Source organism: Bartonella sp. LB28NMGDW (assembly GCF_042194435.1).
In the GTDB taxonomy this organism is placed as follows: domain Bacteria; phylum Pseudomonadota; class Alphaproteobacteria; order Rhizobiales; family Rhizobiaceae; genus Bartonella; species Bartonella grahamii.
The window spans coordinates 1-50,670 of the sequence record NZ_JBHIMX010000011.1 but is presented as its reverse complement, the minus strand read 5'-3'; the positions used below and the strand labels follow the sequence as shown (position 1 = coordinate 50,670).

Below are 50,670 nucleotides of genomic sequence, written 5' to 3'. Positions count from 1 at the left end.
AGATTTTGGCAAAAGCTGCTTAAACCTATGGGGGTGCTCTCTCCTTCTCCTCTTGCTTAAGCACCCCCACCCATTTACTAAGGAAATTAAACGTGTGTAACACCAAACATATTATCATACAGCCTGCTAAAGTTGAGGAATTTTGTTTTTTTACCATTGGCTATGAAGGTAAGTCCCTTGAGAATTATCTTAAGAGTCTCATAGAAAACAATATCAAAACTTTATGTGATGTTCGTAAAAATCCAATAAGTAGAAAACACGGATTTTCGAAAAGACAATTAGAGAAAGCTGTAAGCAATATTGATATTGAATATATGCATATGCCTGAACTTGGAATTGCTTCTGAAAAACGAAGAAATCTGAAAACACAAAAAGATTATGACCGCCTTTTTGAAGATTATCAAAATACAACTCTCAAGAATAATTCTTGTGCAATAAATAAATTATATCAAATTTTTTTAAATAAAAAGCGTGTTGCAATCACCTGTTTTGAAGCCAATGTATGCATGTGCCATAGAGGACAACTCGCATTAGCTCTTACTCAATTGCCTGATTGGAAATATGAAATTGAACACATCTAAAAAATAAACTTGCAGATTTTTAAAAGTTGGAGTGCTTCACATGCCTTCCAGCCCCCCACCCATTTAATTAACATAAAAAAGAGAAAGGTAATGAGATGATATTTGATGATGGAGATAGATATGTAACGACACGTGAGTGTGCACAGCTTTTTAGTGTATCCACAACAACGATTCGCAATTGGGTGCTTCAGGGGTTGTTTCCGGAGCCATATAAGCTAGGGAGAGCAGTGAGATGGAGAAAAAAAGAGATCTTAGCCTTCACTCCAAAGAAAAATAAGGAGCAAATAAGAACAAATTAGGTAAAATTATATAAACTGTAGAAGGTGGTCTAAAAGGTGGTCTGAAAATGGCTATTTAAAGAAAAAATCTATATATTTCAATATGTTGAAGATGTAAAATGGTGCCCCCAGAGAGACTCGAACTCCCGACCCCCTGATTACAAATCAGGTGCTCTACCAACTGAGCTATAAGGGCGTAACCACGTAGGAGTTAGCACAAACTCACAAAAAGGAAAACAGAAAATTATCAAATTTTGTACATATTAAAAGAAAACTATATAACAAATAAAAAAATAACCAACTTATTTCCTATTTTACCACTCTTTACAGCAAGGTTGGAATTATCCTTATGTTGATATCTTATAGAATCTTTTATAGGAATTCACCATTTTGCTATTGAATTATGAATCTGAAGACTTTGATTGATGAGAAAGGTATTTTTCTAGCCAGTGAATATTATAATTACCATCAGCAACATCTTGATTATTAATAAGATCGCGAAAAAGAGGTAGTGTAGTTTTTATTCCATCCACGACAAATTCATCTAAAGCACGCCGTAAACGCATCATACATTCTAAACGGGTACGCCCATGAACAATCAGCTTTCCAATCATGCTATCATAATAAGGAGGGATACGGTAACCTGAATAAGCACCTGAATCAACACGAATCCCTAAACCTCCAGGTGTATGAAAATGTGTAATGGTTCCAGGTGATGGCGTAAAGTTAATAGGATCTTCTGCATTAATACGGCATTCAATGGCATGACCAGAAAAACAGACATCATCTTGTGTCACTGAAAGCTTGCAGCCTGATGCAATATGGATTTGTTCATGGACTAAATCTATACCTGTAATTGCTTCAGTTACAGGATGTTCGACTTGTAAACGCGTATTCATTTCGATAAAATAAAATTCGCCATTTTCATAAAGAAATTCAATAGTACCAGCTCCACGATATCCAAGTTGGGCACAGGCATTTGCAACAATACTACCAATTTTTTTTCGTTCAGTTTCACTAAGTGCAGGTGATGTAGCTTCTTCCCATACTTTTTGATGCCGTCGTTGCAGTGAACAATCGCGTTCTCCTAAATGAATAGCATTTCCCGCACCATCACCTATGACTTGAATTTCGATATGACGGGGTTTTTCTAAATATTTCTCTATGTAAACAGCGTCATCACCAAAAGCAGCTTTCGCTTCTGAACGCGTTGTTTTGAGAGCTATAGAAAATTCTTGTTCAGAATGAACGACTTTCATACCACGTCCGCCACCACCGGCAGAAGCTTTGATAATAACGGGATAACCAATTTCACGAGCGGTGCGTAAAGCATCAGATTCTTCAGTGACTGCTCCATCTGAACCGGGAACTACAGGAATACCAAGTTTTTTGGCGGTTTTCTTTGCTTCGATTTTATCGCCCATGATTCGGATATGAGTAGCTGTTGGACCGATGAATGTAATATCATGGGCTTCTAGAACATCTGCAAATTTTGCATTTTCAGAAAGAAAGCCATAACCTGGATGAACAGCATCAGCTCCTGTAATTTCACAAGCAGCAATAATTTGCTGAATACTCAAATAAGAATCGCGAGCGGGAGGAGGGCCAATACAAACACTTTCGTCAGCAAGACGAACATGCATTGCATCTGCATCAGCGGTAGAGTGAACAGCCACGGTTTTTATGCCAAGTTCTTTACATGCACGTAAAACGCGAAGAGCAATTTCTCCCCGATTAGCAATGAGGATTTTTCGAATCATGGTTGCCCCTCGCTTTATTCAACAATAATAAGTGGTTCACCAAATTCAACAGGTTGGCCATCTTTGACAAGAACAGTGGTTACCGTGCCTGAGCGTGGTGATGAAATTTGATTCATTGTTTTCATGGCTTCAATAATAAGTAATGTCTCTCCTTCAGAAACATTTTGTCCTACTTCTACAAAAGGTTGTGCACCTGGTGAAGGTGCAAGATAAGCTGTTCCAACCATCGGAGAGGTTATTGTGTTTTTTGATTTATCTTCTTGGATAGATTGTATAGGAGATTCAGTTGTTGGGACTGGAGAAGATGTTACAGAAAAAGTAGGAGTAGAAACAGGAGCATAGATTGCTTGCTCAGAAGAAGTTAAGGTATTTTGGCGTGAGACACAAATACGAAGCTCCCCTTGTTCAACTTCAATGTTCGTTAAATTGGTATCATTCAAAATTTCAGCAAGATCACGAATAATTTTCGTATCAATTGCGGTTTTTGCCGAATCCATTTTTTTTGTTGCCATTTTATTTCTAACTCCTTGATCAATGAAGATCGTCATTATCTCATTTTATGACCGAATATCTCTAGATTAGGGATGACATCTTTTGAGGCTTTAAAGATTTTTATTTCCTTTAAATCATTATACTTTGCAATTTAAAACTCGTATCTGCTTTACGCAAAATTGCACTTATAAGCCTGTTATCAAAAAAGAGAAAGCATAAAATTACCTCACTTACAGTATTCTTCCTAAAACTAATTAGGTATTCACCGTGTATTGTCTATCGCTTGTTTTAGAGTATCTTGTCTGGCTGCGCCAATGAATATTTTATTACCAATGATGTAAGAAGGTGTTCCCGTAATATGAAGTTTAGAGGCAATTTGGATATTTTCTTTAAAAGCGTTTTGTAGAGTGGGATCTTTTATTGCATTATGTAGTTTTTTTTCATCTGCTCCTAATGAAACAGCTACTTTAATAGCTTTAGCTTCATTTGCGCGACCCTGATACATTAAAAGCGTTTTGTGAAACTGAGGATATTTCTCTGGAAATTGTTTTCGAAATGCGTAGGCAACAGTATGGGCTGCCATAGAATCAGAGCTTAAAATTGGTAAATCCTTAATGATAACCTTTAAATCTGGATATTCTTTTATCAAGTCTTCTATATGTGAATAGGAACTTTTACAATACCCGCAGTTGTAATCAAAAAAATTGACAAGCACTTTTTTACCATTTGGGTTTCCCAAAATGGCGTCATGAGGAGAATGAAAAATTTCTTTTTCTAATAAATGGATGACAGAAGTTTGTATTTTGTTTTCGTATTCATTCTGTTTTTCTAGCTTATTTTGAAGAATAAGCTGCATTTCAATCAGAATTTCTGGATGAGTAAGAAGGTACTCTCTGACAATTTGTTGAATATGATGAGAATCAGTATGTGGTATCATTTTTTCTTTAAGCTTAGATAAAAAGCTAGAATCTTCCAAAAGTTGTGTTTTAAGCTTTTCTAAGCTTAAATGATTTTCTGTTTTTGAGTGTGATGTTGCGTTTGATAAAGAAGGTGAAAAGATTAAAATACTCGACATAACTGGGACTAAAATTTTTGAAAGAGGTGTTATTTTCGAATTTTGAGAGTGATGAGTCATCTGTGTACCTTCACATTTCCTAGTGTGTCATTGAGTGAACTATATGAAAAGCGTTATCTATGTGCAATAAAGCATTTAGCTATAGTGTGTATTTAAGAGTGAGAAAAAACATCAATTTTTCTCTAAAAAGACTTCATATGATGAACCTTGGCTTGGCAAGGATATTTTTTGTAAAAGATAAAAAAATTCTCTTTAATTTGTCAAATGTTGTTTTGATGTATAAGGGTATCAAAAGCTTTTTGTGCGTGTTTATTTTAGGAAAAAGTACGTTGATAATACAATGAAGAACCCTTGTATTATTTTTTCCTATTGCTTTATTGAGTACTGAGAAACAAACTTAAATAATGAAAAGTGAAATTATGAAAACCACAACACATTATGAACTGTTTATCATTGGGGGAGGGATAAACGGGTGTGGATTGGCAAGGGATGCAGCAGGACGCGGATTTAAAGTGGGATTGGCTGAAATGAACGATCTTGCATCTGGGACCTCAAGTGCGTCAACAAAGCTTATTCATGGCGGGCTTCGTTATCTTGAACATTATGAGTTCAAGCTTGTTCGTGAAGCATTGAAAGAACGCGAGATCATTTTACGTATGGCTCCACATATTGTGCGTCCTTTGCGTTTTCTTCTTCCTTATCATAAAGAATTGCGCCCTGCTTGGATGTTGCGTTTTGGACTTTTTATTTATGATTATTTAGGGAATTGGAATCAGAAATTATGGCGCAGTAAAACAATTAATTTTTCAAAAAAATTTCGCTCTACACTGAAGAAAGAATATCAGAGAGGTTTTGAATATTCTGATGCAAGAGTAGATGATGCGCGTTTAGTTATTGGCAATGCTCGTGATGCAGAAAAATGGGGCGCTGATATAAAAGTACGAACAGAAGTTCTCTCTTTAAAAAAAGAAGACAATAAATGGCGTATCGTTCTTCAAGACAAGTTAAGTAGCAAAAAATATAGTGTCACAGCTTCTTATGTCGCGAATATGACAGGACCTTGGATTGATCATGTTTTGGCAAGCATATTAGACTATAACGAACATCCACCAGTACGACTTGTTAGAGGTTCTCATATTTTGGTTCCCAAGCTTTATACTCATGATCGTGCTTATATTTTTCAAAATGGTGATGGGCGTATTATATTTGCTATTCCCTATCAAGAAGAATTTACCTTGCTTGGAACAACAGATTGTAATTATCAAGGAGATCCGGCTGACGTTCATATTACTGATACAGAAATTGATTACATTTGTGCAGCAGCCAGTGAATATTTCATACAACCAGTGTTGCCTGAAACAATAGTCTGGTCTTACTCTGGAGTTCGTCCACTCTATGATGATGGAGCTTCAAAAGCACAAGAAATTACGCGCGATTATGTTTTAAAAGAAATGGGAACAGGAACAACACCAAAGATTCTTAATCTTTATGGTGGAAAGATTACAACTTATCGTAAGTTGGCTGAAGATGCGATGAAATTTGTTGAAAAAGCGCTTGGTAAAAAGGGAGCATCATGGACGGCTAAGACAGTACTTCCAGGGGGCGATTTTCCCTATAATCAATTAGATATAATCGAAAATAAGATTGCTCTTTTGATGCCAGATTTAGATGCTTTTACACATCGCAGACTTGCACGCTCCTATGGTACGGAAGCATTAGTGATATTTGCACATGGTAAGGAAAATAGAGGAAAAAATTTTGGACATGGGCTTTATGAAGTAGAAGTAAAATGGTTGATGGAAAAAGAATGGGCTAAAGTATGTGAAGATGTGTTATGGCGTCGTTCAAAACTTGGTCTCCTATTTAATGAGCAAGAGGTTGATACTCTTTCTTCCTATATGCAAAGCCAACAAGAGACTGAATAACCTTTATGATCATTTCATTTTACAGATTTTATCTGCAATATTGTAAAATATTTTCTTCAAGAAATACTGGTGTCAGTCATACATTTTAAAAAGACAATGATTGTCTATACCCTAATTTTAGTTTTTTTTGCAAGAATCATAAAATGGCAAATTAGATAGAATATTTAGGATAAAATTTATCTATCTTATAAAGTGAAATCCAAGAATGTTACCAAGAATTACTCATTGAGAAAAAATGATTTATAATTATATGCGTGTAAAATAAGGATTTTTGTTCTTTCTTGAGGAGAAGATAAAAGCATCTTCTGTAGCGTTTATTTGCACAATAATTTAAAAAAATCTAAAGAAAATTAAATCTATTATGAAAAATTGTACAATGTTTTAGTTTATCGTTTATTATCTTAAACGCTGTGCTAAATCATGTAAGGATAGAGGCTTGATGAGCGTAAGAAGAACTTGTAAATGAGTTTTTTATATTATAGTGAAAATTTTTTTCATGTTTATATACCTAAACAGTAATCTGTGAGAAATGCCATATTGTGTTTTATCATGATTGATTGTAGTAAACCTTTATAACAATTGAAGATAATGGGCTGTTATTATACTCATGATAGTATAAGAGAATAAAATTTTCCGTAAACTAAAATTAAGTATTTTTCTATGTATAAAGAGAGAGCTATAGGGATATGAGAGTAATACCCTCATGACATTTTACAACCTTCCATCGCCTGTAAAATTTGCAGTAGCACCAATGTTGGACTGGACAGACCGACATTGCAGGTTTTTTTATCGTCTTTTAACGAAAAAAGCACTCCTTTATACGGAAATGGTGGTAGCAGATGCTGTCATTCATGGTGTTCGCGAACAATTGTTGGCTTTTAGCGATAAAGAATGTCCAGTTGCATTACAATTAGGGGGGGCGGATCCGAAAAAGTTAGCAGAAGCTGCAAGAATTGCTGAAGATTTTGGCTACAACGAAATAAATCTCAATGTCGGTTGTCCATCAAATCGTGTTCAAGCAGGTGTCTTTGGGGCTTGTTTGATGCTACATCCAGACATTGTGGCAAATGCCGTGGAAGCGATGAAACGAGAAGTTACTATACCAGTAACTGTCAAATGTCGGATTGGAGTGGACGAACAAGATGAAGAGTTGGCGTTAGATCTTTTGGCTAATCAGGTTTGGAATGCTGGATGTGATGCGCTCTGGATACATGCACGCAAGGCATGGCTGCAAGGATTGAGTCCGAAAGAAAATCGCAATATTCCGCCCCTTAATTATGAAAGGGTTTATAGATTAAAACGTAAATATCCTCATAAATTCATTGGAATAAATGGTGGAATTAAATCGATTGATGAGATCAAAGAACACTTAACTTTCTGTGATGCTGTCATGCTTGGTCGCCAAGTTTATCATGATCCAGATTTGTTAAAACATATTGATTTTGAACTCTATGATGAGGCGCAAAATAATCTGAGTGAGAGTGATCTTATTGAGGTTATGTGTGATTATGCTGCTCGACATATTGCATCGGGGGGGCGGCTTTCTCATGTGACTCGTCACATGATTGGTTTATTTCATGGGCGGGGTGGGGCACGTCGATGGAGGCAAATATTATCAAATGATGCGACAAAACCAAATGCAGGTATATGTATTTTAAAAGAAGCTTTTTGTGCTCTCATTTAATAACAGCCTGACAATTAACATATGTTAAAGTTGAGATCCTTTGTGTTTTGATTTCTTTATGATCATTTTGATCCTTTTGATTTTATAAGTTTTTGAAAGTTTGCAACTTTTGTTATAGAAGGAATGTTAGAATTTATATATTAAACAACATGTTAATTGCTCCTATTTAATAGAGAAATAGATTAAGAGCATACTCTAAAAATAGTAATAACATATTGATAATATTTTAAATCTTTCATGTTTGCTATTTGATTAGAAAATAGAATATAGAAATCATTGCTTTCATAATATTTAATGTTTTTAAAGCACTGTTTAAAAAAACAATAAATTATTCATATCCTGTATATATGACGTGATTTTCATAAACATTGTAGATTTTAAAAGGTATCCTTATGACCGCTAGTCCATTTGATGATTTTCGTGCTTTGCTTACAAATTTACCTGTTGCTGATGAGTTTTCTATAATTTTGGCAAAAAAACGGCAAAAAAACTTAATAAAAGAGCAAGGAACATTGGGAAAACTAGGGGATATTGCTGTTTGGTATGCGGGATGGAGGGGGACAGAAAAACCTATCGTAACGCGACCTTTGGTTGCTATTTTTTCTGGAAACCATGGTATAGTAGAAGAAAATGTTACACCATTTCCACAATCTATGACACAAAAGATGGTGCAGAATTTTGCATCTGGTGGGGCTGCTATCAATCAAATTTGTATTGCTTATGATCTTGGATTAAAAATATTTGATTTAGCATTGGAATATCCAACAATGAATATTACGAAGGATGCCGCAATGGATGAGCGGAGTGCGGCTGCTACAATGGCATTTGGAATGGAATCCATTGCGGGTGGAACAGATCTTTTATGTATTGGAGAAATGGGAATTGGAAACACCACAATAGCTTCAGCTTTATGCTTAGCATTGTTTGGAGGAGAAGTGGAAGAATGGACAGGAAATGGTATGGAATCAGAAGATGATTTTTTTCAGCGTAAAATTGCAGCGGTTAAAACAGCCATTTCTTTACATAAGGATTATTTTAATGATCCTTTTGAGATAATGCGTCGCTTAGGAGGACGTGAAATTGCTGCTATGGTTGGTGCTATTTTAGCAGCAAGAATAGAAAAAATACCCGTTATTTTAGACGGTTTTGTGGCAACAGCAGCAGCAGCGGTCCTTTATAAAATGCATCCAAAAGCTCTTGATCATACCCTTGTTGGACATGTTTCTTCTGAGACAGCTCATCGTAAACTTTTAAACAAAATTGGCAAAGAACCACTTCTGGATTTTGGGATGAGTCTTGGTGAAGGGACAGGAGCAGCTATAGCAGCTGGTATTGTCAAAGCTGCTGTTTTAACACATGCACAAATGGTGGTTTTTTAACACGAAAGTTTGAATGCCTAAAAGATAATGAGACGATATAAAAAACTCTTAAGGATTTTGTTCATGCGTTTTGTCGTGTAATTTAATATAATTAAGTGGAAGTTCCGTTGTATATTTAATCTGTTCCATTGCGAAAGAAGATGAGACATCACGGATGTCAATTTTAGAAATTAATTTTTTATAAAAAAGATCATAAGCTTCAATGTTGGGCACAACAACACGCAACAAATAGTCAATATCTCCACTCATTCGATAAAATTCAATGACTTCACGGAATTCTTGTACAATTTTTGAAAAACGCTTAAACCATTCATGACTATGTGTGTTTGTGCGAATAGACACAAAAACAGTGACGTGCGCATTTACTTTTTCTGGAGAAAGAACGGCAACACGACGCTGAATGACGCCATCTTCTTCAAGCTTTTGAATTCTACGCCAACAAGGAGTGGTCGAAAGTCCCACTTTTTTAGCAATATCAGCAACAGAAAGTGTCGCATTTTCTTGCAAAAGATGTAAAATTTTTCGGTCAAGACGATCCATATTTTTTCTCAATATTTTAATTTATAAAAATTTACGCACTAAACGACGCAGATATACAATAAGCTCATCGTTAAACCATGGATTTTTCTGTAACCAAAAAGTATTTCGCCATGATGGATGAGGCAAAGGCATAACATTATAGCCTTGAGGTTGGGGAATGGAAAGAATATTTCTCCAATCACTAACGGTTGCTGAAACAGTTTTATGTTTTAATTCCGTAATATGCCATTTTTGCGCATAACTGCCAATAGCAAGAACAAGCTTTATTTGAGGCATCGCTTGAAATGTCTTTTCATGCCATATTTCTCGACATTCACGTCTCGGTGGTAAATCAGCTTTATTTTTGTCATAACCTGGAAAACAAAATCCCATAGGAACAATAGCAAAAAGAGATCTGTTATAAAATTCTTCTTTCGTTACCCCCAGCCAATCACGCAGCCTTTCGCCAGAGCGATCATTAAAAGGGATAGAAGTTTCATGGACACGCAATCCCGGTGCTTGTCCTGCAATTGCAATCGAAGCCGTATTGGATAAATAAACGATGGGATTTGGTTCGTGAGGAAGAGGAGGAAAATAATGTGGTTGTTGGATACAAACACGACAGGAATAGATTTTTTTTTCAAGTTTAATAATTTTATCACATCGTTTCATTGGTCAATGAAATTAAAAAATATTTTTCTTATTCTGTGCGAGGATTTGCTTTGCGCCATTCTCGCGGTCGTTGAAAACTTGATGCCCATATTCCTTTCTTTTTCCTTCTAGCTTCTTGTTCTTCTTTGGGATATTCATAATAACTTACAGCCCAACCATTATGTACAAGCGTCGCGTTGATATTGCTAACTTGTTTTGTTTTACATGTTGCAAGGATACGACGGTATTGGTCTGTTTTATGCCAGAGACATGTAACAGTTTGATTTTCTATTAGTTTTTCTAAATATTTTTTTGCCTCAAGCCCACAAGGGTAGCGTTTCTCCTTTTTTCCACAAAATTGGTGGAGTTCAGGAGCATCAATTCCAGCAAGTCGAATCCTAATTGAAGAAATCATGATAGAATCACCATCAATGATTAGTGCATTTCCTTTAACAGAGTTTTGAGAAAAAATTTTTTCTTTTTGAGGCAACTGCTGGTTCTGCTTAAAATAAATTGACATAACGATAAGAAAGCTAGCAGCGACAAAAATACTGAAACCGGTAATTTTTTTAAAACTTCTTAGATTAAAATGAGAATTTTTTTTCATGAAACCAAGAAACTGCTAACATTATTATAACGCACTCTATTTTAGTATTGCTTATAATTCGTCCAAAATTCCATTTATATGACGAAACAATGTCTCGTTTTAATGAAAAAATCTCGTTAGATAGCACAATAATCAATACTCATGTAGAATATATGTAAGCAACTTAAATAATAAATCAACTTATCCAAATTCGTACAAAACATACAAATTTTAAAGTAAACTTTTTAAACTTAAGGGAACAAAAAACACCCCTCAAAAAATAATTTTGAAGAGCAATATCCCCACATTCTTTTTGGAGTATAAAATCTATCAATTCAATGATAAGTCTATTTATTTAATTTTTGTTTCTTTAAATTCAACGTGCTTTTTTACAACTGGATCATATTTACGCTTGCTCATTTTATCTGTCATTGTACGGCTGTTTTTCTTTGTTACATAGAAAAAACCGGTATCTGCAGTTGATAAAAGCTTGATCTTAATGGTTGCTGCTTTAGCCATAATGTAAGAACCCTATTTATACTGAAAAAATATTATCTTGCTATCAAAACCTATTTTTGATGTCATCAGATTTTCCAGCAACACTACGGATGTTCTCAAAAAAGTCAAGAGCTGATTAATTTTCTTATAAGTTGGACAAACACCAAAGTGACATATAAACTAAAAAAAACAGCTATAGCTATTGAAAAACCGAAAGGATTAAAGATATCCATGGATTTTCCGATAACGGTCGGCCCGATAAGCATACCAATTCCATAGCAAAAAATAAAAGCAGAATTAGCAGCAGCAAGTTCTTGTCCCTTGAGACGTGCCCCTAGATGTGCAAGACCGATTGTATAAAGGCTCGCTGATACACCACCAAGAAGGAACAGATCAAGCATTAGAATCCATGGATATTGAATGATCCATGGTACCATGAAAGTTCCCACAAAACCTAAGATAGCGCAACTTATCAGCGGATAGCGTCGATCTTTGGCATAATCGCTTATAATGCTAATAGGAATTAAGAGGAAAACATTTCCGAGCGCAAGGGCTGCCATAAAGTGTGCTGCTTCATTCTCATTATAACCAATGGATAAACTAAAGGGTGTAATAAGAGTTAATGCGCCCATTTGAATAGCACCGTAAACAAGTACTGCCATCATAGCGCTTGGAACGTGAAAAAGATAACGAAAAAATGGTGTATATTGGCTTTTTTGAAATTCTGGACTTAATTTCCAAGCGGCAAGAATTGGGATAGCAGCTAATATAATAAGACTATAACCAACAGCAAAAGGAATAAATCCTTGTGTTCCCACTTTTGCTAATAGCGTTGGACCTATCGCAAACCCTAATCCTAGGACAATAGCATAAATGGAAAGAACCAAACCACGTCTTTTAGGGGGAGCATAACTGTTGATCCAAAACTCTGACAGGATAAACATAACCGTCATAGTAAAATGTAATATAAACCTTAAAATGAACCAAACCCATATGGATTCGAAAAAATAGAATCCTAAAAAACTTAACGATCCTATGGCCATCATAAATAATATCGTTTTAGAAATGCCTAAGCATAGGGCGATTCGAGAAGTAAAAATAGCTGCAACAATTGTGGCAAATCCACCAACAGTTCCACTATAGCCGATCATACTATTGGAAATACCTTTCTCTGCCATAAGAAGAGAGACAAGTTGTGTTCCTATTCCCAATGCTGTTCCAACGGTGCCAATAGTTACAATAGCTGCAATAATTGCACGCAAAGAATTGTTTTGAGAGTTAAAAGCTTTTTTTTTCATGAGAATGGCTTAAGGTACTTTTGTTTATTTAAACAATAAAAAGATGAGCTGAAATGAAAGGGAGCCAAAACTATTCTTTGCAGTTTTTCTCATTCCTTGAGTATAAAAAACTGCAAGATTTCTATATGGTTATTATAGAGATAGCAATAAAATTTATCCTCTTGTATATTAAAGAAAGAAGATTGTACACATAAAATAATAAAAATATTATATAATATAAGTCATTTCTTAATTTGAAGTTATTCATTCTTTTATTATTCATATTCTATTTAATGGAGGATAAGAAGCTTAATTTTTTCTCCCATAAAAAGTATGCTTTTGTTTTTTAAATTTGTTTTTATGGTAAGATGTCGGTGAAAATTTTATTGGACGAGGTTTTGTTAAGAGTTCAAAGCATAAAGCGCCAGCAAAAGGTTGTACCGTTATAAGTTTTACTTCTACAACATCACTGAGCTGATAGCCTTTATGGCTACGCTGTCCTACAAGAACATGATGGGCTTCATCAAAATGATAATAATCATTTTTAAGTGTAGAAATATGGACAAAACCATCTGTGTTGAGTTTATCAAGTGAGATAAAAAGACCTGCTTTTGTAACTCCGGAAATGCGACCTGTAAAAATACGGCCGATTTTATTCGTTAAATAGTGAGCAACAAGCCGATCAATAGTTTCCCTTTCAGCCATCATTGCACGGCGTTCATATAAAGAAATTTGCGTAGCAATTTCTGCGAGATTTTGTTCTTGTGTATCTGTTAACTGATCATTTCCTAATTTCAGCGTTTTAATGAGTGCTCGATGAATAATAAGATCAGCATAACGGCGGATAGGGGATGTAAAATGTGTATAATTATGTAGGTTTAAACCAAAGTGGCCGATATTTTTGGGATTATACTCAGCTTGAGATTGTGAGCGCAGAATAACTTGGTTGATCAATTCTTTTTGTGGTGTATTCGTCATTTTTGCCAGAATGCTATTAAGGCGCGCTGAGGTAAGTTCGCTTCCGCGGGAGAGTGGTATCCCCAAACTTTGAAGAAAGCTCCGAAGTATTTCTTGCTTAGCAAGAGAAGGTTTTTCATGAATACGATAAATGAGGGGCTGGTGATGTTGTTTTAATGTTTCAGAAGCTGCAATATTGGCTTGTATCATAAACTCTTCAATTAAACGATGCGCTTCTAATTGTGTTTCACTCACAACATCTTTTATGCATCCATTTTGATCAAGAATAATCTTTTTTTCTGCAATTTCTAATTCTAGTGGTTGGCGACGATTTCGCGCAGCTTTAAGGCATGTATAGGCTTCCCATAAGGGTTGCAAAATGCTCTCAAAAAGAGCGGCTGTTTTTTCATTTATATTACCTTCAATTGCCAATTGTACTTCTTGATAAGAAAGCTTGGCTCTTACACGAATCATAGTACGATGAAAACTATGTTTTCGTTTATTACCATTTGCATCAAAAATCATACGAACGGCTAAAGCTGGTCTTTCTTTTCCTTCACGCAGAGAACATAAATCATGAGAAAGGCGCTCAGGTAACATTGGCACAACGGTATCGGGAAAATAAACAGAATTTCCGCGTTTCAAAGCTTCTTTATCTAATGCGCTTCCTGTTTTGATATAGTAAGAAACATCTGCAATGGCCACAATAATAATCCAACCATCATTATTTGCTGGGTCCTTATCCTTGGTTGCATAAACTGCATCATCATGGTCTTTTGCATCTGGTGGATCAATTGTAATAAATGGTAACTGTCGCCAATCTTCACGATTATCCATATTGGCAGCTTTGATATGTTTGACTTGCTCAAGAACACTTTCAGGAAAAATATAAGGAATTCCTTTCGAAAGAAGTGCTATCATTGAGAGTGTTTTTTCACTCTTAATATGCCCTAAAACATTTTTTATTTTTGCGCTCTTTAATCCGTAACCAGTATTTTTTTTAATTTCGACTTCAACGAGATCACCGACTACAATCTTCATTTCTGGAGACATTTCAACAATGAGTTCATTGGTTTTGCGGTCTATAGGATCAAGGCGCCATTGATTATTTTCAAATTTTCTTACAACAGCAAATGCGCTTTTGGGAGATATATCAATTTTACGAATAATTCGTCCCGTATAAGGGGGGCTTGAGCTTTCAGAATTTTTATTTCGAAAAACTTTTACAAGAATATGATCTCCAACACCAATGCTACTTCCTTTTATGTGATGAAAAGAGTGTATTTCAATATTGGGCTTTGGAGAATCTTCCCATTCAAGAGGTTGTGCAATAAAACTCCCATCTTTATCACGTCCGCTAATTTTTACTAAAGTAACAGGGGGTAATTTTCCTTTGTTTATTGCTCTTTTGTGTTGTTTAGATATAAGATTTTGATCCTTCAACTCACGTAATATATCTCTAAGCCAAATACGAGAATCGCCTTTTAAGTTAAAAGCTTTGGCGATTTCTCGTTTACTTGAGTGGTTAGGATTCTCATTTATAAAGGAAAGGATTTCTTCCTTATTGGGAAAATTTTTCCCCTTGAATGTAGAGAGATAATTTATGTTTTTTTTACCTTTAGCCAAAATTTATGTCTCTTTTATTTTTGCTTTTGTTTTAGAAGAAGCTCTTTTTGAAGTTGTTTTTTTACTCGATGCTTTAGCCGATATAAGTTCTAATGCCTCTGCCAGTGTTACACTAATGGGATCTTTATCTTTTGGCAATGTTGCATTAATTTTACCCCAATTGACATAAGGACCATAACGCCCGTTGCGCACGGTAATAGTTCCTCCTTCGGGATGCTCTCCTAATGTTGCCAATGCTGCAGATGTTGTTCTGCTTTGCTTGGTTTTGTTTTCTTGTTGTTCTGCCAATACTGTAACAGCGCGATTGATACCAATATCAAAAACTTCATCTGCATGAAGAAGGCGTGCAGATTTTCCGTTATGGCTAAGATAGGGACCATATCGTCCAATCGTAGCTGTGATTGTTTTTCCAGTTTCAGGATGAATGCCAATTTCACGGGGAAGGGATAGTAAAGCCAAGGCTTTATCAAGGGTTACATTTTCTGCCTGCCATTCTTTTGGTAGTCCTGCACGCTTAACTTCTTTGCTTTCACCAAGTTGAATATAGGGACCAAACCGGCCATTGCGAAGAGAGATATCTTTTCCTGTTTCAGGGTCAATACCAAGTATAACAGGTTCATCATTGCGTACAGTTTCATTCTCTTCTCCAGTATCTGTACCAAGTTGGCGTGTATACTTACATTCGGGATAATTGGAACAGCCAACAAAAGCACCATAACGACCGAGTTTTAATGATAATTGACCATTTTTACAAAGAGGACAGGAACGCACATCACTTCCATCTTCGCGTTCAGGAAAGGCGAGAGGTGCTAATGTTACATTTAAAACATCAAGAACATTGGTTATACGGAGTTCTTGGATATTGCTAATAGATGCATTAAATCCATCCCAAAAATCTCGCAATACGTCTTTCCAAGAAAGTTTCCCATCAGAGATAAGATCCAGCTTTTCTTCAAGATCTGCTGTGAAACCATATTCTACATAGCGATTAAAAAAATTTTCAAGAAAGGCTGTAACAATTCGTCCCTTAGCATCGGGAATAAGCTTTCGTTTATCAATTACAATATATCCACGGTCACACAATGTCGCCAATGTGGAGGCATAAGTTGAAGGACGACCAATTCCTAACTCCTCAAGCTTTTTAATTAATGAAGCTTCAGAATAACGAGAAGGGGGCTCTGTCGTATGCTGTACAGATTCAACTTTTTCTTTTGTAAGTGCTTCACCAGTGTTTATTTGTGGTAAACGTGTTGTTTCATTTTCTTCATTATTTTCTTCGTCTCGTTGATCGGTGTAGACGGAAATAAAGCCATCAAAGCGAATAACAGATCCTGTTGCTCTTAGATTTGCACGGTTTTCTCCTTGTTGTGCTTCAATTTCAACAGTTGTGCGTTCAATTTCAGCAGAACGCATTTGGCTGGCAATAGCACGCTTCCATATCAGCTCATAGAGCTTTGCTTGATCGCTATCGAGAAAATTACGGACTTGACTAGGATTGCGTTGAAAATCTGTTGGACGGATCGCTTCGTGTGCTTCCTGTGCATTTTTTGCCTTTGTTGAATAAAAACGTGGTTTTTCAGGAATATAGTCTTTACCGAAAGTTTCATGAATAACTTTTCGTGCTGAATCAATAGCCTCTGGTGCTATTTGCACACCATCGGTACGCATATAAGTGATAAGCCCAGCCGTTTCACCATTAATTTCAATGCCTTCATAAAGCTTTTGGGCAATTTGCATAGTGCGAGAAGCTGAAAATCCTAATTTTGAAGAAGCTGCTTGTTGTAGTGTGGAGGTTGTAAATGGAGGAAGAGGATTTCTCTTTGTAGGTTTTGCTTCAACACTGAGTGTATGATATTGGGCTTTCTCCAACATAAAGCGAATTTGGTCTGCTTGTTCTTGAGATTGAATATCAAGCTTGCCTATTTTTTGTTGATTAAACATTGTCAATCTTGCTTGGAAACTATCATTTCGGATGGTTTTTAATTGTGTTGTAACGGACCAATAATCTTCTTTGATAAAATGTTCTATTTCTGCTTCACGATCACAAATAATACGCAAAGCAACTGATTGAACGCGTCCTGCTGAACGTGCACCAGGGAGTTTCCGCCATAAAACAGGTGAAAGTGTAAAACCAACGAGATAATCAAGTGCGCGACGTGCAAGATAAGCATCTACAAGTGATGTATCAATATCACGTGGATTGTTCATAGCATCAAGCACAGACTTTTTGGTGATGGCATTGAAGACAACTCTTTTAATAGGTTTATCTTTTAAAACTTTTTTTTGACGAAGAACATCCAGAATATGCCATGAAATAGCTTCCCCTTCACGATCAGGGTCTGTTGCTAATATAAGGCTATCGGCTTCTTTAACGGCTTTTGCTATTTCATTTAAACGTTTAGCGGCAGCAGAATCTATATCCCATTTCATAGAAAAATCTTGATCTGGTAAAACAGAACCATCTTTTGCAGGCAAATCACGAACATGTCCAAATGATGCAACAACTTTGTATTGAGACCCAAGATATTTATTTATTGTTTTTGCTTTTGCTGGAGATTCAACGATAACGATATTCATAATTTTACCCAAATATTGAAATAAAAAACTTTTTTATAAACGCCTTTTACGCGAATAGCTAATGACAATTGCTTAAGAGCACATAAAAAAATATTAGCCATATAAAAAACATGAATATTGTACAACTTATGATTGTTATTATTAGAATACACCCTATATAGAATTACACGATTTACTTTCCACTGTTATTACAGGAACATACGGCGAAATACTAAGATAACGTCTATTGAGAGGTAGGAGGGGGAAATGCTCAAGGATAGAGGATTATGTTTATAAATCATTTAAAAGTTATCCAATATATTACAGACATGTCTAAGCAAATGAATCAGATGGCGCGTCAGGCGCATAGTCCGCTTTTAGCATTGCTTTTGGATATGGTTGCCAAAGAAGGGCAAAGCATTATTAATAGTGCTGAGGCTCTTGGGGAAGATCAAGATTCGACAATGACACACAACCACCAGAGTGTCGAATAAGCTTTCCAGCAAGGTCGAGTTCTACCAACAAGAGGTAGAGAGTTGGAAGTGGAACACCTGTGTGGGTACTGAGTGTGTCTAAATCGATTGGCGTTGTTGAAAGAGCGGAGAGAACTGCTGCACGTGCTGCATCATCACCTGCTAAAGGGGGGCTGCTGTTTTTTTCATCTGCTAAATTGAAATTCTCCTTTTCAAGTTGTAAAGAGGATGGTTCCTCAAAAAAATTGAGTTGCGAATTTGGAAGCGGTGAAATTAATGGCGTAAGTGTTTCTATGATGTCAGAAGGATGTGTGGTGAGTAGAGCACCGTCCTTGATAAGATTGTTTGTACCAACAGATCTTGGATCAAGTGGTGAACCGGGAATGGCAAAAATTAACCGTCCCATTTCAGCTGCTTGACGTGCGGTAATTAAGGACCCTGAGCGCAGGGCTGCCTCTACAACCAAGAGACCAAGTGATAGAGCTGCAATAATACGGTTTCTTCTTGGAAAATCGATAGCACGCGGCTTCCAAGAAATGGGCATTTCGCTGATGATGGCTCCACCGTTGGCGATAATATCTTCATGCAACTTTTTATTTTCAGGAGGATAGATATGATCAATTCCCCCAGCCATGACTGCAACAGTTCCTGTTTTTAAACTTGCTTGATGCGCAACGCTATCAATTCCACGAGCGAGCCCAGAAATTGTTATAAAGTCTGCTTCTCCGAGAAAACGCGCAAATTGAGCCGTAAGCTTTTTTCCCGCAGCCGAAGCATTTCGAGAACCTATAATTCCAATAGAAGTTTTTTGAAAAATTGAAACATTACCTTTAATAGCAATAAGCGGCGGAGGGGCTTCTGTAACCTTAAGAAAAGCTGGATAATCTGGTTCTCCCATACCGATAAACCGAACACCTAATCTTTTAGCTTTTTGTATTTCTTTTTCTGCATCTTCTAAGCTTGCTATTTTAATAGATACAGAACCACCACCTTTTCTGCTAAGCTCTGGCAACGCTGCCAGAGCAGATTCTGCTGTTTTATAATGATCAATGAGATTGCGAAAACTAACAGCTCCAATATTTTCACTGCGCAACAACCGTAACCAATTTAGACGTTGACGATCAGTGAGCAGGATTCCTTTATTTATCCCCGTTTTGAGTCCCAATCTTACTTTCTTCCCCAATTAATAATCTACCGATATTTGCGTAATGCTTTATATACACAAATATGCTCATCACAATCAGCATAAAATAGAAATAAGGATCGGAAAAGTAAAAAACAAATATCGCAGTTATAACAACAGAAATGAGTGCGGATAATGAAGAATAGCGTGTGAGGAGAAAAATCGTTATCCATACAATAATAAAAATAATTGCTGCAGGCCAATAGATTCCTAAGCAGACCCCTAGATAGGTAGCAACACCTTTGCCACCTTTAAATTTAAGCCATATGGGGAAAAGATGTCCTAAGAAAACAAAAAAACCTGCTAGAGAAACAAGGATACTATTGTCTAGCGGATCACTAAAAAACTTTATAACGAAAACAACGATAGTTCCTTTCAACATATCACAAAGAAGTGTTAGAGCAGCAAGTTTTTTATTTCCTGTTCGTAAAACATTTGTAGCTCCAATATTGCCGGAACCAATTGTTCTCACATCGCCAAGTTTGGCTAATCTCGTTAAAAGAAGACCAAATGGAATCGAGCCAATGAGATAAGATATGAGGAAAATAAACCATGGAGTGGACTGAAAAAATATTTCTGCTTCATTCATTAAGAATCTCATTAAGTTTGTTGATCAAATTTAAAAACGGTTTTCCCTTTCACAAAGGTCTGGAGCACGCGTCCTTGAAAACGTGCATTCTCAAAAGGGGTATTTTTTGAACGTGAATAGAGATTCTCTTTCGAAACAACCCATGGTTCTTCAAGATCAACCACAATAAGGTCTGCATGAGCACCTTTCTTCAGTGTTCCTGCATTGAGTCCAAAGAGCTTTGCAGGCGCCGTTGACAAAAGTTCAGTTATCCGTAAAAGAGATAGGCTCTCATCATGGTAAAGGCGTAAGGCTGCACTCAATAAAGTCTCCATACCAATAGCGCCAACCGCCGCGTCATTAAATGGTAAATGTTTTGTATCGTTACTCTGAGGATCATGAGAAGAGACAATAACATCTATAGTCCCATCCTTTATTGCTTCAATCATTGCTATACGGTCTTCTTCTGTACGCAATGGGGGCATTAAGCGAAAAGAGGTGCGATATTCACCAATGTCATTTTCATTGAAAGATAAATGATTAATAGATATACCCGCTGAAATTTTCTCACTGCGTTTTTTACCTAAACGAAGTGCATCAGCAGAGAGTGCTGTTGATATTTGAGCGGCATGATAGCGTGTTTGCGTTAATACTGCTAATCGCAGATCCCTTTCAAGTGGGATAACTTCTGCTTCGCGGGGGATGCCAGAAAGACCAAGCCAACTGGCGAGCAGTCCTTCATTCATCACACCTTGTCCTGTAAGATCTTTATCTTGCGTTTCATGCATCAATGGAACATCAAAATCACGCGCATAAGTCATTGCACGTCGCATAACAGATGAACTTTGAAGCGTTTTTTTTCCTTCACAAAAGGCAACAGCTCCTGCAGCTTTTAGTAAGCCGAATTCCGCTATTTGCTGTCCGTTGAAACCTTGTGTGATCGCAGCAACGGGATAAATATTGACCGATGACTTTTCTTGTACTGTATGCCTAATAAATTCAACAAGTGCCACATTATCAATGATTGGACGCGTATCTGGCATCATGAGGAAAGAAGTAATACCACCTGCGGCGGCGGATTGACTTGTTGATGCGATTGTTTCACAGTGTTCATTTCCTAATTCTCCAACAAAAACGCGCGCATCAACAAGGCCAGGGAGAATTGCTTTGTTTTGTGCGTTAACAATTTCTGCTTCTTCTGGGAAACCCTGATTCAGAGCTTCTTTTCCAGCGGCTATAATCCGTCCATTTTCAACAATAACTGTACCAATTTCATCGATTGCGCGCGAAGGATCAATAATACGAGCATTTTGAAAAACAATTGGTTTTATCATTTTTTTTCTCCACTGATCTTTGCGCGTGAATCTAATAAAGCCTCCATGACCGCCATACGCACTGCAATTCCCATTTCTACTTGTGTATGAATCATACTTTGTGGTCCATCTGCTATGTCAGATGCAATCTCTACACCACGGTTTATTGGTCCAGGATGCAGAATAATGGAATCATTTTTGGCATAGGCTAAATTTTCTTTATGTAAGCCAAAATAATGGAAATATTCATGCGTAGAGGGAATAAAAGAACCTGTCATCCGTTCATGCTGTAAGCGCAACATCATGATAACGTCAGCATTTTTAAGACCTTCTTTCATCGTGTTAAAAACCTCAACACTCATATGAGCGATTTCTGCGGGCAAGAGTGTTGAGGGAGCAACAACACGAACACGAGCACCCAAAGCATTGAGACTCAGGATATTGGAACGGGCAACACGTGAGTGTAAGATATCTCCACAAATCGCAACAGTTAATCCTTCAATACGACCTTTTGCTCTTTTAATGGTTAGAGCGTCTAATAAAGCCTGTGTTGGATGTTCATGAGCACCATCACCTGCATTAATGACACAACAATCAACTTTTTGCGCTAATAAAGCTGCCGCTCCTGCACTGTTATGGCGAAAAACCAGTATATCCGGCTTCATCGCATTGAGAGTTGTAGCTGTATCAAGTAATGTTTCTCCTTTTTTTATAGATGAGTTGCCGATCGCAAGACTCATCACGTGTGCACCTAGCCTTTTACCCGCTAATTCAAAAGAAGATTGTGTTCGCGTAGAGGCTTCAAAAAAGAGATTAATTTGAGTCCGTTCATGCAAAGTAGATTTTATTTTATCAATTTTGTTAGAAAGGATAACATTTGCTTCTGCACGATCAAGCAATGTATTAAGATCTTGTACACTTAGATCTTTAATAGCTAAAAGATGTTGATGAGGGAAAAGTGGAAAAAAATTATCTTGAATCATAGCATTCTTCTTTATCTCTCTCTAAACAGGTTAAACAAGCATTTGTTTGAATATGATAAATGTTTCTTAACTCTAAAAAGACAAATAGTCTATGATATGAATGGTTTGAATGTAGGAATATACCTATGAGTGCTGTATCTGCGCAAAATAATCGTCGAAAAAATACATTTCTTAGCGATACGCTTATGTTTCGTATTGCCTCTACTTTGCCTAAGTTTTTGTTAGCAAGCTTTGAAGAAATAGGAGATTTTGCAGCGAGTCGAGAAGCATGGAAACTCTCTTGCTTGGCGAATCATTATAAGCCTTTATTGTGTTATAACGATGAATGGGGGCAACCAACGGAAAAATTAGAGATCCATTCTTCCTATCAAGCTCTTCAGCAATATTCTAGACAAGCAGGTTTGGTTACCTCGCTTTGGGAAAATACGAGCTCAGAAAATGGAGTACGCTATCAAGCGCGTGCGATTCGTTTAGCTTTATCTGCCGGTTTAGAAACAGGGCATTTGAATGAAGTTATCATAACGAGTGCAGCTATTGCTGTTTTAATTAGTGATATAGAGCTCTTCAAAAAATGGCAAAATGTACTTTTATCACGCCAATATGATTCCTCATCAAAGCCTATTCATCATAAAAAGGCTGCTTCTCTAACTTGTGCATTTGATGATATTGAAAAATACGCTTTTAATTTTCCAAGTGTTAAGAAGATTTCTTTCGATGAAAGTATGGAACGTGATCTATATCGTTTAAATGTTGTAAAAACCAATGTTATTAATCCTACCGCTGATGGATATCTTGTTAGTGCAGATTTAAATGGCCATTTAAGTTGTTTTTTTATTCCACGCATACAAGAAAATGGCGCATTAAATGGATTTATATCGATTCGTCATTTAATTCAGCGTTCTGGAGAACTTTTAACACCAGAGGGCGTTGTTGATTTCCAAGGCAGTTATGGTTGGCTTTTGGGAAATGCTGGAGAAGGGCTTAAAGTTATTAAAGATATCGAGACGATGATGCGTTTCGATCAATCGGTCATATCGGCAGGTGTTTTGCGAGCGGCTCTTCAATTTGGCATAGATTTTTTCCGGAAAAAAATGCCCAATCAACCTTTACCACCACTGACAGAACGTATTTTTGCAGATATTGCATTAGATATAGCTGCTTCACAGGCATTGGTTTTGCGTTTAGCGAGAGCATTTGACAATGCAGCAAATGACCGTTCTGAAGCAGCTTTTGCCCGCATTATGACACCTATTATTGCTTATCACGTAAGTCAATTGGTTGTGCCTATTATTGGCGAAATTATTGCACAACTTGGTATTGAAAGTTTTATAGAGAATAACCCATTATCACAAATGTTGCATAATGGGCCTGCACGAATTGTGAGAAATAGTTCTGCTAATCAATTGGTAAAGGATGCCATTCTTATTGCTGAAAAAGCACCAGGACTGTTTCAGAAATTGTTAGAAAAAATTGCTCTTGATATTGGACCAGCGGGACCACGAGCAATTGAAATTATTAAGTCAGCAGGTGATATGGCATCAGCAAATGAAGGTGCAGGAAGGTTTTTTGTCGAACAGGTAGCCTATGCAGCTGCAGCTGCAGCATTACGTTCTACAGACATAGAACATGTTGCAAATGCTTATATGGAAAGCCGTCTTGGGGGACAGTGGAGATCTTCCTACGGGATGCTCATTGCACGATATAATGCAGGGCATTTGCTCAATGTCCTCTATCCTTCCATATGATGAAAGTTTTGAATTCTATTAAGAGCACCTTGCAATATAAAAGCAGCGGCTGCCGAATCAATTCGGTTTGCTCTTTTAGCGCGCGATACATTCATTTCTAGAAGAGAACGTTCTGCTGCAATTGTTGACAAACGTTCGTCCCAAAAAACAAATGGAATTTTTGTATAAGCTTTCATATTGCTCACGAAAGCTCTGGTTGCTTGAACACGAGAACCGCTGCTTCCATTCATGTTAAGGGGTAAGCCAATGATAATAACGCCTACATTTTCACGGTCAAAAGTTTTAATAAGTGTGTAAGCATCTTCTGTAAATTTTTTTCGTTGTAGTACAGGACGCGGATTTGAGACAGTCAGCCCCATATCAGAAATCGCAATTCCGATAGTTTTTGTCCCTAAATCTAAGCCTGCTATTGTTTGTCCAGGCAAAAGATGTGTCATAACTTCGTTTATATTAATAACGGTCATAAGGGTATAATGCGTTTTTTAATGTTTCATATCTAATAGTTATTTCTTCATTCATGTTATCTAATATTCTTGCGCTTGCAAGCTCAGCCTTGTATAGCCAGAATAAAGATTAATAAAAACAGAAAGGCGTAAGTAGTATGTCTGTTGATCAAGAGACCGTCAAGCGGGTCGCACATTTAGCGCGGATTGCTATCCACGATGATGAGATAGAACCTGTGACAAAAAAATTCAATGCTATTTTAGGTTTTGTAGAGCAATTGAATGAAGTTGATGTCAGTGGAGTTGAGCCATTAACATCTGTGATGCCGATGACTCTACGAATGCGTGAAGATAGTGTTACAGATGGCGATAAAGCAGCAGATATTGTAGCCAATGCCCCTGTTACAGAAGAAAATTTTTTTCTTGTCTCAAAAATTGTTGAGTAACTTTTTATATTTTTGAAATTTGAGAACCAATATGACTGATTTAACAACCCTCACAATTGCGCAAGCTCGTGATTCTCTAACAAAGAAAAATCTCAAAGCAACAGAATTAACGGAAGCTTATTTACAAGCAATAGAATCAGCTAATCCAATTTTGAATGCTTATGTAACAATAACAGCAGAACAGGCAATGAAAATGGCTGCTGAATCAGATAGTCGCTTAGCGAGAGGGCAGGGAGGGCTTTTAGAAGGAATTCCTTTGGGGATTAAAGATCTTTTTGCAACCTATGGTGTTCATACTCAAGCCTGTTCACATATCCTTGATGGTTTTAAACCGCATTATGAATCAACTGTCACGGCTAATTTATGGCAAGACGGTGCTGTAATGTTAGGAAAACTTAATATGGATGAGTTTGCTATGGGCTCATCCAACGAAACATCATATTATGGTCCCGTTATTAATCCCTGGAGAAAAAAAGGCTCGAATGAAAAACTCGTACCCGGTGGTTCTTCAGGAGGATCTGCTGCTGCTGTTGCTGCACAAATTTGCGCTGGTGCAACTGCAACCGATACAGGTGGCTCAATACGTCAACCAGCAGCTTTTACTGGAACTGTAGGAATAAAGCCAACTTATGGACGTTGTTCACGGTGGGGTGTTGTTGCATTTGCTTCATCTCTTGATCAAGCTGGACCTGTTGCCAGAGATGTTCGTGATTGTGCTATCTTACTAAGATCAATGGCCTCTTTTGATGAAAAAGATTCTACTTCCGTGAAATTACCAGTTCCTGATTATGAAAGTTATCTTGGTCAATCAATTAAAGGAATGAAAATTGGTATTCCAAAAGAATATCATATGGATGGAATGTCTCCAGAAATTATTGAGCTTTGGCAAAAAGGCATAAGTTGGTTAAAGGAAGCAGGAACTGAGATTAAGAACATTTCTTTGCCCCATACAAAATATGCTCTACCTTCTTATTATATTATAGCTCCTGCAGAAGCCTCTTCTAATTTAGCACGTTATGATGGTGTGCGTTTTGGTCTACGCGTGCCTGGAAAAGACATCATTGAGATGTATGAAAACACGCGCTCTGTTGGTTTTGGTGATGAAGTCAAGCGACGTATTTTGGTTGGGACTTATGTTCTTTCATCTGGTTATTATGATGCCTGTTATCTAAGAGCTCAAAAAGTAAGAACACTCGTAAAACGAGATTTTGATCAATGTTTTGCTTCAGGCATTGATGCTATTCTGACACCAGCAACACTAACACCTGCCTTTGGTATAGCTGATGAAAAAATAAAAAATGATGCTGTAGCAATGTATCTTAATGATATTTTTACGGTACCAGTTAATATGGCTGGTTTACCAGGAATCTCTGTTCCTGCAGGTCTGTCATCAAATGGTTTGCCTCTAGGATTGCAATTGATTGGTAAACCTTTTGCTGAAGAAGTCATTTTTCAGATAGCACACATTATTGAAAAAGAAGCAGGGATATTCAGTGCAGAAAAATGGTGGATGTAATAATCGAACTTCACAAAGGAGCATTTCTCATTGAGGATGAGAAATGCTTTTTTAAAAGGTGGAGGGATGAGCTATATTTCCTCAATTCGTAGTCTTTATCCACCAAGATAGGCTTCTTTAACACGTGAATCGGAGAGCATAGTTTTACCTTCACCGTGAAATAAAATATGTCCTACCTCTAAAATATAAGCATAGTCAGCTATAGAAAGCGCAGCAAATGCATTTTGTTCAATAAGAAGAACAGTTTTTCCCATCTCATTAATTTTTCGAATAATTGAAAAAATTTCTCGAACGAGAAGCGGTGCCAACCCCAACGATGGTTCATCTAATATGACCATATCAGGATTGCTCATGAGTGCACGGCCCACAGCAACCATCTGTTGTTCACCACCTGACATTGTTCCTCCTAACTGTTTTGCTCTTTCACGTAGACGCGGGAAAAGATCAAATATCCATTCAATATCACGGGAAATTCCCTGCTTATCGTGACGAATATAAGCGCCTAGATGAAGATTCTCTAAAACAGTGAGATGGGGCATGATACGGCGTCCTTCAGGACTTAGAGCAATACCTAATCGCAAAATCTCTTCTGGTGATTTTTTAATAATAGATTTGCCATTATAGGTAATTTTTCCATAAACAGAGCGATTAAGTCCTGTAATAGAACGTACGATACTGCTTTTTCCTGCACCATTGGCTCCAATTAAAGTGACAATACTTCCCCGCTTTATGGACATAGAAAGATTTTGGACAGCTTTAATGGCGCCATAATGAACGTAAAGATTTTTTATTTTAAGAATATCCATAAACATCTCCGCCAAGATAAGCTTCAATAACTTTAGGGTTATTACGAATTTCATCTGGTGTACCATTGGCAATGCAACAGCCATATTCCATAACCAAAATATGTTGACAAAGCCCCATAACCACTTTCATATCGTGCTCAATAAGAAGAATTGTAAGATCAAAGTCTTTTTGCACTTTTGCTATGAATTTTCTAAGATCTTCACTTTCTTGTGGATTCATGCCAGCAACAGGTTCATCAAGAAGAAGCAATTTGGGCTTTGTGGCTAACGCGCGTGCAATTTCTAGACGTCGTTGCACACCATAAGGTAAAGCTGTTGCCGATTGATCAGCAAGGTGATCAAGTTGTAGCTGCTCAAGGAGTTCTAAGGAATTTTTATAAACTTCCTTCTTTTCTTTCATTGCCTTTGAAAAAAATAGAGCTGAAGAAAACCAAGGATATTTTTGTCGAACATGCGCTCCTACCATAACATTCTGCAAAACCGTTAACCCTGAGAAAAGACGAATATTTTGAAATGTTCTGGCAATATGGCGTCTACAGATAATATAAGGAGGCGCTCCAGAAATTTTTTGCTCATCAAAAAGAATGATGCCGCTTGTAGGAGCATAAAATCCAGAAATCATATTGAAAACTGTTGTTTTTCCAGCACCATTGGGACCAATTAATCCAGTAATACTTCCTCGTTTAATTGCCATATTAATATTATTTACAGCAACTAATCCGCCAAAACGCATTATAATATTATTGAGTGAAAGGATGGTGTCGTTCATAGCTTTCCCTCAGTATTAGAAAGCTTTTTGCGTGTCAAAAAGCTATAAATTCCATTCCATGAGAATTCTCGTTGTCCCATCAACCCTTTTCTCCAAAACAAGATAATTACCAGCAATAAAAGAGAAAAAACAACCATGCGAAGTCCTGGTGTTTCTGGAATATGTATAAAACCTAAGTCAAATGGACTTTCAATAATACGAAGCCATTCAAGCATAACTGTAATAATAATGCTGCCAATAATACTTCCTGTAATTGAACCGAGACCACCAGCAACTACAATCATCAAAATATTAAAAGTTAGAAGAAAATTAAACATTTTGGGATCAATGGTTGAAATAAGAGCAGCCATTAATGCTCCACCTATACCTGCAAAAAACGCTCCAACAGTAAAAGAAAAACTACGGTAGAAAAAAGCGTTAATTCCCATAGTTTTCGCAGCAATTTCATCATCACGAATGGCACGTAATACGTTACCAGTATTGCTTTGCAGTAAAAGGACAATAAAGAGAACTGTAAATGCTAACCAACCATAGTTCCACCATAATGTTGCATTTTGAGGTATTCCCTTGATACCTAAAGAGCCATTTGTAAGCGATGTTGCGTTCGTAATGACAATGCGAATAATTTCTGCAAAACCCAATGTTGCAATTCCAAGATAATCACCACCAAGACGTAATATTGGTAAAGCAATCAATAAACCTACAACTGCAGCACATATACCACTTATAACAACAGCGACAAAAAAAGGTAATTGCAGATGATACAATGGTTCAGCGATAGGCTCCAGAATCCACATCATTTCTTTTTGTTCAGGGGAAAGAAGTAAAATTGCGCAAACATAAGCACCAATAGCCATAAATCCAGCATGTCCAAGAGAAAACATACCTGTGAAACCGTAAATCAAATTAAGCGAAATTGCCAATATCGCATTAATAGCAATCAGATTTATGACACGAAGCGTATAGTCATTAAAATGGCTATCAGCATAAAATAAAAAACCTATGAGAACTAAAACACTTATACAAGATAAAACAGTTGTCACTGACTTTGCCATTAGATCTTCTCCTGACTTTTTTTACCCATTAATCCTGTGGGCAATATCAATAAAATCAGAATCAATAAAATGAAAGCGAAGGCATCTCGATATCCAGATAGCGCGGGGAAAAATGCGATAATCATAATTTCAATAAATCCTAATAACAATCCTCCCAACATTGCTCCTGGTATCGAACCAATACCTCCGATAACAGCAGCGATAAATGCTTTGAGACCAGGAAGAACGCCCATATAAGGCTGAATTTGAGGATAACGTAAAGACCACATAATACCTGCTATAGCGGCAAGAGCTGAGCCTATTCCAAATGTAAATGCAATAACTTTATTGACAGACACACCCATCAAACGCGTCGTTTCAATATCATGGGAGATTGCACGCATAGCAAGACCCGGTTTTGTTTTATGGATAATCCATAACAGTAAAACAATAAGAATCAATGACACAACGGGAACGATCAGAGACATGGGAGCAATTCTAATGATACCATCTGCTCCTGATCCTAAATGCCATAAAAATGGTGTTACAAGAAAATCTGGTTGTTTTACACCTTTTGGAACACCACTAAAGAGTACAGTAGAAAGATTTTCAATAAAAAAAGAAACACCAATTGCACCGATAAGTGCCGAGATACGCGGAGCATGGCGTAGAGGTTTATAGGCAAGTTGATCAACAACAATACCCACTGCACTTGTAATAAAAATAGAAAAACAAAGAGCTAAAACCCAAATCGGGGTAAAAGCTTGTGGAGAAATTTTAAAATAATAAACAAAACCTAACGCAAGGATTAAAAAAACAGCAATCCAATAAATTGAAGGGCGCTTTTTAAACCCTATAAAGACCGAATAATAAATAAGAGCCGCGAGAAACAAAAGAAGGAGTGCTGCCCAAGCAGGCATAAAGCTAATTGTGGAAAAGAAAACAAAATATGCTCCTAGCATGAAGATATCACCGTGAGCAAAATTAATGAGTCTCAGTATACCGTAGACCATGGTGTAACCAATAGCGATAAGCCCATAAAGAGATCCCAATGCCAGTGCATTAAAAAAATACTGGATGAACATTTCAGTGCTCATCTCTCATCCTTCCACATTTGTTAATTTACATAGGATAACAAGAAATTTCTAAGTTTTTGGTTGAGAAAAAGATCCTCAACCAATTCTTGCATTTTAATAAGTAAAACTTTTTAATTAAAAAGCAGGTTTAACCTCTTCTAAATAAACACGTTTTCCATCCTGTATTTTAATGATACCAATAGGAATCTTAGGGTTATGATTTTCATCCATTGACATATCACCGAAGGGGGTTTGAAAATCTTTTAATTTGCTAAGAGCGATAGTAATTTTTTCACGATCAGCGCTACCAGCATTTTCAATAGCCTTCATGAACATCATATAACTCGTATATCCCAAAACAGAATTGATATTCGGCTCTTGGTCAGGATACTCTTTTTTCCATTCTGCTGTGAATTCTTGCGCAGCTACTGACATATTTGGCATATCCTCACTATAGGGAAGTGTCGTATGTAAGAAACCTTCTGAAGCTTTTCCTGCAATCGCAATGGTTTCTGGATTATCCATAGCATCTCCACCCATAATTTGAAACTTTGCTCCCAATTCTCGCGCTTGTTTCATAATGATAGCACCCTCAGAAAAGTAAGATGGAATGAATAAGATGTCAGGTTTTTGCGCGATAATTTGCGTAAGAACAGCTGAAAAATCCTGATCGCCGGAATTATAGTTTAAATTTGAGACAACTTCACCACCTAATTTTTTGAAAGCACGCATAAAGTAGCTTGCAAGACCAATGGCATAATCGTTTGAAATATCTTTGAGGATAGCTGCTTTTTTTGCGTGTAAAGTTTGACTTATATAAGTCGCGATTCCCACCCCTTGATAGGAATCAATAAAACAAGCGCGGAAATAATATTTTTTACCCTGTGTAACAAGAGGACTCGTTGAGGAAGTGGCAATGGTTGGAGTCTTTGCTTTTTCAGATATTTCACCACCTGCCAACGAAAGTGAGGAACCATAGCTACCAATGATTCCACTTACTTTTTCACTTGCTGTTAAACGCATAACAGCATTAGCCGCTTCTACTTTATCAGACTTATTATCAATAATAACAAGTTCCACTTTACGTCCTAAAATTTCTGGAATTTTTTTATGGGCTAATTCTATACCTCTAATTTCAAGCTGACCTCCAAATGCATTTTGACCACTTAATGGAAGATAAACACCAATTTTGATAGGTTCACTTGCATAAACATTTGCTGTAAATGCCATGAATGCTGTGATTGTCGTAAGGATTTTTTTCAATTGCATTGCGCATTTTCCTTAATTGAATTGTTGTTTTTTCACCTTATATTGAACTTCTTCATCATGCAAGTTACACATTTATGAAAATATCATTATGTAAAAAAACCTTTCATATAACCTCTTTTGTAGGGCACTCCTTGTAAGATATGTAAAGCTTACAATCAAATAGTTTTATAAATATTCATGTTGATATTCTCTGACATTAACATAGAAGATACGACAATATGGGGAAATCTTATCTTGGGGCTTGCGTGTTGATACAAGAGCAATGTTTACTTAAACCTAGAGAATCAATATCGTACAATTTATAAGCTACAGGATCACGTTATTATGACGAGTAAGGATGCATTAAAAGATTGTCCCCTATCTGAAGATAGTATAGGTGCTTGTGGGGAGATTATCGAAATCAGTGGTGTCATTAAGTGGTTTGATGGTAGTAAGGGATATGGATTTATTGTACCTGATTTACCTCATTTCCCCGATATATTATTGCATGTTACGGTAATGCGAAGAGATGGTTTTCAAACAGCTTTGGAGGGAGCTAAAGTTATTTGTGCTGTGGAAAAAACTGAAAGAGGGTTAAAGTGCGTTCAGGTGAAATCCATAGATTGTTCTTCAGCAATTCATCCATCAGAAGTTCCAGCCCGTACCCATGTTGTTGTTACTCCAGAAAGTGGACTAGAACGTGCAATTGTTAAATGGTTTAATCGTGACAAAGGATACGGTTTTCTTAGTCGTGGGCAAGGAACAGAAGATATTTTTATTCATATGGAAACGTTGCGCCGTTTTGGTTTAGCAGAGCTTCGTTCTGGCCAAGTTGTTCTTGTACGTTTTGGTAAAGGAGAAAAAGGTTTAATGACAGCAGAGATTTATCCGGATATAGGCATTCCTTTAGCGACACATTGAATTTCACGAATGAAAACAGTATGTTTTCTATGTTTTTAAAGGTGGTTATTCCGTAAATTGCTATAGGGTAGATTTTTAAAGAGAATATGACTCTAGTGAATCCATAAACCAAATGGAGAAAGTTGCGCATATTACGTTGAAAGAAAATAGAAAACAACAAGGAAGCAATCCTCTTATTTTTTTGACTTTTAAACTCTGGTACTTTTTATTTTAGAAACAAAATTTTAAATTTTTCTGTGGTGGAGACAAGAATGTTAAAGCCTTTTAAAAAGGGGTATATTGTTTTACTGGTAATGCTTTTTATGTTAGAAATGCGTGTTGTTGTAGCAAAAAAGCCCATAGAAATTCCTGTTCATCCGATTCCTTTAGAAATACATACAAAGCAAGGTACGGTTTTTTATAAGGTAGAGGTTGCTTTTACGCCGTCTCAAGCAGCAGCTGGTTTAATGTATCGGACTGATTTTCCACGCGATCGTGCAATGCTCTTTAAGCCGCTAAAAAGTTCTCAATCGGGAGATGAACAGAAAATTTTTATGTGGATGGCAAATACGCCTTTACCTTTAGATATGATTTTCTTAAACTCTGAGGGAATTATTGTATCGATTATTGAAAACACTTCTCCATTTTCGACAAATACCATTTCATCAGAAGTTCCTGCAGCTTTTGCACTTGAGATCAACGCTGGTGAAGTTTCTGAAAAAAAGATACAAAAAGGGCAACGTGTTATTCATCCTGTACTTTGTGGGAAGTGCAATAAAAAATGACCGCTGAAGATATTCGTTTTTTTGAATATAATGGTTTGCGATTTGCTTATCGAGAAGAAGGGCAGGGCGCACCTGTTTTGTTGATCCATGGTTTTGGATCTTCTGCACGAGTGAATTGGTATGCAACAGGTTGGTTTCGCATTCTCACTGAAGCAGGATATCGTGTTATTGCTCTTGATAATCGCGGTCACGGAGATTCAGTTAAAAGTTATGATCCTGTCTTTTATACACCTCAAGCTATGGCTGGTGACGCAATAAAGTTACTACAGCATTTAGAGATATCTAAAGCCCATGTTATGGGATATTCTATGGGGGCTCGTATTAGTGCTTTCATGGCTCTTTTGCATCCAACATATGTACACAGTGTTATTTTTGGTGGTTTAGGTATTGGTATGGTAACGGGAGCGGGAAATTGGGAGCCTGTTGCTGAGGCACTTTTAGCAGAAGATATTTCTACCATTACCAATACGCGCGGTTTAATGTTCCGTAAATTTGCAGATCAAACGAAAAGCGATAGGCGTGCTCTTGCTGCTTGTATCATTACATCAAAACAGGAGTTAACGGCGTCTGAAGTTTACAAAATTAAGCAACCTGCACTTGTTGCCGTTGGTTCATTAGATGAAATTGGCGGTGCTGCAGAGCCATTAGCAGCTTTATTGCCTTGTGGTGAAGCTTTATCAATTCCTGGTCGAGATCATATGCTTGCTGTAGGCGATAAAGTTTATAAAAAAGGTGTTATAGATTTTCTTTCTCGTTATCCTATAAGATAAGCATTCTTCATAGTTTTTAGCATTTACAAAAATACTCAGTATTTTTATCTCGTATAAATTGAAAAAAGCTTATTTAAAAATTTTTCTGTTGTGACATAAGTTTTATAAAAAACGGGAAGAAAAATAAACTCTTATTAGCTTATTTTGTATATTTTTTAGAGATGTAATTTTTCTAAGGTTAGATAATTATACTTTAAAAGTTATTAAAAAGAATTATTTTTGAATGATGTAATAATATTTTTTGCTAAAAAATGTAGTTTTAAATAAAAAAAATATTGTTATTTTTATTTTTTATAAAAGGAAAAAATTAGAAATTATTGATCAATTTTTCTTACGAATATGCATTCTAAACGCAGATGCTAAAATTGGAAATAAAGTAAAATTATTAAAAATATACAGTTTTTTGCCATTTTTTAATCTATACGGGTATATTTAATAATGATAGACCTTTTGTAAAATTTCTTTATGAATGTATAAAGAACGTTGTAGATATATGTAATATTAAGTAAATGCTTAGATTAAGATTTTTTACTGACTTTACAGAATCATGGGAGTGTCTTATTTGCGCGACACGCAATTATTTTAGTCGTTTCAAAAAAACAGGAGAGCATAGTGAATGCTGATGAAATAAAAAAACTTGATAATTATTTAAAAAATATATTCCAAAACTCAGCATTGCAAGTCAGAGCACGGCCTAAAAAGAGTGATTCTTGTGAGGTTTATGTGGGAGATGAGTTTTTAGGCATTATCTATCGAGATGAAGATGAAGATGAGCTCTCCTATAATTTCTCAATGGCTATATTAGATATTGATTTAGAAAAATGATTCGTTATTCATAGTTAAATGAATCTTTTTATCCCATAAGATTTATATAAGTTTTAACGCTTTAAAGCTCGTATGGTTATTTCGTGCAATAATAAGATGGTCATGGATAATAATGCCTAATGCATTTGCTGCATCTTTTAATCTATATGTCATTGTTATATCTGCATCAGAGGGGGTGGAATCGCCAGAGGGGTGATTGTGGACTAAGATAAGTCCTGATGCAGATAACTCTAAAGCTCGAGAAATAACTTCACGAGGATAAACAGGTGTATGATCAATGGTTCCAGTTTGTTGCACCTCATCAGCAAGTAAGCCGTTTTTCTTATCAAGAAACAAAATACGAAATTGTTCACGTGTTTCGTGAGCCATAACAGCTTTACAATAAGCTAACACTTTATCCCATGATGAAAAGATATCGCGTTTAAACAATTGCGCACGAGCAAGACGTCCAGCAACATCTGAAATAATTTTTAAATCAATTGCAGTGGCGGGACCACATCCTGGAATTTCTTGAAGTCGGTGAATATCTGCTCCCAACACATCAGCTAATGAACCAAAGCGCGCTATCAAATTTTTAGCTATGGGTTTTGTGTTTGCACGGGGTATTGTGCGAAAAAGCAATAATTCAAGATATTCATAATCTTCGATTGCATTTCCTTTTGACTTTAAATAACGCTTCCGAAGACGCTCACGATGTCCTTGATAATGTTTATGAAGCTGTGCGTTTTTCTGGGGGTCTTCACTTTTTCTTTCTGATACTGGGGTGAGTGGAGAACTCGATGTTAATGCAAACTGATCACTTTGAGTATTTTCCTTTTGATTTAATTTTTTAGCCATAACATCTCTACATTGCGTTAGGTATGCGAATTTGGAATATAAAAAATATTTTTAGGAGATTGTGTAAATATTTCATACCCTTCATTTGTGACACCAATTGTATGTTCATATTGTGCTGTCAGAGAGCGGTCACGGGTAACAGCAGTCCAACCGTCAGATAAAATCTTAACTTGTGGTTTACCAAGGTTAATCATGGGTTCAATTGTAAACATCATACCTTGTTTTAATTCTATTCCTTCTCCAGGGTTTCCATAATGGAGGATATTGGGAGCATCATGAAAAAGCTGGCCGATACCATGTCCGCAAAAATCTCTCACAATTGAACAGCGTTCAGATTCTGCATACTGTTGAATGGCTGCCCCAATATCACCTGTCGTTGCTCCAGGCTTAACGACAGCGATTCCTTTCATAAGACTTTCATAGGTTATTTTTAGCAGGCGTTCTGCAGCACGCCTGATTTTCCCAACAGGATACATTCGGCTTGAATCCCCATGCCACCCATCAAGGATAAAGGTTACATCAACATTTACAATATCGCCTTCTTGCAAGGGTCTTTTATTGGGAATGCCATGACAGACAACGTGATTGATAGATGTACAGCATGAATGGCTGTATCCATGATAATTTAGATCAGCAGGAAGTGCTCCTCGCTTAGCACCAAAAATGAATACAAAATCATCAATTTCTTGCGTAGTAACGCCTGGCTTAATAATATCCTTAAGCGCATCAAGGCATTCTGCAGCAATACGACCAACTTCACGCATTTTAGCAAAAGCATAATCATCGAAAATGCGGATTTTTCCATTAAATTTTAAAGGGCTTTTATTATATTCGATATACTCAGTCATTGTTTCTTCTATTTTCTATTTTTACTCTCTGAATCGGAAAAATGCCTTCTACACTTACGTGACACTTTACAGCATAACATTCTACTCCTGATTTTAATGCTAAATCAAATTTACGTCCATAGAGTGGATCAAGATCATGACAGATTGTAAAAGCTGCGCAATCTTCTCGTTGAATAATATAAAGCATAGCAGCTCTTTTTCCTTGTTGTACAACTCCTATGAGTTCATCAAGGTGACGTGCTCCACGTTTTGTTTTACTATCAGGAAATTCTGCTAATCCTTTTTGACGAATAAAATGAACATTTTTGACTTCTAGGTAACAGTCAGGAAGAATGTCATCACGTAAAAGAAAGTCAATTCGTGATTGTGTTCCATAGCGTTGTTCTTTTAAAATTGTTTTATATCCACTTAATTCTGGTAGTAATCCGTTTTGAATTGCTTCTAATGCAAGTTTATTGGGTAAAGCAGTATTAATGCCAACCAAAGTATTATCGGCTTCAATAATTTCTAATTGATAGGCATATTTTCGTTTGATGTTATTATGATATGAAAGCCAGATATTGGAGTTGAAAGCTGTTAATCCAAGCATTGATCCTGTATTAGGTACAGACACGGTGAGGACATGCTGATCATCTTGTTGAACATCCGCAAGGAAACGTTTATAACGACGGATAAGCTTTGCAGGAAAAAGTTTGGGAATAAAGTGCATATCCCTTTTTTAGGATTTATGATTTCATAATTCAACTGAGATTATGATTTGTAGGAGCTATTCCTTATAAAAAAGATAAAATTGATGTAAAAAAGGCTACGATATCCTATATAAATTGTTATAAATTCCATCGTTCACTTTAATGGCTTTTAAAATTTATTATCTTTGAGTGAAAAGATAACATTGTCTATAATTTATTATTAAACAGCATTAGAGTACTGTGAAGAAGGTTTCGTAAAAAATAGTGGAGAGGGAGATAGTTTAAGTGAAACTAGGTAAGATTGATGGCTGGAACGAATAAGAATCGTGAAAATTTAACAAATGGTCCCATTATTATTTTAGTTGAACCGCAGCTTCCTGAAAACATTGGTATGGTCGCAAGGGCAATGGCAAATTTTGGGCTTTCTAAGCTTCGGTTAGTCAAACCTCGAGAAATGTTTCCAAATGAAAAAGCTATAGCTGCTGCAAGTAAAGCTGATCATGTCATTAACAACACTGTGATTTTTAATACATTGCGTGATTCAATTGCAGATTTACACTATGTTTTTGCCACAACAGCACGTGAAAGATGCGGATTTAAAACTGTAAAAAGTGCTGTCGAAGCAGCAAACGTATTACGTCAGCGTGAAAGTATCGGACATAAGACAGGTATTGTCTTTGGAAGAGAGAGATGGGGATTAGAAAATGATGAAATCAGCCTTGTTGATGAAATTATTACTTTTCCAGTTAATCCTGCTTTTGCGTCACTTAATATTGCGCAAGCGGTTCTTTTGATGTCTTACGAATGGATGAAAACAGGTCTAGAGAATGTCAGTGATACGGCATTTCGTGCCGCAGAGATGGAACCTGCAAATAAAACAATATTTCATGGTTTTTTATCTCAGTTAGAAGAGGCTTTGAATATCCGTGGGTATTTTAGACCCCTTGAGCGCAAAGAAGTAATGCTTGCAAATTTGCGCTCTGTTTTTACGCGCGCTAACTTTAGTGAACCTGAGGTTCGTTTATTACGAGGCATTATATCTTCTTTGGATCATTTTTCGCCACAATATCCACGGGGGAGTAGAGCACCTGAAGAGCGTGATCGTAAAAAAAATAAAAATAAGTGTGAAAATTAATGGATGAACGACCTGTTCTTTTTTTTGATAGCGGTATTGGTGGTTTAACAGTGTTCAGGGAAGCACGTATTCTTATCCCTGAAATGCAGTTTATCTATGTTGCTGATGATGCAGGATTTCCTTATGGAAATTGGAAAGAAAATATTTTGAAAGAGCGTATTTTAAAGATTTTTACAAATCTCTTAACACGCTACAATCCAGCCTTATGTGTGATTGCTTGCAACACCGTTTCTACACTGATGATGGCAGATTTACGACAGAATTTTCCTCATGTCCCTTTTGTAGGAACGGTTCCTGCAATTAAATCAGCTGCTGAACAAACAAAATCTGGTTTTATTTCCGTATTAGCTACTCCTGGAACAGTTAAACGTGCCTATACAAATGAATTAATTAACTCTTTTGCTGGACAGTGTCATGTTCAGCTTGTGGGAAGTAAAAAACTGGCTGGATTTGCTGAAGATTATTTACGGGGAAAATCTATCGATTCAGAAGAGTTAAGAAAAGAAATCCTGCCATGTTTTGTGGAAAAAAATGGACAATATACTGATGTTATTGTTTTAGCCTGCACACATTATCCTTTTTTGATTAACTTCTTTCGTGAACATGCTTTATGGTCCGTTGAGTGGATTGATCCGGCGAAAGCGATTGCCAAACATATCAGATCATTATTACCACTGTCGGAAAAAGTACACGATCAATATATAAAGAAATATCAAGATTTTGCGTTGTTAACATCGAAAAATATCACTTCTTTAACGGAGAATTTGTTTAAAGGATTTGGCTTAAAACTCATGAAAGGAGTTGACTTTGGGTTACGAGACCAATAATGATGATCTAGCTATTTTTTCAAGAAAATAGCATTAATTGACGTGTCCCGTGGATAACTTTGCATATTAATATGTTAAGGTATTCTGTCAGTCTTTAGTATTTAAAGGCAGAGGAGGGCGCGTTTCCTTGGGGTCTTGAGATCTCGTGTTTTATTTTATAAGGAAATGCGATGAGTAAACGCGAAACAACAAAGTATAAAATTGACCGTCGTATGGGAGAAAATATTTGGGGGCGTCCGAAATCTCCTGTCAATCGTCGTGATTATGGTCCAGGTCAGCATGGACAGCGTCGTAAAGGAAAACTTTCTGACTATGGGGTGCAGTTGCGCGCTAAACAGAAATTGAAAGGGTTTTATGGAGATATTTCAGAAAAACAATTTCATAAAACCTATGAAGAGGCTGCTCGTCGACGGGGTGATACTGGTGAAAATCTTATCGGTCTGTTAGAATCACGTTTGGATGCTGTTGTTTATCGTGCAAAATTCGTGCCTACGATTTTCGCTTCTCGCCAATTTATCAATCACGGTCATGTTAATGTAAATGGTCGGCGCACAAATATTCAATCTTATCGTTGTAAACCTGGTGATGTTATTGAGGTTCGGGAAAAATCAAAACAACTTGTTTTAGTTTTAGAATCAGTGCAATTGGCAGAACGTGATGTCCCTGATTATATTGAAGCAGATCATAAACAGATGAAAGCAACCTTTACGCGTATTCCTGCTTTTGCAGATGTTCCTTATGCTGTGCAAATGGAACCTAATTTGGTTGTTGAATTTTATTCTCGATAATTTTTCTGCAAGAGAAGTTGTTTTTCTCTTCTATTATTATAACTTCAAGATATTGTGTTATTTTTACAATCTCTGAAGTTAATAAGTGCTTTTTGTGAATGGTTCTATATTAAGTTTATTGCTATGTTTTATAGCCATAAACTTATATAGTTCCATTTCTTTTTTGTGTATCTAATTTATAAATTCAAAAAACATAAATGTAAGCTTGCTTTAATATTTGTTTTTATCTTTGCAAAACGAGCTGTTATTGTGCAGGATATGGTATTATGAATGATGTTTCAGTTGAATATCAGGCAATAGAAGAAAACGAAGGGAGAGATGATCCTTTAATAAGTGAAGCAGATAGTTGTCATCCAATGTTTCGTGTTGCTCCTTCAAGCGTAGAATTTAATAAATTGCGCAAACGACTTTTGCGTCATATGCGACAAGCTTTGGATGATTTTTCTATGCTCTCTACAGGAAAAAAATGGCTTGTTGCTTTATCGGGTGGAAAAGACTCTTATGGTTTATTAGCGCTTCTTTTAGACTTAAAGTGGCGAGGTCTTTTATCCGTTGAAATTCTTGCCTGTAATCTTGATCAAGGGCAACCAGGATTCCCTAAGCATATTCTTCCAGACTTTTTAAGTTCTTATAAAATTCCATATCGTATTGAATATCAGGATACTTATTCCATTGTTACAGATAAATTGGCAGAGTCGCAGACATATTGTTCACTTTGTTCTCGATTACGACGTGGTAATCTCTATCGTATTGCACGTGAAGAGGGATGTTCTGCATTAGTTTTAGGTCATCATCGTGATGATGTTTTAGAAACATTTTTTATGAATTTGTTTCACGGTGGCCGATTAGCTGCCATGCCTGGAAAACTTAAAAATGATGAAGGAGATCTTTTTGTTTTACGTCCCCTTGTTTATGCAGCTGAGGAGGATATGGAAAAATTTTCTCAAGCAATGCAATTTCCGATTATTCCTTGTAATCTTTGCGGTAGTCAAGATGGTTTACAACGTAATGCAATGAAAGAAATGCTGAAAAATATCGAAAGGCAAATGCCAGGACGTAAAGATACGATGATTCGCGCTTTAACAAATGTACGCCCAAGTCATTTGCTTGATAAGAAATTCTTTGATTTTAAGACCTGTTAATAAAGATTAGATATTTAAAAAATAAGTTCAAAGAGTTTAAGATAAGATACTTATTTATAATGATAATTTATTTTTTTCATTTAAATACCGTAAGATTGTTTTGTTTCAAATTCTCTTATATTGCATCCATAAAAAACATCCGCCTGCATATCACAAAGGAAATTTTTGTGTGCATAAAACACTATTGAAAAAAGTTTCCTTTCACTTATTAATAACTGTCGCAATATGAAAAATGGGAAAATAGTACGATTGTCGATTTGCTCTTTTGTTAAGTAAAAATGGTGAACCTTGTGGATTTTATTCTTTTGCGCCGCCGTCATCGTCGTTTAAGGCTCATTTAAGGCATTAAATTAAGAGAATATATAACTGCTTGGTATTAGTGTATAGAAACATTCAGGGTAACGATTGCTCGTGAATTCTTATGAAGTGAGTTACATAAGTGATCAAGTTCGATTGTGAGTAGCTGATCTTTTTATAAACCAATGCCGATAGAAATCTTCATCATTGAGGACAGGGAAGAAGTTAAATTTTCAAACTGCTACACCATAAAGATCATAGGCATCCGACTGTTCAATTTTAACGCTGACAAATTCACCAACACGCAACGGGCGTCGTGATGATATATGGACAACACCATCTATTTCTGGAGCATCATATTGACTACGACCTTTGGCAACTTTTCCTTGACTTTCATCGATAAGCACTTGGAGTCTTTTTCCAATTTTTTTCTTTAAAAGATGTGTGGAAATTTGTTGTTGTTTTGCCATAAAACGATGCCAGCGATTTTCTTTCACCTCTTCAGGAATATTTTCTAATCCCAAATCATTTGCGGCGGCTCCTTTTACTTCTTCATATTTAAAGCACCCAGCGCGTTCAATTTTTGCTTCTTCTAACCATTCTAACAGGATATTAAAATCTTCATTCGTTTCACCAGGAAAACCAACAATAAATGTTGATCGCAAAGCAAGATCTGGACATATTTTTCGCCATTTTTCAATTCTACGGTTTGTTTTTTCTATGAGTGCAGGACGCTTCATATGACGCAAAACAGCTGGTGATGCATGCTGAAAAGGAATATCCAGATAAGGAAGAATTTTTTTTGCAGCCATAAGTTCGATAACTTCATCAACATGGGGATAAGGATAAACGTAATGCATACGTATCCAAATACCCATATCGCCTAGTTCGCGACAAAGATCAAAGAATTTTGTTTTGATTGTACGATCTTTCCAAGAATTTTCGAGATATTTAAGATCAATACCATAAGCACTTGTATCTTGTGAAATAACTAAAAGTTCTTTTACACCCGCTTGCACGAGTTTTTCAGCTTCACGAAGAACATCGCTGATGGGACGTGAAGTGAGATCACCACGCAGAGTAGGGATGATACAAAAACTACACTGGTTAGAGCATCCTTCAGAAATCTTTAAGTAGGCGTAATGGCGAGGTGTTAAACGAATACCTTGGGGAGGAACTAAATCAAGAAAAGGATCATGAACAGGAGGAATTGCTGTATGAACAGCTTCTATAACACTTTCATAAGCTTGCGGTTTTGTAATAGCCAATACATTAGGATACGTTTGGCGAATAACATCAGGATCAGCACCAAGACACCCTGTTACAATAACTTTTCCATTTTTTTTGAGAGCTTCATCAATATTGGCTAATGATTCTCTCCTTGCCGAGTCAAGAAAGCCACAGGTATTCACAATAACGACATCAGCTCCTTGATGTTGACGTGAAATTTCATACCCTTCAGAGCGAAGGCGTGTAATAATTCGCTCAGAATCTACGAGTGCTTTTGGGCATCCGAGGGAGACAAAACTAATACGAGGTGCTACCATGATGATCCTACAATTACTATGAATGATTGAGTTAGGCTTTTTATAACTTAAAAATAATGTTCTTTATTTTTATACCTATGCAATACAATCTGTTACAAAGTTATTTGATTTTTTTCTACAAAATTTTATGTATTTTTATGCATGCATACAATTTTATCTTATTATATCGTAAAATTCTTTTATTGAGGACGATGATATAAGGCTGCTTCCTTCAAAGCATTCAAGTTCTTTTATAAAGTACGTGGTGAATATTTTAAAGCTTACTTGTCACGCCTTGCGTAAGTGAAGGACATGGAGGGAAGGGAAAATGAAACCCGCTCGATAAGGATCTGAATTGTTTATAGACCGAATTGGGGCATCCTTTGGCCGTGGAGAGGAAATCAACTGCGTGTGGCGCAATAAAAAATACTCAACAGCTTCTTATTGCGATATCTATCGCGTACTATAAGGTTTATTTTTAATATTTGCGAATAAGTCCGGTAAGTTTACCTTGTATTTCTACACGCTCGGATTCGTATGTACGTGCTTCATAATGAGGATTTGCGGCTTCTAATGCAATAGAAGCGCCTTTGCGTCGATAACGTTTTAATGTGGCTTCTTTTTTATCAATAAACGCAACAATAATTTCACCTGTTATTGCTGTATTTTGACGTTTCACAATGATCGTATCTTTATCAAGGATACCAGCCTCCATCATAGAATTATCTTTAACTTCTAATGCGTAGTGCTCACCTGTATTAACCATATTGCGTGGGAGAGAAAGAGTGTTTATTTGTTGTAGTATAGCAGAGGCGGGCACGCTCGCAGAAATACGTCCCATGATAGGAATGGTGATATTTTTTTTTTCTTCTTCATCAAAGTTGTCAAGGTTACTCAAGCTTTTTGATATTTCCCTTTTATTTCTTTCTATCATATTGGGAGAAATTTTACGTGCTAAAGAAAGATTAAATGTTATTTTCTCAGGGAGTCGAATCACTTCCACTGCACGAGCGCGATTGGGTAAACGACGTATAAACCCTCGTTGTTCTAAGGCTATAATGAGCTTATGAATACCAGACTTTGAAGAAAGTTCTAATGCATTTTTCATTTCTTCAAAAGAAGGAGGAACACCTGTTTCTTTTATATGGTTATGAATAAACAAGAGTAGCTCATATTGTTTACATGTTAGCATTCAATATTCCAATCAAAATAATAAAAAAGGAGTAAAGTAAAAATACATGTATATATAACACTTTTACAAATTTTTCTCGCAAAATCAAAATTATTTTATTTATTTTTGATCTTATAATTTAAGTTAATGAAGCAATACATTTATTTATAGACATATTTAAATTATTATTTATATAAAACTTACTTTAATCATTTTATAAAATTATTATTTATATATTATATATCTACATTAATATTAAACAATGTATAAAAGTACTCTATAGCTGTGACTGAATTATCCAACACTAAATTTTTGCTTCATGTCTGCTTTATTCTATAGAATAAATTGGCTTTCGTTATATATTCATTATGCATGAATAAAAATCACACCCTCAAAATGCAATTGTTTCTCATTATCCCATTTTCAGGTCTAACGTGCCAACCGCTATATACTATTTTACTGAACCCTAATGTTGCGATAATTTTTAGTTATTGAAAGGAGGCATAAAAGGTATTTTCATTTATTTTTTATAGTTTTATTCTCTCACTTGTATCGGTCAAAAAAATGCTTTTTATTGTTTCAAGATAAACAGATTTGAAATGAGAGAATCTCACAGTATTTGAGATCTCTCACTCAAGTGAGAAAATGATATTACAGTAAAAAGTATTTTTCTTCTCTATCCATTATGCTCAACAAGCCATGTGAGGGAAGGGGTAATTTCTTATAATTTTAGCGCTTCGAATCTATGCAATATTTCGCAGTGAAATTGTTCCTTGATTGAAACTTCAAAAAGAAGATTAAAGAGTACCTATACAATGATGAAAAAAGGGAGGGAAAACGGAAAATTATTGATAACTGAAGAAAATAATAATATTTTTCTTCAAAAGGTGTTGACCAAATGAAAAGTCAACCGTATGTTCCCTTCACTTTCTGCAAATTAGATAGTCTCCAAACTAGATAGCTTGTGTGAGAGCGCGTAGCTCAGCTGGTAGAGCAACTGACTTTTAATCAGTAGGTCCAGGGTTCGAATCCCTGCGCGCTCACCAACTTTAAATAATATCAATAGACTATACAAAAATTTAAGAATCTTTCTTGTTTTGATTCTTTTTGGGGTTTCTTATTGATTCTATAGCCAGTCATTTTCTATCAGATATTTTGGAATAGAGCGATGCTATGCTGTCTCCTGTCCAACAACAAAGAGCTTTAAGCTTACGATACGGTTGTACCTATGTTGGCAGCACATGTGGTTGCTCCTTTTCTCAATCTATAGATTGATTTTTTTATACCTACTGCATTACATGATTCGCAAAACAAGTTGCTAAAATCACCACTTATTCACAGTTTATATTATGAAATGACTTTTCTATAAGATGTTGATTTATTTATTTTTTATTCTTTTTAACATCTACTATAGTACATTTATTTCTTACGAAAATCATAAAAAGGTTAACAATGTGTTAATTTCTTGATAAAAGGGACAAATTCAAGAGTGGTATATGCGCGAGGGAAATCATTTAAAAACGTAAATTCTTCCGTCGCGTACAAAAAGCGTGACGTGGTTTTTACAGTAGTACTTAACAGAAATAAGTGGACTGAATAGATGCCTTCAAATAGAAAAAAGAAATTTACTTTTATTATTAAACCAACACTTCAATTGTTTTCTATGATCGTCATTTCTCAGTCACTGGTATCTTGTTGCGCAAGCCAAACTATGAATTTTTCAATAAAAGATTCCTATCATAATAAACCAATTGACGTGAACACTTCTGTCCTACCTCAACAAGTATCCAATAAGAAGAAACAATCGGAAGAAAAAAAGCGTGGACGAGCTGTTGTTGGTAAACCTTATCAAATAAAAGGAAAGTGGTATTATCCTCAAAATGATCCGACTTATAAACGTGTTGGCGAAGCATCATGGTATGGTTCAGATTTTCATGGACGTTTAACTGCCAACGGTGAAATTTATGACATGAATCTTTTGACTGCTGCTCATCCTACAATGCCTTTACCTAGCTATGCTCGTGTTACTAATTTGAAAAATGGATCTTCAATCATTGTTAGAGTGAATGATCGCGGACCTTTTATGAAAGACAGAATCATTGATTTATCAAGGCAAGCTGCGGCAATACTGGGGTATGTAGATAGGGGGGTCGCAGATGTTAAAGTAGAATATATTGCTGAAGCACCCGTTGGCTATTATGATGGTGCATATTTAATGGCCTCTTATACTCCTGGAAATGCTGCCTCATATTCATTGGCGTCAGAAAATGCTTTGAAAAAAAGAGAAACTGTTTTGTTAAAAGAGAAGCGCAATACAGGAAACAAAGAAGAATTAGCTAAAGCAGCTGCTGTTGAACAGGAACAACGTAATAAAACTGTTGCAGTTAAATTGCCAGAAATTGGTCCTATCATGGTTGATAAGCCGATGCCATTCGATCAAGTTGCTTCTATAAATAAGCTAAACAAAAAAACAAAGGTCAATTGGCTACAGCTGTTTTAAGAAAAAATGCGTTGATTTTTTATCTATATAATTCTCTAGTAAAAAAGATAAGAACTTACGGATTTATTAGTGGAAGGTTTTCATCTTAAAGCGCGTTGTCCTTTTAAAAAAGCGTGGTTGGGTGCTATTATAAATTCAGTACGTCCTTTCCACTCCATTGCTGATCTATTCGTCGTTTTATGATATTGCTTGCTTAATAAAGCGCCTACTTTTCTTGCTGTAATAGCTTTTGCTAGACGAGGGTAGATTATTGTATCGGGTCTGTTTGTGTAATTTCCAAAGCAACTATACAATCAATTTGAGAGGAATAAAAAGCTTAAAAAGTAAAAAAATATTTTCTTTTGATTCGTTTTTGCAGCTTTCCAAAGCATCCACGGTAATATCTTATGAAGAGATTATGCATTACCTCATGCTTTTGTTTATCGTATTCTTTAATGGAGTAAGTCCCCTCACGAAAAACAGAGCGTCTCAAACAAAATACACTTACATTGCCAATTCACGTACTCCCAGCCAATATTTAATCAAATCAATAGGTTATATAAAAGTTCGGGAGTTTTGATTCCGTTGATTCTTTTAACTTATTTTCTACCTATCCCTAACTTTTTTATAGCTTATACCCAATCATTTTATCTAGATAACTGGATTTGCTAGCAGGGCGCTTGACTCTTATTTTTATTGATCGTATAGTGACGATATACGATAAGGGGCGGTAATCGCAATTGTGAGTTTCAAACATAAGAGCTTAAAATTATTTTATACAACGGGTTCCACAAAAGCTATTCGACCAAATCACGTAAAAAAATTACGCGTTATCTTGACAGCTTTAACAAGTGCTACGACGCCTGAAATGTTGAAAGCGCCTGCCTTTAAAATGCATCCTCTTAAAGGTGAACTTATGGGATATTATTCCATATGGGTGAATGGAAATTGGCGTGTTACTTTTCGCTTTATAGGAACAGATGTGGAGCTTGTTGATTATCAAGATTACCATTGATGAAAGGAACGAAAACAAATGATGCATAACCCCGCACATCCGGGCGAAGTTCTAAAAGTAGCTTTCTTAGAAGAAATGGGGATAACAATACAAAAGTTAGCTGATCATCTCCATATGACAAGAGCTTCTCTATCAAGAGTGATTAACGGACATGCCTCTATGAGTACCGAACTTGCAGTGAAATTAGAACTAGCTGGTTTTAGTAAAGCAAAATTTTGGCTGGATATGCAAACGAATTATAATTTATGGCAAACAATGCAACAGACACAACCACCTATTTCTCCTCTGGTTTCTGATGCACCTCAAACGCCGCATTAATTTCATTCATAATTTTGATGGGGCTTTGGTTTGTTTTCTTACTGTCAACTATGCTTCTAACTTTTTTGAAGTTTTTTGATTGCTTCTATTGCAAGTCGTTTTCTATCGGCTGTTTTGGTATAGAGGGATGCCATGTTATCTTCTGTTCAGCCAAAAAGCGCTTTCATTTGCGAAACTGTCGCACCAGCATTGGCTGCACGTGTTACTGCTAATTTTCGCAATCCGTGCGCTGATTTTTTAATACCTGCTGCATTACATGCTTCACGAAAGAGGTTGCCAAAACTTTCTTTGACAAGCTTATTTCCACCTTTACCACAAATAAATGTTTCATCTCCAATAGGTCCAATTTTAAGTGTTTCCTCTAGTTCTGGTAAAATAGGAAGAAAAACATCTGTTTTAAATTGGCTCTTTTCTGTTTTGAGATAAATGATATTATCTTTGACATCTTTCCAGCCGATACCAACGGCATCACCACGACGCAAGCCTGTATAAAGAAGAACATAAATCCAGACGCGTTCATGTGTACCATGTGACCAACGGTGATAATATTTGTCTATGTCCTCTTCTAGCCATGGCAGTAATCCCTCACTGTTTAAAGATTTTGGTGCTTTTATATTAAAGGCAGGATTTCTATTTAAAAGGGCATTATCAACCGCCCAATTAAAGAGACCGTTTAAAGAGGTCAAAAAATGTTTTGCCGCCGCGGGGGTCTCTCGCCTTCTGTCTACGGCTTCAAGAATGTGTTGTTTGTTTATGCTTTTATATGCACGATCACCGATATGTTTAGAAACATTATTCAGAATTCGATATTTAACTTTTTTAGTAGATTCTGATTGATTATGCCATTGCATGCTTTGTAAATACTGATGCAACAACCAATCGAAAGACCCTTCTGTAAGTCTGGTACGCCTCTTTGTTTTGGAGGAGCCATTTTGTGCTTGCTTAATAGCCAGCGTATAATTATCAACAAACTCTTGCGTTCCATAGGTTCCTTCAATCCGAAACCGTGGTCCATGACCAATACGTACATACCATATAACTTTACCATGGCGTGTACGTTCACGAACAAGATGCGGTGGACGGCGTTTTGGCATGGCTAAAACTTTATACCGTCGACAGAGGGGCAGCTTTTGCTGGTCTCGTAGTCTTCTTGCTCGTTTTCAAGCGGTGGAAAATCGTCAATGCTATAAGTATTATCTGTCGTTGTTGGTGTTATGGTTTTATTGATATGAATTAATAATTCCCCTGTAGGTTTGATTTCTATGAGTTCACATCCTTGTTTTTTAGCTTCTCTTAAAGCACGAGCAATAGCTGGTTGCGTGATAGTAGGTGGGCGGTGTGGCATGTTTATTCCCCTTCATTTTAGATGTAATTCACTCGTGGCGTGAATCACGCTGGTGTTAAAATTTTGTTTGTGTTGCTAGAAAGGAACGTCGTCCCCTGTTAAGTTTTCTGTCTTTTCTTTGTAAACAATTTTGTAATCGGCATAAATTTTTACGTCGCCATAAATTCTTGGATCACCATCAATAATTGCATATTTGTAAATTTGTGCGTCCCCAAAAATATCCCCCCATATACTTTTGCGTTATCATAAACTTGTGCATTGCCATAAACGCGTGCAAAATAAGCAACTTTCGCGTTATCAAACACTTTAGCGCTGTCGTAAACTTCGGCACCACAATAAACCATAGCTTCATCACTAACCCAACAGTTGGCTTCATGACTTAGGTTGTCCTCATCCTCTATAAAGCCCCCCAAGGTTACCTTTCTTGACGCCACCAAAATCTCTTAATGCTCTAATTCGGTGAAGCGTAAATCCATCAACCTCTGTTGTTTCATCAGTCAATTCATATTTTCTCATCTGGTTTGTTTTCTAGTTGAGATTCTTCTATCGTCATCAATCCAGTCGTTCCAACATACACATGCTTCACCGTAAATTTTTGCATGACCGTAAATATGCGCATCACCATAAACTTGTGCATTTTCGTAAACCTTAGCATCACCAAAAACCTTGGCATAACCATAGACTGTTGCATAACCACCAATCCAGCAATTACCATGATGCGATAGATTGTCTTCTTTCTCGATATAGCCGCCAAGATCACCTTGCTTGACGTCCTCCAAATCTCTCAATGCACGAATGCGGCGGAGCGTTTTGCGCCCAACTTCGATTGTTTCATCTGTCAGTTCATATTTCTTTTCCATGATTTATTTCCTTAATTTGCGCACAATCCACCCGTAGCGTAAATCATGCATTACTTAAAAGTTGTTAGGAAAGGGCGGGGGTGCTGGGAGGAGAGAGAACCCCCATAGGTTTAATCAGCTTTTGTCAAAATCTTGTGCATCTCTTGTTCTATTTCCCCTAAAAAGATTTCGACCGCTTTATTGATCTCTTCAATGTGTTTCTCATCACGGTTGATGCGTTTGATTTTCATTCTCAAACCAGTAGATTTGCCTACAAAGTTTGGATTATAGCTTACGAAATCACACCACTTTTGTCCTGTACAAGCCATTTGGAATTGCATCTGTGCGTGATATTCTGGCTTGATTTCGTCACCTATAAAAAAACGAAGATGAGTCATTGATTGTGGACATTTGACTTCGATTAAACCGTCCTCTCCAATGAACCCATCAGGACTTGCACCAGCCATTTCCATTTTTGGGTGTGGAATACGCGCGTTGAAGAAGAGCTAAACGATTTTGCTGATAAAAAAGAGCACATATCGCAAGTTCGTAGTGAGGCTGGTAAAAAAGGTGCACAAGCAAAAAATAATACAAAACAACATGTTAATAATTTTGCTGAAGCAAACGCTAAGCAAAATCAAGCTATAAAGAACCAGAATAAGAATATATATAAAAAAACTAAAACTA

The 50,670-nt window shown here is 36.4% G+C and carries 48 protein-coding genes, 2 tRNA genes and 3 pseudogenes; 22 read left to right on the top strand and 31 right to left on the bottom strand.

The window, feature by feature from the left end:
* Positions 1 to 92 precede the first annotated feature (92 nt).
* Positions 93 to 581, top strand: coding sequence for a DUF488 family protein (locus ACFIKG_RS07095; RefSeq protein ID WP_375648778.1), 489 nt, complete (start codon positions 93 to 95; stop codon positions 579 to 581).
* Between the two features lie 95 nt (positions 582 to 676).
* On the top strand, positions 677 to 880 hold the full coding sequence (locus ACFIKG_RS07090) for an AlpA family transcriptional regulator (RefSeq protein ID WP_005865986.1): 204 nt from the start codon (positions 677 to 679) through the stop codon (positions 878 to 880).
* A 99-nt stretch (positions 881 to 979) separates the two neighbouring features.
* Here the strand turns inward: ACFIKG_RS07090 and ACFIKG_RS07085 are convergent.
* The 4 genes from ACFIKG_RS07085 to ACFIKG_RS07070 form a co-directional block, all read right to left on the bottom strand.
* Positions 980 to 1,055 (bottom strand) — tRNA-Thr (locus tag ACFIKG_RS07085).
* A gap of 205 nt (positions 1,056 to 1,260) precedes the next feature.
* Positions 1,261 to 2,619, bottom strand: coding sequence for an acetyl-CoA carboxylase biotin carboxylase subunit (gene accC / locus ACFIKG_RS07080; RefSeq protein WP_375625732.1), 1,359 nt, complete (start codon positions 2,617 to 2,619; stop codon positions 1,261 to 1,263).
* 14 nt (positions 2,620 to 2,633) lie between these two features.
* The gene (accB, locus tag ACFIKG_RS07075; protein WP_273787930.1) at positions 2,634 to 3,131 is read right to left on the bottom strand and encodes an acetyl-CoA carboxylase biotin carboxyl carrier protein; all 498 of its coding nucleotides are present in this window, start codon (positions 3,129 to 3,131) and stop codon (positions 2,634 to 2,636) included.
* A 242-nt stretch (positions 3,132 to 3,373) separates the two neighbouring features.
* Positions 3,374 to 4,246: a DsbA family protein gene (locus tag ACFIKG_RS07070; protein WP_375627328.1), complete on the bottom strand. Its 873-nt coding sequence runs from the start codon at positions 4,244 to 4,246 to the stop codon at positions 3,374 to 3,376.
* 344 nt (positions 4,247 to 4,590) lie between these two features.
* Between ACFIKG_RS07070 and glpD the strand changes: the two genes are divergently transcribed.
* The 3 genes from glpD to cobT all read left to right on the top strand — a co-directional run bounded on the left by glpD (position 4,591) and on the right by cobT (position 9,174).
* Complete coding sequence (glpD, locus tag ACFIKG_RS07065; protein WP_375625736.1) at positions 4,591 to 6,111, top strand: glycerol-3-phosphate dehydrogenase; 1,521 nt, start codon at positions 4,591 to 4,593, stop codon at positions 6,109 to 6,111.
* Positions 6,112 to 6,814: 703 nt separating this feature from the next.
* Positions 6,815 to 7,795, top strand: a complete 981-nt coding sequence (gene dusA / locus ACFIKG_RS07060; RefSeq protein WP_375625738.1) for a tRNA dihydrouridine(20/20a) synthase DusA — start codon at positions 6,815 to 6,817, stop codon at positions 7,793 to 7,795.
* Positions 7,796 to 8,187: 392 nt separating this feature from the next.
* Positions 8,188 to 9,174, top strand: a complete 987-nt coding sequence (cobT, locus tag ACFIKG_RS07055) for a nicotinate-nucleotide--dimethylbenzimidazole phosphoribosyltransferase (protein ID WP_375651984.1) — start codon at positions 8,188 to 8,190, stop codon at positions 9,172 to 9,174.
* 48 nt (positions 9,175 to 9,222) lie between these two features.
* Here the strand turns inward: cobT and ACFIKG_RS07050 are convergent, their stop codons facing one another.
* The 7 genes from ACFIKG_RS07050 to topA all read right to left on the bottom strand — a co-directional run bounded on the left by ACFIKG_RS07050 (position 9,223) and on the right by topA (position 17,865).
* Complete coding sequence (locus ACFIKG_RS07050) at positions 9,223 to 9,714, bottom strand: Lrp/AsnC family transcriptional regulator (RefSeq protein WP_273722692.1); 492 nt, start codon at positions 9,712 to 9,714, stop codon at positions 9,223 to 9,225.
* A 21-nt stretch (positions 9,715 to 9,735) separates the two neighbouring features.
* On the bottom strand, positions 9,736 to 10,365 hold the full coding sequence (locus ACFIKG_RS07045) for a uracil-DNA glycosylase family protein (protein WP_375625742.1): 630 nt from the start codon (positions 10,363 to 10,365) through the stop codon (positions 9,736 to 9,738).
* A gap of 28 nt (positions 10,366 to 10,393) precedes the next feature.
* Entirely contained in the window at positions 10,394 to 10,951 is a 558-nt protein-coding gene (locus ACFIKG_RS07040; RefSeq protein WP_375627330.1) for a thermonuclease family protein, read from the bottom strand.
* A gap of 330 nt (positions 10,952 to 11,281) precedes the next feature.
* Complete coding sequence (gene rpmG / locus ACFIKG_RS07035; protein WP_004864083.1) at positions 11,282 to 11,449, bottom strand: 50S ribosomal protein L33; 168 nt, start codon at positions 11,447 to 11,449, stop codon at positions 11,282 to 11,284.
* 104 nt (positions 11,450 to 11,553) lie between these two features.
* Positions 11,554 to 12,726 (bottom strand): MFS transporter, encoded by a 1,173-nt coding sequence (locus ACFIKG_RS07030; protein WP_375627331.1) that lies wholly within the window; start codon positions 12,724 to 12,726, stop codon positions 11,554 to 11,556.
* Between the two features lie 288 nt (positions 12,727 to 13,014).
* Positions 13,015 to 15,288: a ribonuclease R gene (rnr, locus tag ACFIKG_RS07025; RefSeq protein WP_375625747.1), complete on the bottom strand. Its 2,274-nt coding sequence runs from the start codon at positions 15,286 to 15,288 to the stop codon at positions 13,015 to 13,017.
* A gap of 3 nt (positions 15,289 to 15,291) precedes the next feature.
* Positions 15,292 to 17,865 carry a type I DNA topoisomerase gene (topA, locus tag ACFIKG_RS07020; protein ID WP_375651983.1) on the bottom strand — a complete coding sequence of 858 codons (2,574 nt, stop codon included), beginning with the start codon at positions 17,863 to 17,865 and terminating at the stop codon, positions 15,292 to 15,294.
* 266 nt (positions 17,866 to 18,131) lie between these two features.
* Between topA and ACFIKG_RS07015 the strand changes: the two genes are divergently transcribed.
* Entirely contained in the window at positions 18,132 to 18,338 is a 207-nt protein-coding gene (locus ACFIKG_RS07015) for a hypothetical protein (RefSeq protein WP_005773510.1), read from the top strand.
* Here the strand turns inward: ACFIKG_RS07015 and dprA are convergent.
* From dprA to ACFIKG_RS06995, 4 genes are read right to left on the bottom strand one after another with little or no spacing between them, the layout of a single operon-like run.
* Positions 18,268 to 19,482, bottom strand: coding sequence for a DNA-processing protein DprA (gene dprA / locus ACFIKG_RS07010; protein ID WP_375651982.1), 1,215 nt, complete (start codon positions 19,480 to 19,482; stop codon positions 18,268 to 18,270). The genes ACFIKG_RS07015 and dprA overlap by 71 nt on opposite strands.
* Positions 19,457 to 20,089 (bottom strand): glycerol-3-phosphate 1-O-acyltransferase PlsY, encoded by a 633-nt coding sequence (gene plsY, locus ACFIKG_RS07005; protein ID WP_375627334.1) that lies wholly within the window; start codon positions 20,087 to 20,089, stop codon positions 19,457 to 19,459. The genes dprA and plsY overlap by 26 nt, the downstream gene beginning before the upstream one ends.
* Before the next feature lie 11 nt (positions 20,090 to 20,100).
* The gene (locus tag ACFIKG_RS07000) at positions 20,101 to 21,402 is read right to left on the bottom strand and encodes a dihydroorotase (RefSeq protein WP_375651981.1); all 1,302 of its coding nucleotides are present in this window, start codon (positions 21,400 to 21,402) and stop codon (positions 20,101 to 20,103) included.
* On the bottom strand, positions 21,399 to 22,364 hold the full coding sequence (locus tag ACFIKG_RS06995) for an aspartate carbamoyltransferase catalytic subunit (RefSeq protein WP_375651980.1): 966 nt from the start codon (positions 22,362 to 22,364) through the stop codon (positions 21,399 to 21,401). The genes ACFIKG_RS07000 and ACFIKG_RS06995 overlap by 4 nt, the downstream gene beginning before the upstream one ends.
* Positions 22,365 to 22,489: 125 nt before the next feature.
* On the opposite strand from ACFIKG_RS06995, the gene ACFIKG_RS06990 reads away from it, so the two are divergent.
* Positions 22,490 to 24,109 (top strand): acyl-CoA dehydrogenase family protein, encoded by a 1,620-nt coding sequence (locus tag ACFIKG_RS06990; protein WP_273787944.1) that lies wholly within the window; start codon positions 22,490 to 22,492, stop codon positions 24,107 to 24,109.
* Here ACFIKG_RS06990 and ruvX read toward each other — a convergent pair.
* A complete protein-coding gene (gene ruvX / locus ACFIKG_RS06985; protein ID WP_375627337.1) occupies positions 24,094 to 24,573 on the bottom strand; it encodes a Holliday junction resolvase RuvX in 480 nt (159 codons plus the stop codon). The genes ACFIKG_RS06990 and ruvX overlap by 16 nt on opposite strands.
* A gap of 137 nt (positions 24,574 to 24,710) precedes the next feature.
* Here ruvX and gatC point away from each other — a divergent pair, with 137 nt between their 5' ends.
* Positions 24,711 to 24,998 carry an Asp-tRNA(Asn)/Glu-tRNA(Gln) amidotransferase subunit GatC gene (gene gatC, locus ACFIKG_RS06980; protein ID WP_015856421.1) on the top strand — a complete coding sequence of 96 codons (288 nt, stop codon included), beginning with the start codon at positions 24,711 to 24,713 and terminating at the stop codon, positions 24,996 to 24,998.
* Positions 24,999 to 25,029: 31 nt separating this feature from the next.
* A complete protein-coding gene (gene gatA / locus ACFIKG_RS06975; RefSeq protein WP_375627338.1) occupies positions 25,030 to 26,514 on the top strand; it encodes an Asp-tRNA(Asn)/Glu-tRNA(Gln) amidotransferase subunit GatA in 1,485 nt (494 codons plus the stop codon).
* A gap of 95 nt (positions 26,515 to 26,609) precedes the next feature.
* On the opposite strand, the gene ACFIKG_RS06970 is transcribed toward gatA, so the two are convergent.
* The 5 genes from ACFIKG_RS06970 to ACFIKG_RS06950 all read right to left on the bottom strand — a co-directional run bounded on the left by ACFIKG_RS06970 (position 26,610) and on the right by ACFIKG_RS06950 (position 31,468).
* Positions 26,610 to 27,320: an ABC transporter ATP-binding protein gene (locus tag ACFIKG_RS06970; RefSeq protein ID WP_375625763.1), complete on the bottom strand. Its 711-nt coding sequence runs from the start codon at positions 27,318 to 27,320 to the stop codon at positions 26,610 to 26,612.
* Entirely contained in the window at positions 27,307 to 28,089 is a 783-nt protein-coding gene (locus tag ACFIKG_RS06965; protein ID WP_375627339.1) for an ABC transporter ATP-binding protein, read from the bottom strand. Before ACFIKG_RS06965 ends, ACFIKG_RS06970 begins: the two co-directional genes overlap by 14 nt.
* The gene (locus ACFIKG_RS06960; protein ID WP_375625767.1) at positions 28,086 to 29,144 is read right to left on the bottom strand and encodes a branched-chain amino acid ABC transporter permease; all 1,059 of its coding nucleotides are present in this window, start codon (positions 29,142 to 29,144) and stop codon (positions 28,086 to 28,088) included. The genes ACFIKG_RS06965 and ACFIKG_RS06960 overlap by 4 nt, the downstream gene beginning before the upstream one ends.
* Entirely contained in the window at positions 29,144 to 30,220 is a 1,077-nt protein-coding gene (locus ACFIKG_RS06955) for a branched-chain amino acid ABC transporter permease (protein WP_375625769.1), read from the bottom strand. Before ACFIKG_RS06955 ends, ACFIKG_RS06960 begins: the two co-directional genes overlap by 1 nt.
* Positions 30,221 to 30,334: 114 nt before the next feature.
* The gene (locus ACFIKG_RS06950; protein ID WP_375627340.1) at positions 30,335 to 31,468 is read right to left on the bottom strand and encodes an ABC transporter substrate-binding protein; all 1,134 of its coding nucleotides are present in this window, start codon (positions 31,466 to 31,468) and stop codon (positions 30,335 to 30,337) included.
* 324 nt (positions 31,469 to 31,792) lie between these two features.
* Here ACFIKG_RS06950 and ACFIKG_RS06945 point away from each other — a divergent pair, with 324 nt between their 5' ends.
* The 4 genes from ACFIKG_RS06945 to ACFIKG_RS06930 all read left to right on the top strand — a co-directional run bounded on the left by ACFIKG_RS06945 (position 31,793) and on the right by ACFIKG_RS06930 (position 34,727).
* A complete protein-coding gene (locus ACFIKG_RS06945) occupies positions 31,793 to 32,368 on the top strand; it encodes a cold-shock protein (RefSeq protein ID WP_015856414.1) in 576 nt (191 codons plus the stop codon).
* A 251-nt stretch (positions 32,369 to 32,619) separates the two neighbouring features.
* Positions 32,620 to 33,132: a DUF192 domain-containing protein gene (locus tag ACFIKG_RS06940; protein ID WP_375651979.1), complete on the top strand. Its 513-nt coding sequence runs from the start codon at positions 32,620 to 32,622 to the stop codon at positions 33,130 to 33,132.
* Positions 33,129 to 33,902: an alpha/beta fold hydrolase gene (locus tag ACFIKG_RS06935; protein WP_375627342.1), complete on the top strand. Its 774-nt coding sequence runs from the start codon at positions 33,129 to 33,131 to the stop codon at positions 33,900 to 33,902. Before ACFIKG_RS06940 ends, ACFIKG_RS06935 begins: the two co-directional genes overlap by 4 nt.
* Before the next feature lie 612 nt (positions 33,903 to 34,514).
* The gene (locus ACFIKG_RS06930) at positions 34,515 to 34,727 is read left to right on the top strand and encodes a DUF3126 family protein (RefSeq protein ID WP_375628388.1); all 213 of its coding nucleotides are present in this window, start codon (positions 34,515 to 34,517) and stop codon (positions 34,725 to 34,727) included.
* A gap of 42 nt (positions 34,728 to 34,769) precedes the next feature.
* Here ACFIKG_RS06930 and radC read toward each other — a convergent pair whose 3' ends face one another.
* From radC to sfsA, 3 genes are read right to left on the bottom strand one after another with little or no spacing between them, the layout of a single operon-like run.
* On the bottom strand, positions 34,770 to 35,564 hold the full coding sequence (gene radC, locus ACFIKG_RS06925) for a DNA repair protein RadC (protein WP_375651978.1): 795 nt from the start codon (positions 35,562 to 35,564) through the stop codon (positions 34,770 to 34,772).
* Between the two features lie 17 nt (positions 35,565 to 35,581).
* Positions 35,582 to 36,412, bottom strand: a complete 831-nt coding sequence (gene map / locus ACFIKG_RS06920) for a type I methionyl aminopeptidase (RefSeq protein ID WP_375651977.1) — start codon at positions 36,410 to 36,412, stop codon at positions 35,582 to 35,584.
* Positions 36,405 to 37,121 (bottom strand): DNA/RNA nuclease SfsA, encoded by a 717-nt coding sequence (gene sfsA / locus ACFIKG_RS06915; RefSeq protein WP_375625781.1) that lies wholly within the window; start codon positions 37,119 to 37,121, stop codon positions 36,405 to 36,407. The genes map and sfsA overlap by 8 nt, the downstream gene beginning before the upstream one ends.
* A gap of 284 nt (positions 37,122 to 37,405) precedes the next feature.
* Between sfsA and ACFIKG_RS06910 the strand changes: the two genes are divergently transcribed.
* The 4 genes from ACFIKG_RS06910 (at position 37,406) to ttcA (ending at position 40,993) form a co-directional block, all read left to right on the top strand.
* A complete protein-coding gene (locus ACFIKG_RS06910) occupies positions 37,406 to 38,236 on the top strand; it encodes an RNA methyltransferase (RefSeq protein ID WP_375625783.1) in 831 nt (276 codons plus the stop codon).
* Positions 38,236 to 39,063, top strand: a complete 828-nt coding sequence (gene murI, locus ACFIKG_RS06905; protein WP_375651976.1) for a glutamate racemase — start codon at positions 38,236 to 38,238, stop codon at positions 39,061 to 39,063. Before ACFIKG_RS06910 ends, murI begins: the two co-directional genes overlap by 1 nt.
* Before the next feature lie 170 nt (positions 39,064 to 39,233).
* Entirely contained in the window at positions 39,234 to 39,851 is a 618-nt protein-coding gene (rpsD, locus tag ACFIKG_RS06900; protein WP_273722651.1) for a 30S ribosomal protein S4, read from the top strand.
* 266 nt (positions 39,852 to 40,117) lie between these two features.
* On the top strand, positions 40,118 to 40,993 hold the full coding sequence (ttcA, locus tag ACFIKG_RS06895; protein ID WP_375628391.1) for a tRNA 2-thiocytidine(32) synthetase TtcA: 876 nt from the start codon (positions 40,118 to 40,120) through the stop codon (positions 40,991 to 40,993).
* 530 nt (positions 40,994 to 41,523) lie between these two features.
* Here ttcA and rimO read toward each other — a convergent pair.
* On the bottom strand, positions 41,524 to 42,837 hold the full coding sequence (gene rimO / locus ACFIKG_RS06890) for a 30S ribosomal protein S12 methylthiotransferase RimO (protein ID WP_375625789.1): 1,314 nt from the start codon (positions 42,835 to 42,837) through the stop codon (positions 41,524 to 41,526).
* A gap of 457 nt (positions 42,838 to 43,294) precedes the next feature.
* Positions 43,295 to 44,008 (bottom strand): transcriptional repressor LexA, encoded by a 714-nt coding sequence (gene lexA, locus ACFIKG_RS06885; RefSeq protein WP_375625791.1) that lies wholly within the window; start codon positions 44,006 to 44,008, stop codon positions 43,295 to 43,297.
* 949 nt (positions 44,009 to 44,957) lie between these two features.
* Here lexA and ACFIKG_RS06880 point away from each other — a divergent pair.
* From ACFIKG_RS06880 to ACFIKG_RS06865, 4 genes are all read left to right on the top strand, one after another.
* A tRNA-Lys gene (locus tag ACFIKG_RS06880) sits at positions 44,958 to 45,033 on the top strand.
* Between the two features lie 554 nt (positions 45,034 to 45,587).
* Positions 45,588 to 46,487 (top strand): septal ring lytic transglycosylase RlpA family protein, encoded by a 900-nt coding sequence (locus tag ACFIKG_RS06875; protein WP_375627346.1) that lies wholly within the window; start codon positions 45,588 to 45,590, stop codon positions 46,485 to 46,487.
* A gap of 712 nt (positions 46,488 to 47,199) precedes the next feature.
* Positions 47,200 to 47,481, top strand: a complete 282-nt coding sequence (locus ACFIKG_RS06870; RefSeq protein WP_375627347.1) for a type II toxin-antitoxin system RelE/ParE family toxin — start codon at positions 47,200 to 47,202, stop codon at positions 47,479 to 47,481.
* A gap of 18 nt (positions 47,482 to 47,499) precedes the next feature.
* Positions 47,500 to 47,799: a HigA family addiction module antitoxin gene (locus ACFIKG_RS06865; RefSeq protein ID WP_330168901.1), complete on the top strand. Its 300-nt coding sequence runs from the start codon at positions 47,500 to 47,502 to the stop codon at positions 47,797 to 47,799.
* 56 nt (positions 47,800 to 47,855) lie between these two features.
* Here ACFIKG_RS06865 and ACFIKG_RS06860 read toward each other — a convergent pair.
* The 5 genes and pseudogenes from ACFIKG_RS06860 to ACFIKG_RS06840 all read right to left on the bottom strand — a co-directional run.
* Positions 47,856 to 48,893 (bottom strand): annotated as a pseudogene (locus tag ACFIKG_RS06860) (tyrosine-type recombinase/integrase).
* A gap of 2 nt (positions 48,894 to 48,895) precedes the next feature.
* Positions 48,896 to 49,144: a hypothetical protein gene (locus ACFIKG_RS06855; protein ID WP_015857131.1), complete on the bottom strand. Its 249-nt coding sequence runs from the start codon at positions 49,142 to 49,144 to the stop codon at positions 48,896 to 48,898.
* A 149-nt stretch (positions 49,145 to 49,293) separates the two neighbouring features.
* Positions 49,294 to 49,578 carry a hypothetical protein gene (locus ACFIKG_RS06850; protein WP_375651975.1) on the bottom strand — a complete coding sequence of 95 codons (285 nt, stop codon included), beginning with the start codon at positions 49,576 to 49,578 and terminating at the stop codon, positions 49,294 to 49,296.
* A gap of 78 nt (positions 49,579 to 49,656) precedes the next feature.
* On the bottom strand, positions 49,657 to 50,004 hold the full coding sequence (locus ACFIKG_RS06845) for a hypothetical protein (protein ID WP_375627265.1): 348 nt from the start codon (positions 50,002 to 50,004) through the stop codon (positions 49,657 to 49,659).
* 110 nt (positions 50,005 to 50,114) lie between these two features.
* Positions 50,115 to 50,471: pseudogene (locus tag ACFIKG_RS06840) on the bottom strand (YqaJ viral recombinase family protein); the annotation flags it as partial.
* Here ACFIKG_RS06840 and ACFIKG_RS06835 point away from each other — a divergent pair.
* A pseudogene (locus tag ACFIKG_RS06835) lies at positions 50,463 to 50,670 on the top strand (hypothetical protein); the annotation flags it as partial. The pseudogenes ACFIKG_RS06840 and ACFIKG_RS06835 overlap by 9 nt on opposite strands.

Excerpts from the sequence above, each read along its gene's own strand:
- ACFIKG_RS06965 (WP_375627339.1), bottom strand. The coding sequence starts at position 28,089 with ATGAACGACACCATCCTTTCACTCAATAATATTATAATGCGTTTTGGC.
- murI (WP_375651976.1), top strand. The coding sequence starts at position 38,236 with ATGGATGAACGACCTGTTCTTTTTTTTGATAGCGGTATTGGTGGTTTA.
- ACFIKG_RS06855 (WP_015857131.1), bottom strand. The coding sequence starts at position 49,144 with ATGCCACACCGCCCACCTACTATCACGCAACCAGCTATTGCTCGTGCT.
- ACFIKG_RS06990 (WP_273787944.1), top strand. The coding sequence starts at position 22,490 with ATGAGTGCTGTATCTGCGCAAAATAATCGTCGAAAAAATACATTTCTT.
- lexA (WP_375625791.1), bottom strand. The coding sequence starts at position 44,008 with ATGCTAACATGTAAACAATATGAGCTACTCTTGTTTATTCATAACCAT.
- ACFIKG_RS07090 (WP_005865986.1), top strand. The coding sequence starts at position 677 with ATGATATTTGATGATGGAGATAGATATGTAACGACACGTGAGTGTGCA.
- sfsA (WP_375625781.1), bottom strand. The coding sequence starts at position 37,121 with ATGCACTTTATTCCCAAACTTTTTCCTGCAAAGCTTATCCGTCGTTAT.
- ACFIKG_RS06945 (WP_015856414.1), top strand. The coding sequence starts at position 31,793 with ATGACGAGTAAGGATGCATTAAAAGATTGTCCCCTATCTGAAGATAGT.
- ACFIKG_RS06875 (WP_375627346.1), top strand. The coding sequence starts at position 45,588 with ATGCCTTCAAATAGAAAAAAGAAATTTACTTTTATTATTAAACCAACA.
- map (WP_375651977.1), bottom strand. The coding sequence starts at position 36,412 with ATGACTGAGTATATCGAATATAATAAAAGCCCTTTAAAATTTAATGGA.
- ACFIKG_RS06950 (WP_375627340.1), bottom strand. The coding sequence starts at position 31,468 with ATGCAATTGAAAAAAATCCTTACGACAATCACAGCATTCATGGCATTT.
- ACFIKG_RS06940 (WP_375651979.1), top strand. The coding sequence starts at position 32,620 with ATGTTAAAGCCTTTTAAAAAGGGGTATATTGTTTTACTGGTAATGCTT.
- accB (WP_273787930.1), bottom strand. The coding sequence starts at position 3,131 with ATGGCAACAAAAAAAATGGATTCGGCAAAAACCGCAATTGATACGAAA.
- rimO (WP_375625789.1), bottom strand. The coding sequence starts at position 42,837 with ATGGTAGCACCTCGTATTAGTTTTGTCTCCCTCGGATGCCCAAAAGCA.
- glpD (WP_375625736.1), top strand. The coding sequence starts at position 4,591 with ATGAAAAGTGAAATTATGAAAACCACAACACATTATGAACTGTTTATC.
- ACFIKG_RS07000 (WP_375651981.1), bottom strand. The coding sequence starts at position 21,402 with ATGATAAAACCAATTGTTTTTCAAAATGCTCGTATTATTGATCCTTCG.
- plsY (WP_375627334.1), bottom strand. The coding sequence starts at position 20,089 with ATGAATGAAGCAGAAATATTTTTTCAGTCCACTCCATGGTTTATTTTC.
- ACFIKG_RS06910 (WP_375625783.1), top strand. The coding sequence starts at position 37,406 with ATGGCTGGAACGAATAAGAATCGTGAAAATTTAACAAATGGTCCCATT.
- gatA (WP_375627338.1), top strand. The coding sequence starts at position 25,030 with ATGACTGATTTAACAACCCTCACAATTGCGCAAGCTCGTGATTCTCTA.
- ACFIKG_RS06935 (WP_375627342.1), top strand. The coding sequence starts at position 33,129 with ATGACCGCTGAAGATATTCGTTTTTTTGAATATAATGGTTTGCGATTT.
- ACFIKG_RS07030 (WP_375627331.1), bottom strand. The coding sequence starts at position 12,726 with ATGAAAAAAAAAGCTTTTAACTCTCAAAACAATTCTTTGCGTGCAATT.
- ACFIKG_RS06865 (WP_330168901.1), top strand. The coding sequence starts at position 47,500 with ATGATGCATAACCCCGCACATCCGGGCGAAGTTCTAAAAGTAGCTTTC.
- topA (WP_375651983.1), bottom strand. The coding sequence starts at position 17,865 with ATGAATATCGTTATCGTTGAATCTCCAGCAAAAGCAAAAACAATAAAT.
- gatC (WP_015856421.1), top strand. The coding sequence starts at position 24,711 with ATGTCTGTTGATCAAGAGACCGTCAAGCGGGTCGCACATTTAGCGCGG.
- ACFIKG_RS07050 (WP_273722692.1), bottom strand. The coding sequence starts at position 9,714 with ATGGATCGTCTTGACCGAAAAATTTTACATCTTTTGCAAGAAAATGCG.
- radC (WP_375651978.1), bottom strand. The coding sequence starts at position 35,564 with ATGGCTAAAAAATTAAATCAAAAGGAAAATACTCAAAGTGATCAGTTT.
- ACFIKG_RS06955 (WP_375625769.1), bottom strand. The coding sequence starts at position 30,220 with ATGAGCACTGAAATGTTCATCCAGTATTTTTTTAATGCACTGGCATTG.
- accC (WP_375625732.1), bottom strand. The coding sequence starts at position 2,619 with ATGATTCGAAAAATCCTCATTGCTAATCGGGGAGAAATTGCTCTTCGC.
- ACFIKG_RS06960 (WP_375625767.1), bottom strand. The coding sequence starts at position 29,144 with ATGGCAAAGTCAGTGACAACTGTTTTATCTTGTATAAGTGTTTTAGTT.
- ACFIKG_RS07015 (WP_005773510.1), top strand. The coding sequence starts at position 18,132 with ATGTTTATAAATCATTTAAAAGTTATCCAATATATTACAGACATGTCT.
- cobT (WP_375651984.1), top strand. The coding sequence starts at position 8,188 with ATGACCGCTAGTCCATTTGATGATTTTCGTGCTTTGCTTACAAATTTA.
- rpmG (WP_004864083.1), bottom strand. The coding sequence starts at position 11,449 with ATGGCTAAAGCAGCAACCATTAAGATCAAGCTTTTATCAACTGCAGAT.
- ACFIKG_RS07040 (WP_375627330.1), bottom strand. The coding sequence starts at position 10,951 with ATGAAAAAAAATTCTCATTTTAATCTAAGAAGTTTTAAAAAAATTACC.
- dusA (WP_375625738.1), top strand. The coding sequence starts at position 6,815 with ATGACATTTTACAACCTTCCATCGCCTGTAAAATTTGCAGTAGCACCA.
- ACFIKG_RS06995 (WP_375651980.1), bottom strand. The coding sequence starts at position 22,364 with ATGATTCAAGATAATTTTTTTCCACTTTTCCCTCATCAACATCTTTTA.
- ACFIKG_RS06970 (WP_375625763.1), bottom strand. The coding sequence starts at position 27,320 with ATGGATATTCTTAAAATAAAAAATCTTTACGTTCATTATGGCGCCATT.
- ttcA (WP_375628391.1), top strand. The coding sequence starts at position 40,118 with ATGAATGATGTTTCAGTTGAATATCAGGCAATAGAAGAAAACGAAGGG.
- ruvX (WP_375627337.1), bottom strand. The coding sequence starts at position 24,573 with ATGACCGTTATTAATATAAACGAAGTTATGACACATCTTTTGCCTGGA.
- ACFIKG_RS06845 (WP_375627265.1), bottom strand. The coding sequence starts at position 50,004 with ATGGAAAAGAAATATGAACTGACAGATGAAACAATCGAAGTTGGGCGC.
- ACFIKG_RS07045 (WP_375625742.1), bottom strand. The coding sequence starts at position 10,365 with ATGAAACGATGTGATAAAATTATTAAACTTGAAAAAAAAATCTATTCC.
- rpsD (WP_273722651.1), top strand. The coding sequence starts at position 39,234 with ATGAGTAAACGCGAAACAACAAAGTATAAAATTGACCGTCGTATGGGA.
- ACFIKG_RS07070 (WP_375627328.1), bottom strand. The coding sequence starts at position 4,246 with ATGACTCATCACTCTCAAAATTCGAAAATAACACCTCTTTCAAAAATT.